The following is a 57,671-nucleotide window of genomic DNA, read 5'->3' as shown; positions in this document are numbered from 1 at the left end:
TGAGCATTCTCGGTCATCATAGCCGTAAAAATACTCTACTTCGAATAAACGTTAAGGACGTATGGAATGAGCCAAATTATCCACTTTAAGAGGGGAAAATTGGGGTTTGCAGTTGCGGCAGGCGGCTCCATTCTTACGCCGCCAGCCTCACTGCAAAAGCAAACCGCGACTGCCGTTTGCAGAAATAAGTCCCTTATTCACCACTTTCGCGAAGATAGCCGCCGAAGGCATGTCAGTAAAGGGCTTTCGCGGCATAAACCGTTCCGCTTCGCGTCACTATTTATTCCACGTTCCCTTGACAGCCATGCCTTCTTACGCTTTTGGTTGCTTAAGCGGTGATTAAGGGGCTGGTGTTCAATCGGCATCACTAAAGCGTTAACTGCAAACCTATCGCCGTGGGCCGCGCCTGATTTCCATATCGTCATCGCGGTCAGGTGCATGCGGACTAAAATGCCGTGATATTTGTGCTAAGCTTTGCTTTGCCCATTCGGGGGGATCATCGGTAAGGAAAACAAGCTGCCTGTTCTGTACGCTCAACAATGATTTCAATTCGTATAAACTTCCCGATGCATCTATAAATTCGACATTGTCAAACCTGGCTACAAAGTATATCAGATTTTTTAATCCTTCTTCAAAGTTATAGCGGATGCTGTCGGTATCCACGAAATGGCCGCCACCTGTTACACGAGCGGTAACACGATCCATTGATTGCTGGATGTCACTAAGACCGAGATAAACCAGGCTTACGGTATAGCCATTCTCCTGAAAACGGCTTACGGTATTCATCAATCCGGCATCCCTGAAATTGGTTTCGATAGTAAAATCCGTGCCCTTTTTTAGGGCGTCCTCCACACAGTCGAGGAAAAATTGGTCTACAGCATAGGATATACTTTCGGCTGGCAGGCCGGGATAACGTGCTTCTATCTTTGCGATTTCTTTATCTGCATCAAAGATAAAGGCATCCACAGATGACAAATCTTTCGAGAAGGTAGATTTGCCTGCACCGTTACCCCCCGCTATGATTAATAGTTGCGGGTTGTACAAGAGCATGATTAAAGAATTTTAATGAAGTGCGCTTTGCCTTTGTCGTCTATTTGTACCAGTTCTTTTTTATCCCGGTATTCATGCACCATGTAACTGGTATCGGGACAAATGGCCTGGTCAAAATAAGTGAGATAACCGTTCCTTGAAAAGGTTTCGCGTTTTACGGCATCAGCAGTCGGCTTGAGCCGCTCGGACAGTTCTTCTGCCGATAACTCGAATACTGATTTAGAACGTATGTCTGCCGTGGTTCGCATGAGATGCTGTTGTGTGTACATAACAAAAATAGTAAAAATTAATGTGTATTTATCATAGTAAATGAATAGCACCGCGAGGCTATTGTAACCTCGTGGTGTTTCAAATGAATATTAGACTGCTGCATATTTCTGCCTAAGCAAAGCCATATCCGCACCAACCTTAATATCCAGTATTTTGGCGTAGTGCTGTGTGGTTTGGATATTAGTGTGCCCCAACATCTTTGACACGCTTTCAATGGGCACCCCATTTAAGAGTGTTACCGTAGTGGCAAAAGTATGGCGGGCAATGTGAAAGGTGATCGGCTTAGTGATACCGCACACGTCCGCAATCTCCTTCAGATAGCTGTTCATCTTTTGATTGCTCAATACTGGCAATACCCGTCCGCTGTTCTCGCAATGTGGGTGATCGGCGTAACAGTCGATGAGGGCTAAAGCTGTTGGCAGCAAGGGGATACGCGAAGGTACATCCGTTTTAAGCCGGTTTATCGAAAGCCATTTGCCGCCGTCCACACCGATAACGATTTCCCAGCGGCGCAGTTTCTTCACGTCCGCATAAGCAAGGCCGGTATAACAGCAGAACAGGAAAATGTCACGTACCTGCGTTAAACGGTCTGTCGCCATATCTTTATCCGCCAGTTCCTGTAGTTCCTCTGTAGTCAGGTAAACCCGGTCAACCGTTTTGATCTTGTTCTTGTAATTCAGAAACGGGTTATAAACAAGCCATCGGTTAGCGATACAAATGCGGATAATCTTACCAAAGTTCTTGATGTACTTGACGGCGGAGTTATTGGCACATTGGCGTACAGAACGCAGATAAAATTCATACTCGGTAATAAAGGCATGATCAACCTGTTTAATATCAATGTCAGACAGGTTATATTTCCATTTCAGGAAATTGCGGGTATGCTTAAGAGAAGTTTCATAGCGGCACAGCGTTCCTTTAGTATATTCCTTGCCGACCAGTGCTGCCAGTTTTTGATTGTGGTCTGCAAATATCTCCAATAGCAGATGTGGCTTTTCGGACTTCCCCATAAACTTATTGCGGATAGTTTCAGCGGTAATAAGTTCATCTGCTTCAGTAAGCTGGCGGTGCGCCTCGTAAACTTTGGCTTGCAGGTCATCTAAATAAGCGTTAAATGACCTTACTTCTTCTTTGGTGCCTTTCCTGCGGCCAGCAGAACCGTTCCATTGCTCCGGTTCGCACCCTCTGCCTGATGGTGTTTCGGCACGCTTGCCGTTAACGGTAATTCGTACCCATATCGGCATGGGGCCGTTTTTGTAGTTTTTAGGTTTCCTGATGTAAAAAAGCAAACTGAATTTAGTTTTCATAACCATAACGTTAAAAGTGAAACAAAATTAGGTTTGCGATCAAGGATAATCAAGATGTTCAGTAACTGAACTGGTTGATAATCAAGTTGATATATCAAATTCGGTGCGTAAGGCAACAACTAAAAGTGACGCACCGAAATACGCACATTTTTGTTGTGTTTTGGTGCATAATCTGGGTAATTGCCACCAAAACAAAAGCCTGCAAACATTTGATTTGCAGGCTTTTAGCTGTTTTTGACAGGGTTTTCAGCGGAGAGAGAGGGATTCGAACCCTCGGTACCGTTTCCAGTACGACAGTTTAGCAAACTGTTCCTTTCGGCCTCTCAGGCATCTCTCCGTTTTGTTTTTTAAACTATATCCCTTTTTTCAGGGACTGCAAATATAGTAATTCAAGTATCCCTGCAAAAAAAAATTACATTTTTTAATAATCTATCCTAACATGATAAATACTCATCAGCATGCGCTTAAAAATAGCCTTGATTGTTTCTATATCTTTCAAAGTTATATTACTGTCTTTCAACTGGTTTTGATCAAGCTTGTATTTCACAATACGGTCTACCAGTACACTGATGGATTCTTCATCGGGCTCTTTTAATGAGCGCGATGCGGCTTCAACCGAGTCGGCAAGCATTAAAACGGCACCTTCTTTGGTAAAAGGAATGGGGCCGGGATAGCGAAAAATGTTCTCGTTAATGAATTTTTCCGGAAAATTTTTCAATGACGACTGGTAAAAATAATCCACGCGGGTATTACCATGATGGGTACGGATAAAATCAATCACCACCTCGGGCAGGTTGGACTTGCGTGCCATTTCAATACCCCTGCTCACGTGGCGGATAATGATTTGGGCGCTTTCTTCATAAGGCAGTTTATCATGCGGGTTAAAGCCTGAACTTTGGTTTTCGATAAAAAACAAAGGGTTCTCCATTTTGCCAATATCATGATAAAGCGCCCCCGCCCTAACCAGCAAGGCGTTGCCGCCAACTGCATAAATAGCGTTTTCGGCCAGGTTAGCTACCTGCAGCGAATGCTGAAAGGTGCCCGGTGCGTTAAAAGCCAGTTCGCGCAGCAATGGCGCATTGGTATTAGTTAGTTCGATGAGTGTAATTTCGGAAGTGATGGCAAAAACCTTCTCAAACAAATAAATAAGCGGGTAAGCCAGCAGGGTAAGCAGTACGCTAACTACAAACGGCAAAAAGTCCATCCAGTCGATGTTCAGGAAATCACCCTCGCGAATAAAGGTAATCCCCAAAAATGCCACGAAATAGGTAAAGATGATAATCACTGCAGAGATCAGAAACTGTTCGCGGCGTACAAGGTTTTTAATACTGTAGATGGATACCATACCCGCCGTAATCTCATAATAAGCAAACTCAAAACTGTTAGGTACAAAAAAGCCGGCTATCAGAACCACCAGCAAATGGATATTAAGCGCCAAACGGGTATCAAATAATATCCGAATAATGATAGGTACTATACAATAAGGGATATAGTACAAATTAGTCGGGAACTGGAGTTTTATAGCCAGCGATAAAGTGGCCAGCATGGTAGTAATTACCAATAATATTAAACTTACCAACCTGTTATCGGCGTAAATATCCTTACGGAAAAGATACAGGAAAATCATGAGCAGCGATATAGCTATAGCCACCAGGAAAAATTGCCCCAAGAGCACTAAGTTCCTGTTACCGTTAACACGGGCGTTATCCTCAAAGGCTTTTTTAAATGATTCAAGTTTTTGATAAACATCGTCATTAACTACCGAGCCTTTGTAAACTATCACTTCTCCTTTTTGCACCATTCCGCGTGTTACCGAAAGGCCATCTACAACCTCCTTCTCCAGCCTCGAAGTAAGGTTATTGTCATAGGCAAGATTATTTTGGAGGCGGTTGCTGATCACATCGAGCAGGAAGGCTTTATCTAAATCAGTATGCCTGCTCAATACCTTATCACAATAAGCCTGCGCTTTTTCTTTGGTAAACAGCTCACTGGTGTTTTTATCAGTGGCCACATTCTTATCCAGGATCCGTATGGGGTAATTTTCGGAGCTTTGCTGATATTTGGCATTGGGTTTAAAAACCCCTGTCTGGTAAATTTCGGTCAATAAATCGGTACCGACAGCAATGTACTTCGACTTGAGTTTGTCATTGATACCGGCATTATGCCATTTAATTTCCAGGTCGGCCTTAAAACCATCAATCTGCTGGTTTTGCATGGCGGCATCCAGCTGGTATATAGGCGTAATACTTTCCAGGGCCGATTTCTGATCGGCCATGATTTCCTGAGGTGTTTTTAATATGGCGAAATTATAGGGCGATACCAAGTCTTTCTGGTTCCAGATTCTCCCCTTTTCGTGCTCGTAGCTAAATTTTGCCTGCTTCGGTAAAAAGTAAACAATAAGTACGATACTAATCAGCATCATCAAAAACTTAACATTACGGGCGTATTTGCGCAGTAAAGCCTTTTGGCGCGAAGTGGATAGTTTTGCCATTTAAATGATTAACCTGCCAAAAATAATATAAGTTTCTGTTATATGCAGTTTTTCTTGCTTTTGTAAAAATAAATTTGATATCTTTATGATATCATTTTAAAATCAAACTAAATCATGAATCCTGAAAAAACCATCAACCCGCCATCCGGCTTTGCTGTGCTTATTGTATTCCTTGCATTACTGGTAATAGCTGCCCTTTGCTTTTGGGCGGGTGAAGAACCTATTGGCGCTATGTTAGCTATCATCGGCTTCGTTTTTCTGCTCCCGGGACTTGTTGTCGTTAATCCTAACGAATCAAAAGTGCTTACCCTTTTCGGCAAGTACCTGGGTACTGTAAAAAAAGATGGCTTTTTTTGGGTGAACCCTTTCACCGTAAAAAGAAAAGTATCATTAAGGGCCTTTAACCTTAACGGGCAACAACTGAAAGTAAACGATAGCATTGGTAACCCTATTGAAATCGCAGCGGTTATAGTATGGCAGATAAAAGATACCGCCGCTGCCGTATTTGCGGTTGAAAATTACATTCAATATGTAAATATCCAGAGCGAAGCTGCAGTAAGGCACCTGGCCAACTCTTTCCCTTATGATAACCTGGAGGATGAAACTGCAGCCATTACCCTACGCGGTGGCGCCGAACAGGTAAGCTCAATGTTGGAGAAGGAGTTGAACGAAAGGCTTGACCGCGCCGGCATTGAAGTACTGGAAGCCCGAATCTCGCATTTGGCTTATGCTCCCGAAATTGCCCATTCCATGCTGCAGGTACAGCAGGCATCGGCCATAATAGCTGCCCGCAAGTTGATAGTTGAAGGTGCCGTTGGCATGGTTGAAATGGCACTGAACAAGCTATCCGAAAAAAACATAGTTGAACTTGACGAGGAACGCAAGGCAGCCATGGTAAGCAATCTGCTGGTTGTACTTTGCGGTGATAAAGCCGTTAACCCTGTTGTTAATACAGGTACTTTATACCATTAATATCATGGATCAATTTAGAAGCTTTGATCAGCTCCGCGTGTCGGAATTACCAGTATTGAGGCATGGTTTTTGGCGGCCATGGTATGAGCTTACCGACGGGCAGTTTAGCTATGGGAAGCTCACCTATACAGGAGCTTTAAAACGTGCTTGCTTACTCGAAACAGCGAATGAAAACTGGATAGTAAAACGTAAGAACTGGATAGGCCGAAAACTTGCTATTGAACAGCCCGATGGCATGGAAACAGGTTTGGTGACACCAGAGATCTGGAGCCGTAAGATAACGCTCAATTTAAACAATGGGCTCATGGCTACTTTTTATAATAAAAAGATCCTTTCGCGCACCTGCACCTGGGTAAACGAGCAATTGGGCGATATCCTGAATGTCGAAACCAAAATATGGAGCCGGAAAAATCCTTTTATTGTAAAAATGGACCTCGATATGATCAAAAAAGTACCAGAACTGCCTCTATTAGCGTTACTGGGCATAAATTTAGTTTTGTTAAAACAGGCCCAGGCAGCGGCCGCAAGTTGATATGGCCGAAAAAAAAGCATTTGTATTACGCATTAACCCCGACATGCTGAAGGAGATTGAAAGCTGGGCAGCCGAAGAATTCAGGAGCACCAACGGCCAGATCGAATACCTCATGCAACAAGCCCTGCATGCCCGTAAAAAAGAAAGTTCGAAGAAGAAAAAGGAAGATAGTGATTAATGGCAGTAGCAGTAGGTAGCAACTGTTTGCCGTTTACAGTTTGCAGTTAGTATAATTATTGTCCCATTACAAAAGCCCTAATTTTACATAATCAAAAAATTGCAAACTAAACTATCAACTGATTTAAAACCTGCTACTGCCACTAAAAAACTGCAACTAATTTTATTATGCATGCATAGTATTTTCTTTCATTCAAATCACTAAATTTGCCCACCAATTTTAATGAGGGACACATGAAAGAAGTAGTAATAGTAGCGGCTACACGCACACCTATAGGTAGTTTTGGAGGCAGCCTGGCTGCTATCGGCGCAACACAGTTGGGCGCGGCAGTCATCAAATCAGCAGTTGAAAAAGCGGGCTTACGGCCCGATCAGGTTCAGGAAATTTATATGGGCAATGTAATGTCGGCCAATGTTGGGCAGGCTCCTGCTACACAGGCAGCCATATTTGCCGGGCTCCCCTATCTGCCGGCTACAACCGTTAATAAAGTTTGTGCATCGGGTATGAAAGCCATTATGTTAGCCGCCCAAAGCATAGCCATAGGGCAAAACGATATTGTTGTTGCCGGCGGCATGGAAAGCATGAGCAACGTGCCCTATTACCTGGATAAGGCCCGCAACGGTTACCGTTTAGGTAACGGGCAAATCATTGACGGTTTGGTAAAAGACGGTCTTTGGGATGTATACAACGACTATCACATGGGCTCAGCAGCCGAACTGTGCGCTACCGACTGCAACATCAGTCGGGAGGAACAGGATGCATATGCCATCCTATCATACCAGCGTGCCCAAAAAGCACAGGCAGACGGTAAATTTAAAGACGAAATTACCCCGGTTGGCCTTAAAGACAAAAAAGGCGATATCACCATGTTTACTGAAGATGAGGAACCCCAAACAGTTAAGTTTGACAAGATCCCATCATTAAAACCCGTATTTAAAAAAGACGGCACTGTTACGGCCGCCAACGCGTCAACCCTTAATGACGGTGCCGCAGCAATAGTACTCATGAGCCGCGAAAAAGCGGATGAACTCGGTATAACCCCATTGGCTAAGGTGGTTTCCTACGCCGATGCACAGCAGGCGCCCGAATGGTTTACTACCGCACCGTCAAAAGCCATTCCGCTGGCACTGCACAGGGCGGGCCTGCAAAATTCAGATATCGACTTCTTTGAGATCAATGAAGCCTTCTCTGTAGTATCAATAGCCAACAACCAGCTTTTGAACCTCGACCCGGAAAAAGTAAACGTTAACGGCGGTGCTGTTTCATTAGGCCACCCTCTCGGCGCTTCGGGTGCACGAATCATTGTTACCCTTTTACACGTATTAAAGCAAAACAACGGCAAATACGGCGCTGCCGGCATCTGTAACGGCGGTGGTGGCGCCAGCGCAATGGTTATCGAAAATTTACGTTAGTATTTTATAAATAACGTCATTGTAAGCAAAATATATTTTAGCGATGTTGTGCGTGGGGCGCGTTAGGGATTGCAGTGAAAAGCCCACAGCGCGGGTTGCGGTTGCGGGCAGGAAAAGCGAGGACTTGTAACGGAAAGCCCGGGCCGCAGGCAACGCCCATATTTATAAAATAGATTATAAAATACAATACTAACCAACAGCTTACAATTACGTCACTATAAGAAACGAAACAATCTCATTATATATAAAGAAACTTGCAAAGCCATCTCGCAAAGACATAAAAAATAAGCTCAACTAATTAAATTAAAATAGTGACAAAAAAAAACCTTCTTACTATCTTCTCCATACTGCTTTGCATGCAAACTTTTGCGCAATACCATGACGAAGGTACAAGGCTCAAAAAACTTAACGAATACCAGGATAGTCTCACTCGCCTTGGCAAAAAAATTGTAAATGATGAGAACGACATGGAGCGTAAAAATGCCAATTATCAGTTCATTAAAACACTGGTACAAGCGCTGAAGGTCAATAACTCATTCCTGTTCCCTTTTGATTCAGTTAAAAGCATCAGCATTGTCAACTCGCCCGATAACCGTTTTCGCATCCTGAGCTGGCATGTTACAAACCTCGATGGCAGTTATCGCTTTTATGGTACTGTTCAAATAAATACCGGCGGCCCGCTTAAAATGTACCCGCTCGAAGATTATTCGCCTTTATTGAAAAACCCAGAGGATTCGGTAACCGATAGCCATAAATGGTATGGTGCCCAATACTATAAGATAGTACCGGTGTACGGCCCCAAACCATATTATGTATTATTAGGGTGGAAAGGTAATACCGTTAAATCCACAAAAAAAGTGATCGATGCAATTTCATTTAACAATGGTGTACCGCAGTTTGGCATGCCCGTGTTTAACGGCAATGGCAAAACCCGCAGCCGTGTTATATTTGAGTACGCCCGGCAGGTATCGATGCTATTAAGATTTGTGCCCGAGAAAAATATTATTGTTTTTGACCATCTTTCGGCGCCAAATGGCCGGAGCAAAGACAAACCTGAAACCTTTGGCCCCGATTTGAGTTACGATGGCTACCAATTAAAAGATGGCCGCTGGACTTATATAGAAAACCTTGACATGCGCAACATTGCCGACGGCAATTCGGCCACCAATAACGAATATATTGATCCCAAAAAGCAAGCCGCAAAAGACCGTGCCCTTTTACCGGTAAAACATTAAGAAATTAAACAACAGCAATAGCCCCAAAACCAACACTTTTATTGTTTAAATTGTAACACTTTCGGTATTAAATTTCGGATTGGAAGATTTATATTACCTTTAGCAAATTTTAAGTTAACTGATGCAAGAAAAAACTGCTCCTCTAAAATCAAAATTCCCCAAGAGCGTCCCTTACATTATTGGCAATGAAGCCGCTGAACGTTTTAGCTTTTATGGCATGCGTTCCATACTTACCCTTTTTTTGGTAAAACAGTTCTTTAACCCTGCAGCTGTTCCCGCGTTGGCTCAACAGGCTGATGCCCATGCCAATAAACTAAATCACTTATTTGTTATGGTGGCCTACGCTTTACCATTTGTGGGTGGTATGGTGGCCGATTGGTTTACCGGCAAATACAAACTCATCCTTTATATTTCCATCGTATATTGCTTTGGGCACCTGTTACTGGCCATGTTTGATACAAGCCTTAGTGGTTTTGAGATAGGTATGCTTGTGGTAGCTATTGGCGCGGGAGGTATCAAATCATGCGTTTCGGCTAACGTAGGCGACCAGTTTGATGCCAGCAACCAGGATTTGCTCTCAAAAGTTTACGGCTGGTTTTACTTTAGCATCAATGCAGGCTCTATGTTATCAACGATTGCTATCCCTACCATTTACAAATATTACGGCCCTAAATGGGCTTTTGGTGTTCCCGGGATATTAATGGGTTTGGCAACTGTGATATTTTTTATGGGCCGCAAAAAATATGTGAAAGTGCCTCCGCAGGGCGTAAACCGAAATAACCTGGTGTTTATTACCTGGTATGCACTTACCCATTTAAGTAAAAAGAAACCAGGGCAATCATTACTTGATATTGCCAAAGAAAGTTATGACCCGGAACGCGTTGAAGGAGTTAAAGCGGTATACCGTGTAATTTCAGTATTCTTTTTTGCGCTGGCGTTTTGGGCTGTTTGGGACCAATGCCTTTCAGAATGGACGCTGTATGCTGCAAAAATGGATCGAAACATCAATCTTGGTTTTACCTCATTCCAGATAGAACCGGGTTCAATGTCTACATTTAATACCATTTTCCTCCTGTTATTCATCCCGCTTTTTAACTATGTCATTTATCCAAATTTAGATAAGATCGGGTTAAAAACAACACCTTTGCGCAGGCTCGGAGCGGGCTTGATTTTGACGGCGTTATCGTTTGTAGTTATCGGTTTTACACATGTAAGTATTGATCATGGTGGCTCTCCGTCAATGTGGTGGCAAGTGCTGGCCTTTTTAATATTATCAGCTGCGGAAGTATTGGTGTCAATTACCGGTTTGGAATATGCTTATACCCATTCTCCAAAATCAATGAAAAGTACTATGTCAGGAATTTGGTTCCTGGTTGTTTCGTTTGGAAACCTGATCACAGCCCTTGTTAACGGGCTTATTGAAGACGGGGGCTGGTGGGCTAAAAACCTTAAGGGCGCCAATTATGAATGGTTTTTTGTGGCTTTCATCGCCGTGTTTATCATCATATTCATGTTTGTTGCGCCACGCCTTAAGGAAAGAAACTACATTACCGATCCTTATGTAGAAAACGAGGTCATTGCCGATACGAATAACCTTTAAAATATTACTCCAAAAAAACAGGAAAGCGTACGCTTTCCTGTTTTTTTGTTTTGATGCTCTGTAAATTGATTATTTTCGCAGCTTAAACATTTAAATACTGTTCAGTGCCAGACAGCGTTGTAATCATACCCACCTATAATGAGATGGAAAACATCGAACGGATGATCCGTAAGGTATTTTCTTTGCCTCATGATTTTCATATCCTGATCATTGACGATGGATCGCCTGATGGCACGCCACAGATAGTAAAAAGCCTGCAGGCCGAATATGAAGGTCGTCTTTTCATGGAAGAACGAGCCGGGAAACAGGGATTGGGTACTGCTTATATACATGGTTTTAAATGGTGCATAGCCCATCATTACGACTATATTTTTGAGATGGATGCTGATTTTTCACACAATCCAGATGATTTGTTAAAGCTAAGGCAAGCCTGTATCGACGGTGCCGACGCGGCAATAGGCTCCCGTTATGTAACCGGTGTAAACGTGGTTAACTGGCCCATGAGCCGGGTGCTGATGAGCTATTTTGCCTCGGTATACGTTCGTTTTATAACTGGAATGAAGGTGCAGGATGCTACCGCCGGCTTCATGTGCTACAAGCGTAAAATACTTGAAACCGTGAGCCTGGATAAAATCAAATTTGTTGGCTATGCCTTCCAGATCGAAATGAAATATACTACCCTTAAACACGGTTTTAAGCTGGTAGAAGTACCCATCATATTTACCGACCGCACGGCTGGCACCTCTAAAATGTCAACCCGAATTTTTCGCGAGGCATTTTTGGGCGTGATCCAAATGAAGATCAACAGCATCTTCAGGAAATATCCGGAGGGATGACTTTAAGGTGAAAGGATAAAGGTAAAAGGCGAAAGGTAGAATCATTTCGCCTTTTTACATTTAAAAAAAGATAGAAAACCTTTTACCTTTCACCTTTTGCCTTTAACCTAACAAAAAAAGAAACAAACCTTTTACCTTTAACCTTTCACCTTTAGCCTAAAAAATTACTAATTTCGTTGGCAATGAATGAGCATCTTGACCCTGAACGCGAACGTCTCAGTCCGGCCGAACGTGATATTGAAAAAGTATTACGCCCGCAGCAATTTGAGGATTTTACCGGTCAGCATAAAATATTAGCCAATTTAAAGATCTTTGTACAAGCTGCCCGTCAGCGCGGTGAAGCGCTTGATCACGTGCTCCTGCATGGCCCTCCGGGTTTAGGTAAAACTACCCTTTCGCACATTATCGCCAATGAAATGGGTGTAGGCATTAAGATCACCTCAGGCCCTGTTTTAGATAAACCAGGCGATTTGGCTGGTTTGCTTACCAATCTTGAAACCGGTGATATCCTTTTTATTGATGAAATTCACCGCTTAAGTCCGCTGGTTGAAGAATACCTGTACTCGGCCATGGAGGATTTTAAGATAGATATTATGCTGGAGAGCGGCCCCAATGCCCGTTCGGTACAAATTTCGCTTAATCCATTCACCCTGGTAGGCGCAACTACCCGTTCCGGCTTGCTTACTGCGCCTCTAAGGGCCAGGTTTGGTATCAACTCGCGCCTGGAATATTACGATGCCAAACTGCTTACCACCATTGTACTACGTTCGGCATCGATACTTAAAACACCTATTACTGATGAAGGTGCTTACGAAATCGCCCGCCGCAGTCGTGGTACCCCCCGTATTGCCAATGCATTACTTCGCCGCACACGTGATTTCGCCCAAATAAAAGGAAATGGCAAGATTGATACGGAGATTGCCCAGTACGCATTGAACGCTTTAAATGTAGATAGTCACGGACTGGACGAAATGGACAACAAGATCCTGCTTACCATTATTGATAAGTTTAAAGGCGGTCCGGTAGGTTTAAAAACCGTTGCAACAGCAGTTGGTGAAGACGAGGGCACAATTGAAGAAGTTTACGAACCGTTTTTAATACAGGAAGGCTTTTTAATGCGTACGGCCCGCGGCCGTGAAGCTACTGAGGCTGCCTACAAACATTTAGGAAAGATAAAGCTGGGAGGAAATCCATCCTTATTTTGAGATAAACGTATACATCGCCACCAATCATGAAAACCAAATTAAAACAACTGCTTACTACAACTACGCTCTTTTTAAGCTGCATAACTATCGCATCGGCACAAACAACACCACCACCACCGGGTACAGCACCAGCCCCTTCGGTTACGGCACCTGCCGATTCAGTTAACAAGGCAAAAAAAGACACCATACCGGAGATACACAAGCCCGTACCGACACTAAAAGTAGGTATTATGGGCTTAAACCATGACCATATCCACCTCATATTAAGTGAGTACCGAAAAGGGAACGTAAATATTGTAGGCATTGCCGAACCTGATAAAAAGCTTTGGGAAAAATTTGGCAAAGCATATAACCTGCCCGATTCCCTTTTTTTTGATGACCTAAGGAAAATGTGCACCACCCGTAAGCCTGCTATTGTGTTGGGTTACAACGCTGTTGGCAAACATGTGGATATTGTGGAGACCTGCGCACCCTTAGGTATTTCTGTAATGGTTGAAAAACCGTTGGCCGCCACCCTTGAGCAGGCTAAACGTATGGAGTTTCTGGCCCTTAAATACTACGTCAAAGTATTAACCAATTATGAAACTACCTGGTACCCATCGTTCCAGGATGCTTATAACACCGTTAAGCAGGACAGCATAGGTTTGATCCGTAAAATGGTGGTACATGACGGGCACCAGGGGCCACGCGAAATTGGCTGCAGCGAAGATTTTTTGAGCTGGTTAACAGATCCCGTATTAAATGGTGCAGGCGCCCTGAATGATTTTGGCTGCTATGGCGCTGATTTGATGACCTGGCTAATGAAGGGCCAGCGCCCGATAGCAGTAACCGCTATCGCAAGGCATTATAAACCAACCGTATATCCGAAGGTTGAGGATGATGCCACCATATTGGTTGAATACGCCAATGCCACCGGGCAGATTGAAGCCTCCTGGAACTGGCCTTTCAGTATCAAGGATATGGAGATTTTCGGTGCTAAGGGCTATATCCATGCCTTCGATAAGGATAGTGTTGAAATAAGAGTTAATAACCGTGTAAGAGCTTATAAAGCTGTCCCACTGGTGGCCCCAGCTGATGCGCCGGTAGCCTATTTTACTTCGGCCCTCGCAAATCCGCTCAGGCACCCGGATGACCGTTCATCATTAAAATACAATATGATTGTTATGCAAATCCTGGATGCCGCCAAGCGGTCAATAAAAGAAGGAAAGCGTATAGTTTTATAGCAAACACAACAGGGCCGATGAAATACATAACTTTATTACTGTTATTTTCCTCGGCCTTGTTAAGCTGCGGAACAAAAAAAGACAAAGCACCGCTGAGGTTTACCCAACGGTTAGTTACTTAAAGATCAAACTTGATGCTGCCGGGCACCTGCCTGCCAATCCCTACATCTTAAGGTTTAAAAACGACAAAAAGGAGATTGTTTTTTGTGGCGTTAACCATTTGCCGGATAACAACGACACCGAAAATCCGATGTTTAAGGGATCGAAAAGGCTTTTTTTGAATTCAGACCTGATGTATGTGTTAACGAAGGAGGAGATGTTTCAAAAAAGGTTTTCGCCTCAAAAAAAGAAGCCATTCAAAAAGATGGTGAAATAGGGCTTACCAAAACCCTTGCAGATAGCCTTAAAATAAAAACCGTTAATGGCGACATGACCGACAGCCTGGAATTTAGAGAGCTGCTGAAAAGATACGCCACCGGCGAGTTTTTAGCTTATATTGTTACCGAACGTTTTATGTGGGGCCAACGGCCTCCTGTGACCGATAGTGCGGCATTTAAAGCAAACTATGCTAAATTTATACAAGACTATATTATGAAAACAGGCGGAGTAAAGCTTTCACCGGCTGAGCAAACCCTGGATTATTTTGAAGCCGCCTATCAAAAACTGCTTAACCGCCCTTTTAAGCTCGAGGAGCTGAAACCTACCAATCCGTTTGACCCAAAGGAAAATTTCAGGAAATTGGCAGAGCCTCCAAAGAGATCAGGGATCAAAGCCTGCTTCGCACCATAGACAATCTGCTTAAAACCCATAACAAAGTGTTTGTAGTTTTTGGCGGATGGCACCTGCTTACCTGCGAGCCGGCCTGAGGCAGATCATCAGTAAAAGCGAATAATTATCCTGTTATCATACTTAAAGTCTTAATTAATTTTGTTTACGTCGCAGGGCTTGCGTGTTATATAATTATTAATTTAGCTGCCGTTAATTAAGGAATAAAACCAACCTATAATATGATAAAACAAACGTTAGCCATGCTGGCCCTTTGTGCTTTCGGCGCTGTTTCATGCCAGTCGAAGCCATCAGATAAATCAACTACAGCTGCCCCTGTTGCCAAAGTTCCGGCTGCCAATGCAACATCACAGGGTGATGCGGCCGCTATTTTAGCCCGCAAACAGGTCCCTATCCTCTGCTATCACCAAATCCGCGACTGGAAGCCTACCGATTCAAAAAATGCCAAAGATTATATAGTTCAGGTTGCTGCTTTTAAAGAGCACATCAAAATGCTGGCCGACAGCGGTTATCATACCATACTGCCCGATCAGCTTTATGCATACCTTACCAAGGGAGCGCCGCTGCCTAAAAAGCCTATAATGCTTACGTTTGATGACACCGACCTTGATCAGTTCACCATTGCCAATCCTACCCTTAAAAAGTATGGTTTTAAAGCGGTTTATTTTGTGATGACCGTATCGTTAGGCCGTCCGCATTACATGACCAAAGAGCAAGTAAAACAACTATCTGACGAAGGTAACGTTATTGCCAGCCACACCTGGGACCACCACCGTGTTGACCGTTATTCACATACATCAACCCTTAAGATCATTGGCAAAAATGGTAAAATAACCAATCGCCCGGTGGATGACTGGGTTACCCAAATCGAAAAACCAACCAAAACGTTGGAAGATATCACCGGCAAAAAAATGGTTTACTTTGCTTATCCGTTTGGCATATGGAACAAAGCTGCTTTGCCTGAGCTTAGGAAACGCGGTTTTAAAATGGCTTTCCAATTAGCTGATAAACGTGATCAAGCCGATCCATTAATGACTGTGCGCCGTATTTTAGATAGCGGATACTGGAGCACCAAAACGTTAAGCAACAGTATCAGGAACAGCTTTTAGCCCCGCCCCCTAAAGGGGGAGATATGGAGGATATTTAAATAAGAAATGCCGGCTCAAAGAGTTGGCATTTCTTATTTTCTGCCATCTATTTAGGCATAGCCATCAACTTAAGGAATAAAAAGCTGGGAACTTGCGATTCCCCTTTTGGGGCAAACGGCTCACAAATCCTCACCCGCTGGGCCTTGTCCCATATTTGATGAGGGCATTTTGCTGATATCTTTCTCGCCGGGCTTCAAATGAAGTATTTCAGCAATAATTGTATCATCGCCGGTATTTTCGCCTAACTCATCATTGTGCAGATCTGAATCATCATTATTCATAGCTGCTCTTTCATCTATAGTTTCCATAATGATATTTATTTAATTCCTGTTACCCATTTTACAGCTTCGTCCAGCTCTTCCAGTTTATAGCCTGTAAACTTGCCCGGTAAAATATATTTAAATAAATGGCTGAACTCCCGAACACCGTCCTGATCGGTTACAACGGCAACCTTGTTCCACCGGGTAAAATATTTAAGGCCAAGCCTGATATTACCGCACCAGGCGCCTGCTGTAAAATTTTTAATATTAGTTTCCAGCACCAGTAAAAAGTTTATTCTCCCGGTTTGTTTTACCTGTTGCTCAAGCAATGGTCGTAAAGCCTTTTCATAATCGCCAATAGTAACGTGGCCTGCTGCATGCATCCCTAACACATGCGCAGGCAAGTATTTTATATGCTCAAGCATGCTATAAATCCCTATTTTTTAATCAGATACAAAAACTGCACCAATAGTAAATTTATAGCAAAACAGAGTAAACTATAATAACGAACAATGTGCTCATGCAAGTATATAAACGTGATTGAAGGGCGTCACCTTACACTCACCAATTTCAATTTATATTATCTTTGCACAAATGCAGCAAAACAAAGCCACATATAGTCAACTCATTAAAAGCGAGGCACAAAAGCTTGGCTTTTTGTTTTGTGGCATTGCCAAAGCAGATTTTTTGGAAGACGAAGCCCCCCGCCTTGAGGCCTGGCTTAATAAAAACATGCACGGCGAAATGGCCTACATGGAAAACCATTTTGATAAACGCCTTGACCCTCGTTTGCTTGTTGACGGGGCAAAATCTGTTATATCGCTTGGTATAAATTACTATACCGATCAGCAGCAGGATGATCCTTTATCACCAAAAATCTCCAAATACGCATATGGAATTGATTACCACACTGTAATTAAAGATAAGCTGAGGCAATTATTACAGATCATCAATGATAAAATAGGCGAAGTAGGCGGCCGCGCCTTTGTTGATTCGGCCCCGGTACTTGATAAGGCCTGGGCCCGTAAAGCAGGTATGGGTTGGATTGGTAAAAACAGCAACCTGCTTAACAAAAAGGCCGGTTCGTTCTTTTTCCTGGCCGAACTGATCGTCGATCTTGAGTTAAAATACGATATAGCCCCTACAGCCGATCATTGTGGTACCTGCACCAATTGTATCGATGCATGTCCTACTGATGCCATTGTGGGCCCATATGTAGTTGATGGCAGCCGTTGCATCTCCTATTTAACCATCGAACTTAAAAACGAAATTCCGCAGGAATTTAAGGGCAAGATGGATAACTGGATGTTCGGTTGCGATGTTTGCCAGGATGTGTGCCCATGGAACCGATTTTCAGTATTGAATACTGAACCGGCCTTTACTCCCCATCCGGATCTGCTGCACTTGAAAACTGCCGACTGGCAGGACATCACGCAGGATATTTTTCAGAAGGTATTTAAAAACTCGGCTGTTAAGCGTACAAAATTTAGTGGGTTGAAACGGAATATTGATTTTTTGAAGATTAGAGATTAGAGATTAGAGATTAGAGATTAGAGATTAGAGATTAGAGATTAGAGATTAGAGATTAGAGATTAGAGATTAGAGATTAGAGATTAGAGATTAGAGATTAGAGATTGAACGCACCCGTAGGTCCGGGGTTTCAATATATTATCAACAAAAAGCCCTTGCATGTATTTAGTGGCCGTTGCGCAACTAAACTGAGGTTTTCAACTAACCCAGTCGAATAAAGTTCGATTGGGTTAGTTTTTTTATAAACATTTGACAATCAGATATTTGTTTTGTATATTAAGGATATGCAAGGCAAAAAAGATTATCAGGAAAAGCTCTTTATCCGGTTTCAGCTTTCAGACTACGTTCCAGCAGATAACTTCTACAGGCGTTTGAAAAGTATACTCGATCTGAACTTTGTTTATGATACGACCAGCAAATATTATGGTACAGAGGGTCAAAAGAGCATTGACCCGGTTGTGTTTTTCAAACTAATGCTTGTTGGTTATTTAGAGAACCTGAATAGCGATAGGCGCATTATTGCTACCTCACGTATGCGCATGGATATCCTCTATTTTATAGGATATGATCTGGATGAAGAACTTCCCTGGCATTCGACATTAAGCCGCACACGCCAGCTTTACGGAGAAGAGGAGTTTACAGCTGTCTTTAAACAGGTTCTGAAAAAGTGTATTGATGCAGGTTTGGTAGCAGGTAAAAGACAGGCTATCGATAGCGCATTTGTCAAAGCCAATGCAGCTATGTCAAGTTTGGTAGAACGCGAGATCATGAATGATGCGGCAACTTATGGCAAGCAATTGGACGATCATAATGATGAAGCCCCGGCTGGGGACATACCGGATGAAAACACTAAGCCTAAGCCGAGAAAGAATGCTAAAGTTGATAAGAAAGCGAACAGCAAGCGTTACAGCCCATCAGACCCTGATGCCCGGTTATCGGTGAAACCCGGAAAAACAACACGGCTGAACTATTCGGCTCATGTAAGCGTAGATACACAAAACCACGTTATTACACACATCCAGGCCTTCCATGCAGATAAAGGAGATGCACCATGCCTACCTGAGATCCTTACCCATGTCGCCGGAAACCTTAAAGATAATGGCATGGAAATAGAAGATGTGCTTGCCGATACAGGTTATAGCGGTGAAGCGGCGCTTCTGTTTTTAGCTGGTAATCATATTAAAGGCTTCATACCTAACAGGCCAGGATGTCAAAGCAGGGAAAGCCGGCAGGGCTTCAGTTATGACGGGAGCAAGACCGGTATGTTTGTCCTGAAGGCAAATACCTTACTTTTCACAACTTCAAAAAAGCAGAGAACGATAATACCCATAAGATATATCGTACCAGTGTTAAAGATTGCAGGGACTGTCCGCTTAAAAGCACCTGCGCTAATCTGCAAGGCTTTAAAGTGTTTAAGGATTCCGTAGCTAAAGACCTTTATATAGAAATGCATGAACGCATGCAAACCCGACAAGGGAGCAAGGCCAGGAAAGTAAGACAAAGTACGGTAGAACCGGTACTGGGCACCCTGATCAATTTTACAGGCATGAAACAGGTAAACACAAAAGGGCTCGAATTGGCCAATAAATGTATGATCATGGCCGCCATTGCATATAACCTTAAAAAACTTGTCAATGGTATACCTGCAAAAATCAGAAGAAGAAAAAGAAAGCTACCGGGAAACCATTCTGATGCCGTAATCAATACATTATCGGCCTGTTTATTGAAGATAGCAAACATACTAACTGCTTTCAGCATTGACTATAAAAGCAAATGGCCGAATAATCATTTGCTTTGCAATTTAATTATTCAGCCATTTTAAGCCCTGTTGCGCAACGGCCACTGTATTTATGCAAGGGCTTTAATATAAAATTCTGAAAATTCTTCAATTCTGAAAATTCTGATTCAGAATATTATCCTTTTTTAAACTTCAACGCTAACTGGGCCAGCATATCATCGTTAACCGGCTGGGCTGGCTCATCCTTCTTTTTAAAAGGTGTGTTTTGATACTGCTGATTTTTGGTATGATCGGGCTTGGTATACTCCTTTTTCTGGTACTCAGGTTTAGAAGCAGCGGGCTGTTGATCTGCCGGTTTTGGCTGGGCAGCTTTGTTGGCCTGGCGTTCGGCTGCTTTTTTGGCGTTCCAGCGGGTGTAAATTTCTTCGAGTTTGCGTTTAGTATAAAGCGGAAAATCACCCTGCATCATCCATGAGTAATAACTTGGCTCGGCGTTCAACACGTCTTCAACACGTTTGCCTTTATGTTTGCCAAAGTTTATCAACTCCTCGCCCTGTTCATTATAAACCATACGACCGGCAAAATCAACCGGTTTGCTCAGGTTAGTAAATGCGTGCAGCGCTTCAACATCGCCCACAACAGGGATTACTTTATTACCTTTTTTATCCTCCCACTCTACATTTTCATAACGCTCAATCTGCGCCAGCAAAACTTCCATGGTAGCGCGGGTATCTGCTTCGGCCGAATGAGCGTTTTCAATTACTTTATTGCAATAAAACTGGTAGGCAGCCTTTAACGTGCGTTGCTCCATTTGATGAAATATGTTCTGTACATCAACAAAATGGCGGGCATCCAGGTTAAAATCCACACCGGCACGCAAAAACTCCTCCATGATCATGGGGATATCAAACTTATTTGAATTGTATCCGGCCAAATCACTATCACCAATAAAATCGGCTATTTCCTGGCCAAGCTCTTTAAATTGCTTTTCGTTTTGTATGTGCTCATCGTAGATGCCGTGTACCAGCGACGACTCGAGCGGAATAGGAATGCCAGGATGAACACGCCATGTTTTTACGTCCTCACCGCCATCAGGATTAAGCTTGATAACAGATATTTCAACTATACGGTCGGCACCGATATTGGTACCTGTTGTTTCCAGATCAAAGAAAGCCAGAGGGCGTTTTAAGTTTAATTTCATTTGTCAGTATTCAGAGATGCAAAGGTCGCAAATGTCCTAAAATTAATCAGCAGAATAAATTTTTTAATTTATTTAATATACCAATTTATTATTTAATTTGAATATCCCTAATTATCACAATTTGCATGAACAAAATCACTCTTATTCTTTTGATTTTTATCAGCTTATCACTCAAAGCTGCGGCACAGGATTTTGAAACCGGAATCACCGACCAGGAGATTGAAATGGCCAAATATGATAAAGATCCGCAGGCAAATGCCGTTTTTTTAAACGAATTTGGGAACACCCGTATAGATGAATACATGGACCATATCAGGCTCATTCATACGTACCATGCCAAAATTAAGATTTTCACCAAAGAAGGGCTAACTCACGGCACCATCGAAATTCCTATACACAATGGGGATAATACAGAAGAAGAAGTTAACAACGTTACCGGCTTTACATATTATAAAGACGATAACGGTATTATTCAAAAGGCCGAACTTGATTCCAAAAAAGTTTTTACCGTTAAAGACTATAAATACGGCAGCACTGTAAAGTTTGCATTACCTGCATTACGTCCCGGCTGCGTTATTGAATTTAAATTTGAACTCATTTCACCATACTGGGACCATTTCAGGGGATGGACATTTCAGGATGATATCCCTAAAGTAAATTCTCAATATGAAGTGCATATCCCCGGGTTCTGGACATTTAACGCATCTCTGCGCGGGGCGTTGAAATTAACCAAAAGTAATTCGGAAGTTGAGCGCGAGTGCTTTTCATCCGGAGGCTCAAAAGCCGATTGTTCGCATATCACTTACAACATGAAGGATATTCCGGCATTTGTTGATGAGGATTATATGACCGCCCGCAAAAACTTTTTATCAGCAATATTTTTTGAACTGGTTGAGGTTACCAATCCCTATACCGGCGTAAAAACCGTAGTTACAAAAGAATGGAGCGACGTTGACCGCCAATTAAAGATATCTGATGAATTTGGCGTACAAATGAAACGCACAAGCCTGCTCAAAGAGCGCATTGCACCGGTAATTGCTGGTAAAACAGCCGATATTGACAAAGCAAAGGCCTTGTACGCCTGGATCAAAAGCCAGATAAAATGGAACGACTATATCGGCATCTACAGCACAGATGGCGTTAAAAAAGCGTTAGATACCCACGCAGGCAGCATTGCAGATATCAATCTAACCCTAATTACTGCGCTTAGTGCAGCCGGCCTTAATGCCGAAGCCGTAGTACTTTCAACCCGCGAACACGGCATGGTGAATAATCTTTACCCGGTACTTAACGACTTTAACTATGTTATAGCCAGGTTAACTATTGGTGATCAAACCTACCTGCTCGATGCTACCGATCCGTTGCTTTCATTTGGTTTGCTTCCCCTTAAATGTATAAATGATAAAGGCAGGGTGATCAGCCTGAATAAACCATCGTACTGGATAGAGTTAAGCGCTCAACAAAAAGCGGCCACTACCCGGATGTTCGATCTTACACTGCTTGATAATGGGAAGTTAAAAGGTACTATAACCAATTACTATAAAGGTTACGATGCTTATGAAAAACGTAAAGCCATTAAAAAGTTTAATACAGTTGATGAATACGTTGAAGATTTTGATGAGAAACAACCTAAGTTAAAAGTATTTAAATCAGACATTGCAAACCTCGATAGCCTTGAAAACCCACTACGTGAAACCTTTGAAGTGGAGATAGATGCATTTGATAATACCAATCATGATAAGCTTGCATTTAACCCTTATTTTTGGGAAAAACGCACCACAAACCCGTTCAAACTTGCCGAACGTGATTATCCTGTTGACTGGGCCTTTGCCTCAGACAAGAGGCTTGTTTTGGTGATGCACCTGCCTGCGCAATATATCATTGAAACCCCGCCCCAGATAGTGGCGTTTTCATTACCAAACAAAGGCGGCATGTTTGCTACCACGTTTGAGAGCCAGGACAATAACAGTTTTACCTTTTCAAACATTACCCAGTTTAACAAGTCGGTTTATGATTCGGCCGAATACCCTTATCTTAAGGAGCTGTTTAATAAGATCATTCTAACGGAAAAAGGAGATATGATCTTCAAGAAAAAATAATGAAAGCATTTTTAACTACTCTTTTTATCTTTTTGGCGGTAACCTGTGTAAAAGCACAGGAAAACTACGACGTATCGCTCATTTCAAAAGACCTTTTGCCTTATGCCAGCTCAATAGTGCGTAATGAGGAAGTTACTGTTGAGGTTAAAGACTTAGATAACACACTTTGCCACGTAAAACAAGTAATAACCGTACTCAATAAAAATGGTGACGATGACGTTGATATAGCGATATGGCATGACAAAAGTCGTTATATTAAGGATATAAAAGGAATGATTTACAACCAATGGGGCAAGCCCACAGGTAAATTTTCAGAAAGCGACTTTGATGATGACAGCAATCACGATGGCTTTTCACTTTTTACCGACCTAAAGATAAAACATTATCAACCCAGGGTAAATGATTATCCTTACACTGTAAGTTATGAATATGATGTAAAATCGAAACAATCACTTGACCTTGAAAGCTGGCAACCTATTCCTTCGGATGGTATAGCAGTTGAAAAAAGCTCGTATACGTTAATTTGCAAACCCGATTTTAAGATCAAATACAAACAAACCAATTTATCTGTTAAACCAACAATTGGTACCAATAAACAGGGTATGCAAACATACACCTGGCAAACTAATAACCTGAAAGCTTTAAAGCATGAACCTTACAGCCCTGTTTACCGATCAATAATGCCCAGGCTGGAAATAGTGCCCGAAAAATTCATTTACCGTGGTATCAGTGGCTCATTTACCAACTGGAAAGAACTTGGGCAATGGCAATATGACAAGCTTAATGCAGGCCGCCAGCAGCTTTCGCCTCAAACTGTGGCAAACATGAAGGAGCTTACAGCATCAATAACCGATCCTAAAGCCAAAGCGCGTAAGGTTTATGAATACATGCAGGGCAAAACGCATTATATCAGCATCCAAGTAGGGATAGGCGGCTTACAACCCTTCCTGGCTTCGGATGTTGACGCTCAAAATTATGGTGATTGCAAAGCCCTCGTTAACTACACACAGGCGTTATTAAAGGCTGTCGACATCGATTCATATTACTGCGTGGTGTATGCGGGATCATCGAAGGTAAATTTCCAGCCCGACTTTGCAAGCATTGACCAGGGCAATCATGTTATTTTATGCCTGCCCTTTAAAAATGATACCACCTTTTTAGAATGTACCAGTCAGAACATACCTTTTGGCTTTTTAGGTGATTTCACCGACGACAGGATCGTACTGGCCTGTACCCCACAGGGTGGCAAATTAATGCATACGCCAAAATACACGGCCCAGGCTAATCTCGAACAGCGCAAAGCCAATTTTACATTGAGTGCCAACGGTAACCTGTCAGGCACAATGGTTACCAATTTCAAGGGCACTAATTATGAAGATCGTGATCATGTGATCTATGAATCGAAAACAGAACAGATCAAAGATCTGAAGAAGATTTATCCCATCAATAACCTTGATATTGAAAGTGCAGATCTGAAGCAGTTTAAAGTTGAACAACCATACACCACCGAAACGTTAAAAATTTCGGCTACAGACTATGGCTCGGTATCTGACGGAAAGATAATTTTCCTGGCTAACCCGGCTAACCGTATCATGTCACCATTACGAGAGGTTCGTAACCGCCATAATGATGTTTATATCAATCGTGGATTTACCGATGAAGATGAAATCACCTATACCCTACCAGCCGGATATAAAGTTGATATGCGCCCTAAAAAAGTAAGTATCGAAAAACCTTTCGGAAAGTTTGAATCAAGCTCGACTGTAAATGGTGATAAACTTGTATATAGTCGTAAGCTACAGATCATTGATGGTACGTATAGCAAAGACACCTATCAGGACCTTGTTGATTTTTACCAGTCAATTGCGGATGTAGATAATGATAACGTTACCTTAGTTAAAGGTAACTAAATATCACGATACCGAAGATAATACCAAGCACCATGATCACATAAAGCATGATCTCGGTGCCTGCGAACCGCTTGTACTTAGTCCAGAATGAGTAATCTTGTTTTTTGTCGGCCATAACAGCGCAAAATTATTGAAAATAAACACACCAATTGGGTCAAATTTTAACGAATTACACGAATGCGATTTAAGCTTAATATTGGTGTAATTCGCAAAAATCCTTCTAAAATTTGTGTTACTTAATTCATGCTGGTGGGCACATTTTCGATTGAGCCTGCCCTCGAAAAGTACTTGTATAATGATGGATCGCGCAGTTTTACGATGATCACTCCACGGCGCGAGCTGGCATGCACAACATACCCATTTTGCAGGTAAACACCCACATGGCTAAACTGCTTTCCGTCGAAATCAAAAAACACCAGGTCGCCTTCATTTAGCTCGTCTTCATATTTTCGTTTGATGACGGAGATCTGCTTGCTGGTCATGCGGGGAATGGTAATACCATAAACCTGCTGTTCCAGCAAAAAAGTCAGCCCTGAACAGTCGATCCCGTCTTTATCTAATCCGCCAAATTTATAGGGTGTTCCCATCCATTGATCAATAAAAGCGTAAAGGCGACCATTTTGAATACTGCCCTTATCAACCTCCATAATTTCGGAATATTTTGAAGCGATATCAGGTGACGGATTAACCACCTCACCCGGCTGGCCGCGCATAGCGGCCTTGCGCGAGTGACATGAACTTAATATAAATGGGGAAAGGAAAAGTATAAACAAATAAAAACTACGACGCAGGTATATGCTCATAAAGTAAAATTAACTTTAATGTTTATTGAGAGGATGCGGATGTTTTTAACATATTAACATGGGTGGAAGAAGTCTGCAAGTCCGATGTCCATAAAGTCGGGAAGGTAAAATGCATAACTCATTAAAACTGCTCCTGGCTTTCGGACATCGGACTTGCAGACTTCTAAAATCAACTCTTCACCACCCTTTGAATTTCATCCAGTTTCATGAGTGCTTCAACCGGGGTTAGGGTATTTACATCAAGGTTGTTCAGCGTATCGCGTATCTTCACCAACACGGGGTCATCTATTGAAAACATCTGCATTTGTACAGCTTGTTTCTGAACCTTGCGGATACTTTCTTTGATATGCTCGCCGCCGGTGCGTTCGTTTTCCAATTTCTTTAGTATCTCATTGGCGCGGCTTAACACTTTTGAGGGCATCCCAGCCAGTTTAGCTACGTGGATCCCGAAGCTGTGTTCGCTGCCACCAGGTACCAGCTTGCGTAAAAATATGATCTGCTGGCCCACTTCTTTTACCGATACGTTAAAGTTTTTAACCCGGTTAAATGAGTTGCTCAATTCATTAAGCTCATGATAATGTGTAGCAAATAAGGTTTTAGCCCTCGCTGTTGGATGGTTATGCAGATACTCGGCAATGGACCAGGCAATTGAAATACCATCATACGTTGATGTACCGCGACCGATCTCATCCAGCAGGATCAGGCTCCTGTCGCTCAGGTTATTGAGGATGCTGGCAGTTTCGTTCATCTCCACCATAAAGGTTGATTCGCCGGATGAAAGGTTATCCGACGCTCCCACCCTTGTAAAGATCTTATCAACCAGGCCTATTGACGCAGCTTTAGCCGGAACAAAACAACCCATTTGGGCCATCAGTACTATTAAGCCTGTTTGCCTTAATAAAGCCGACTTTCCCGCCATATTAGGGCCCGTAATAATGATGATCTGCTGGGTTTCCGAATCGAGGTAAACGCTGTTGGTGATGTACTCCTCGCCTATTGGCAGGTTCTTTTCAATAACAGGGTGGCGACCGCCCTTAATGTCAAGTACCTTACTTTCATTAATTTCGGGCTTAACGTAGTAGTTTTTAATGGAGATGGTTGCAAAGTTGAGCAGCACATCCAAACGGGCTATCAGTTGGGCATTCAACTGGATTGGCTTAATATATTCGGCCAGTGAATACAGCAGGTCGTTATATAATTGTGTTTCAAGCGTCAGGATCTTTTCTTCGGCGCCTAAAATCTGTTCTTCATATTCTTTAAGCTCGGGCGTGATATAACGCTCGGCATTAACCAGCGTTTGCTTGCGGATCCACTCGGTGGGTACTTTATCCCTGTGGGCATGGGTAACCTCCAGGTAGTAGCCAAATACGTTATTGAACGATACTTTAAGCGACGGGATCCCGGTTAACTCAGCCTCACGCTTTTGGATCTCCAACAGGTAACCTTTACCGCCGAAGGCGATCTTACGCAGCCTGTCAAGCTCTTCATTAATCCCCTCGTTCATCACCGAACCTTTCACTAACATTACCGGCGGCTCGGGATTTAATTCGCGTTCTATCTTTTCGCAAATCAGTGCACAAGGGTTAAGTTGTTCGCCAATGGCGCGCAGCGGGACACTTTGCGACGCCTCGGCAATGCGTTTAATTTGCGCAATAGCAGTCAGCGCCTTTTTTAGCTGGCACACCTCGCGCGGGTTAGCTTTTTGGAGTCCAATTTTTGAGATAAGCCTTTCCAGGTCACCTATCTGGCGCAGGTATTGGAGCAGTTCTTCTCTAAGTTCTTCGCTTTCTATCAGGTATTCAACAACGCCCAAACGGTCGTTAATTGCTTTGATCTGCTTCAACGGCATTACAATCCAGCGGCGCAATAAACGCGCGCCCATGGGCGAACAAGTATGATCAAGTACATCAACCAGCGTCATGGCGTTTTCGTTAGCCGAGCCAACCAGCTCCAGGTTGCGAATACTGAACCTGTCGAGCCAAAGGTACCTGTCTTCCTCTATCCTGCTGATGGCCGAAATATGGCCCAGGTTGCGGTGTTCGGTTTCATTCAAATAATGAATAGCCACGCCGGCAGCAATAATACCTAAATTCAGTTTATCGATACCGAAACCTTTGAGCGATTTTACGCCGAAATGCTTGAGCAGTGTTTCCGTAGCGTAATCGCCGCTGTATGGCCATTCGTCAAGGGCATAGGTGTAAAAGCGGTCGCCATAAGTATCTTTAAAATCGCGTGTACGGCTTTTGGGATAGATCACTTCGCTGGGCGAAAAACTTTGCAGCAACTTATCGATATACTCGCTGTTGCCCTGGGCGGTCATGAACTCGCCGGTTGAGATATCAATCAGCGCAATACCTATCGTATTTTTTTCAAAGTGCAGCGAGGCCAGGTAATTATTGCTTTTTTGCTGCAGGATGTTATCGTTAGTGGCTACGCCGGGGGTAACCAGTTCGGTTACACCGCGTTTAACGATGGTTTTGGTAGTTTTGGGATCTTCCAGTTGATCGCAAATGGCCACACGTTGTCCCGCACGTACCAGTTTAGGGAGGTAAGTATCCAGCGAATGGTGTGGGAAACCGGCAAGCTCAATATGTGTAGCGGCGCCGTTTGCCCGGCGGGTAAGCACGATGCCCAAAATACCGGCAGCCTTTACGGCGTCTTCGCCAAATGTTTCATAAAAATCGCCCACCCTAAACAACAGCAAAGCACCGGGGTACTTTACTTTAATAGCATTATATTGCTGCATTAAGGGGGTTTCTTTGGTAGTATCTTTAGCCAAGCGGTTACTCCTTCTGTTAATCGGGTAAAGTTAATGCATTAGCGGGGGTTTTAGGGTATTGTTGAAAAGTTGGGGTGGTGTGGATATGTAGCAAATAAGTGTATCTGCCATACTGATTAGGCGTATCCGTTCCTACCGAAACCCTACTTCGCCACCAGCTTCCCGTTCACAATCCTGTCTGTATAATCCTGTATCAGGGCTTTGCAATCCTGCATACCTTTTTGCATTTCGGCGTTGGGTTGAGCCGTCATTAGGTTTTTCTCCAGCCCCTTGTCGGCCACAGCAAAAACGCCGGTGAAGTTTTTACCATCAAACAGGTAAGTATAACCACCCTGCATAAACTGGTAGATGTTGCCTGTTGAGTTGATCACCCTTGGCTGCTCATCGGCTTGGTTACTCACCAAACTCCTTCCCCATGATCTGAAGGGCTTGTTATAACCAATCAAATCCACCACAGTTGGGTAAATATCCATTTGCGATGCCAGATCGGTACGTATACCTTTTAAATTATAAGCGCTGTTGGCGCTGTAAAACAGGATAGGCACAGCAAAACGGTTAACCTGCTTACTATATTCAGGATAATAAGTTTGACTGGTGTGATCGGCCGTGATCACAAAAATGGTATTGTTAAACCAGGGCTGAGTCTTCGCATAATTGAAAAAAATCCGCAGTGAATTATCCGTATACTGAACACATTTATCAATAGCCAGCGGACCACCCTTAAACCTCGCTTTATATTTTTCGGGCAGCTGATATGGATCATGCGATGACAGCGTGAACAGCGTAGCCATAAAGGGTTGTTTCTGATTGCTCAGCGTACGCCCCATAAACTGAAAAAAATATTCATCCCAAATGCCCCAGATACCGTCAAAATCTTTATCGTCGTTATATTCTGTACGGCCATAATAGTGCTGATATCCCAAAATACTGCCGAAGCCCTGGAAGCCCATCGAACCGTTGGCTGCCCCGTGAAAGAACGAAGTCTGATACCCCATGCTGTCGCAAACCGACACTATCGACTGGATCTGCTGTTTGGCATATGGGGATGAGGTAAAAGCATTTTGAAACGAGGGAATTCCCGCCAATACCGACGACATGGCATGGATTGATTGCCTGCCTGTTGCGTAGGCATTGGTAAATATAAGACTGCTGCCGGAGAGTGAATCCAAAAAAGGTGTATAGGATTTAAATCCCGGTATATTAACATCGCGGTTCATGCTGCCCCAATACTCGCGGGCCATACTTTCGAGTATAATGATCACCACATTAGGCTTATTAGCCGGCTTGGTGTTGTATTGTTTTATAGGTTTGATGTTGGTTTTAATATAAGCCTCATCCGTCCAGTGCTGGAGTTTGTAGTTGTTGGTGCCCAGCGTCCTGAAAATAGCGAACGAGGTATTCAGCACAATATCACCCTGGTTGGGCACTGTGATGTGTTTATAAGCATCGACCATATTAATAGGCCGGGTACTGTGTGCAAAATCGCCCCTAATGCCTCCGATAACCAGCGTCAGAATGAGCAGGAACGACACTATAGATGATAAGAAATACACTTTTTTATCCCGTGCTGCGGCAGGTGTTAGCTTCACCCGGTTATAGAGCCAGATCCAGCAAAGTGAACACAATATGAATATGATAATGACATACCAGTAGGCTTCCGAAAAATGGGTAAACAATAGTTTTTTGTTGTTCTCATCGGCCAATACATCAAGTGTTGCCTTCGTTGAACGCACCTGGCTAAAGCGATAATAAATAATATCAACAAAGTTGGTAGCGTAGGCGAGTAAATTGGTAACAAAATATAAGATAACCATACCTTTCTGAAACCAGGGCCGGGTGTTTACCGTTAGAGGTAAAACGCTAAGCAAGATGAATAAGCTATTAATATAAAGCAGCGCCGTGGTATCAAAGGCCATACCGTAATAGCACAATTTGAGCAGCGCCCAAAAGCTGTCAACTGCAAACAGGTGCGTATTAAAAGTAAAGAATAATACCCTTGCAATAAAATAAAACAAATACCCCAAAAACAGCCTGTATAAAAGTACTTTATATTCGGCCAACCTCAATTTACTTTTCATGAAAAACGCGTTGCTTTAGTTTCCCCAAAGACTTGACCAGCAGGGATTGATCAAATCCTAATTTCCCCCGGAGCTAATAAAAAGCGAAAGTAAAAAAAATAGGATAACAATTATTTAATGCTAAATGAACAGTGATTTAATGACATTGAGTTGGCAAACCGGAGTGTTAAATATTTTTAAGAGAGGAAAACGAACCCTGGGAAAGTTGAGTCCCCCCTTTTATAAACAATATATCAAATAGCTTTCAATTGCCTGTATTGCCTTAAAGTGGCCTGGTTATTTCGTTTGATCCGGTAAGGCAGCTTTTTCAATTTTTCCTGTAATTGCATATAGGCCTGAAAATCGGCATTACCCTGTAGTTTCTTCACCAGTTTATCCAACTGATCTTCGAACTTTACAATCTGTTTATAGGCTTCGTTGTTATCTCTTAAGTTAGGCAAAAATTCCCGGATGGTGCTATACACCCAAACTTCAAACTTAGGGTTAAGCCAACCTGCAAATTTCAATGCTAAAATTTCGCACATCCATAGCCCATCCAGCTTATTCACAAATATCATGGCTTCCAGATCGGCAGAATTCTTTGTGCTGTTACCTTCAAAATTCGATTCATTAAAAGGCAAGGGCATGCTTTTCAATTCGTCAATAAAATCTTTAGTTTGTTTCAGCTTTAAAAACTCTGTTGGGTTTTTACCGAAGATTTTGCCCATTTCTGAGGCATTGATCATTAAATCTTTATCGCTGATATCAAACTCAACAACCTGATTATTAAATTCAAATTCAAAAACTGCATTTACCATACGCCTGTTTTAAACTATATCCCTAATTAAAATACAAGTATACCAACAACAATTTCAAAACTATAAAAATTAGCAAAAAAGTTTTAAACAATCAAAAAGCCATAAAAATTAGCAATCAATTAATAACTGAATCTGATACCAACTTTCTACCACTCTAAAATAAATCGCCTGTTTCCTATTGCAAACTCAAATCATTTTAATAACTTTGAAATACAAAGTACTTTTATATACCAAAGTAAAAGCAACAAAAAAATATGAACCTTTTTGTAGATGAACATTCGATAGTGCGCAGGATCTGGGGCAAGGCAGATACCATCCTGTTCATTTTCGCCGGGGCCGCAGCCGAGTTTGCTTTAAATAAGGCGGTCGACTGGCTTTATTTCACGGGCAAACTTCCTGCTGATCCTTTAGCACGCCTGTTTAGCACCGTAGCCTATTCGCGGCAAATCATTTTTTCGGAACGCGATGAAGCTTTAAAGGCTATTGATAAAATAAATGCCATTCATAAAGGTGTTGAAACCGCCCGTGGTTCCCAAATACCCGACTGGGCTTATCGTGATGTGCTGTTCCTGTTGATCGATCTGTCCATCCGTTCATATGAATTACTGGAAAGGCCTCTTAGTGCAGCCGAAAAAGCCGAAGTGTTTAATGTATTTAATCGGGTTGGCGAACGAATGCAGCTAACAGGCATACCATCAGATTATCAACACTATCTTCAAATGCGCAAAGAACACCTTGAACACAATTTAATTAACAGCGCCTTCACCGCCGATTTATATCATCAGTATAAAAAACATCTTGGTTTTGCCAGGTATCAGATTCTGAAGCAGGCACAGTTGCTAACCGTGCCCACGCAGGTTAGCCAACAACTGCCGCTGGGTAAAATAGCCTGGCTTTGGCCTGCACTAAAGGTATATAAGGCAATAAAAAACCTTAAACCCGGGAAGTTTTTAAGGGATGCCCTTCTGCCGGTGCAATACAAAATCCAGATCCAGGGAATGGACCAGGCATATGCTTTAAATTAATCCATGAAAACAGCTATTAAACATTTCGGGATCTTTGTGCAGCAGCAGGCGCTCTCCTGCCTGTTCCCGGTTTTGGTATTTGCCATGCTGGCACTTTCGCATTTGTTTACAGGCATTTTGCCCCGTTATGACTTTATGCTGATAGCCTGCCTGCTTATTCAGGCTGCTTTATATTACACCGGGATCGAAACTAAGGATGAAGTACTGGTAATTTGCATATTTCACCTGCTGGGCCTGGTAATGGAGCTCTTCAAAGTTCACTACGGCTCATGGGCCTATCCTGAATTTGCTTACCTGAAAATAGGCGGCGTTCCGCTATATAGCGGCTTTATGTATGCAAGCGTTGCCAGCTATATGTGCCAGGCCTGGCGGAGGCTTAACCTGCAAATACAAAGCTGGCCTAACCGTTATATTGCCCGCACGATAGGTATTTTGATATACTTTAATTTTTTTAGCAATCATTTTATGCCCGATATCCGCTATGGCATAGGCGTTCTGATCCTTTATTTTTTCAGGCGGTCGGTAGTAGTTTTTCATTTACAGGGAAAAGCCTGTCGCATACCAACAATAATATCATTTATGCTGATAGGTTTTTTCATCTGGCTTGCCGAAAATATAGCTACCCGACTTGGGGCCTGGCGCTATGCCTACCAGCACCATGCCTGGACAGTAGTAAATTATCAGAAAATAAGCTCCTGGGCCTTCCTGGTAATTGTAAGCTTTATCATTGTTGCCGAACTGAAATTATTAAAAGACAGCACAAAGCCGTTACCGGTGTTATCAGCTTAAATACTTTCACAATGGCAAGCTCGGTAATTTCAAGTAAAGGGGCTAAGCCGCAAAGGAACTTCTTTTTTCTTAGCGTCTTAACTTATGCCTAAAATAGCTTACTCACACAGCCACCAAATCCGAAATCGAAATTCCGAAATCCGAAATTATAATGAAATCATAGCTCTCTGATCACCCGGCACGGATTTCCTGCAGCAACTACATTTGCCGGAATACTTTTGGTCACCACACTTCCTGCACCTATTGTCGTATTATCACCTATGGTGACTCCGGGACAAACAATTACACCACCACCCAGCCACACGTTATTGCCAATAGTAATAGGTGCTGCATATTCAGGCCCTTTGATCCGTTCGGCAGCTATTACCGGGTGATAGGCTGTATAAAGCTGCACATTGGGCGCCAGGAACACGTTATCACCAAAGGTAACACGGGCACAATCCAATATAATACAGTTAAAATTAAGAAACAGGTTATCCCCGGCTATTATATTAAAGCCATAATCACAGTAAAAAGGCGATTGAATATCAATATTGCCTTTAAAGCTTCCCAGCAGTAGTTTTAACAGGGCTGTTTTGGTTTCCTTGTCATCATAGCTTGTTGCATTATATTGTGTAAACAATTGCCGGGCTTTTGAACGGGCGGCAACAAGTTCGGCATCCCCGGCATTGTACAGTTCGCCGGATGTCATTTTTTCAAGTTCAGTCATGGGTAATGTTTGCAGGTGCCGGTTACACGCAAATATAGGTGCTTAATATTTAAACCGGCAACTTGTCAATAATACAAACTCTGTTATACGTTGTATTACCAGGTCATTTACTGCAACAGGTGTGGTTAATGGTCCTGGACCTGGATTCATTTCAAATTTCAAAAACCATTCCTTTTTCGTTAAGTTATATTAATAGTTAACTTTTTATAAATAAAAAGAAAAAATATGAAAAATTTAAGAATAACAGCCGCAGCTATCGCCCTGTCATTAGCCGGCTCTTTGGTATTAGCTAACGAACACCAGGCTCAAAACACCGGTGTATCAGTAACAAAGTACACATTGACCACTGATACTGTGCCAGATAAAAATAAAAAGAAACCAAAAACGCCGGTACCCACACCAAAACCAACAGATCCTGTGCCAAGTCCAACGCCGACGCCGACACCTACTGATCCAAGTCGGGTACCAACTCCTGCGCCAACGCCAAACCCTTCACCAACACCCAGTACACCTAACCCTACACCGCAGCCAAATACGCCTAACCCAAGCCCTATACCAAATACGCCAAACCCAACAACACCAAGCCCGACACCTAATCCGTCGAGCCCAACCAGGCCAAGTCCTGGCCAATAATTACGGATCGGTTTTAAAAAAGAACGCCCCGGGATATTGCAACCCGGGGCGTTCATGTTATATTTTCTGATTTATTTAATTACTTACCTGGGTAAAGGTATAAGGCAGATTAGTGAATGTACCACCTAATATCTGCGACGTTTCAATAGATGCTATGGTACCATCATCATTATAGTTTACCTTTTTCGTGGTCATGCTATAGGTACCGGTTATCACATTTTTTGATGGATCTATAGAGGTAATTATGATAGAACCCGAACCTGGCTCAACCACACCCACCTGATTATAGGATGTACCGCCAGTTGATGTAAAGTAAGCCATATTTACCCTGTTGGTAGCGTCAACCTTATAAGTAGCCACCGGAAAAGTATTGACATTAGTAGCATTAGCATCACTTAAAGTAATCGTCCATTTTACTCTTTTCAGGTCAGCAGTACCAACTACATTAAATGATTTTGTTTTAGCAGTAGCATCATAATTTATAGTAGCGGTAACATCATCAGGGATCCATGATGTACCATTTATAGTTGCGGCAAGTATTTGGTCGGAAGTAGTGGAAGCAGAAGTAACAACGTCCTTTTTACAGCCCTGGAATATTATAGCTGATAAAACGAACAGCATTAATAGTTGGATTTTCCTCATATATAAATTTTATGCAAATAACGATGTTTAAGAAGTAATAATCACAACCGAAATTACTTTTTTCACATATTTTAACATTCGCCGGTATGGCCGCTTTTAATAGTTAAGCCCCAATTATAATACAATTCATTTTATTTAACCATATTAGGCCGAAATTTTTAAACATGATCAACGTAAACGAATATTTTGAAGGTGCCGTAAAATCACTGGCATACACCACTCCGCAAGGGCGCTCAACTATCGGCGTTATTGAACCCGGCGAATACGAATTTGGTACATCAAGCCACGAAACCATGACCGTAATTGAAGGCAGCCTTGAAGCTTTATTACCAGGCCAAAGCCAATGGCAGACATTTACCAACGGACAAGTATTTGAGGTTGAAGCAAATACTTCATTTAAAGTTAAAACAGAAGTGCAGAGTTCGTATTTGTGTACTTACAGATAGTTTATAACTATGGTTCATGGATCATAGTTGATGGTTCATAGGACCGATCAATAATTTGAAGCGAATGGTGCATTAGGAATAATAGGAGCGGATACGGCCCGTGGCTAATCCTGTGTAGTATAAGCGGATAGCCCGCCGCAGGCAACGCCCATTCAGTTGGCAGCTTAAAGTAGGCGGTTAGCCGTTTTTTTTTGTCTGAACCCGAATTAAACTACTCCTTCGTTTACCCTGCAAAGATATTGTGTGCCTCCGGTATGCCGAAAGTTCTCCTATCTTCCTCAATTAATCCAACTTTCAACCATGATCTATGAACCATCAACTATGAACTAACTTCCCAAATCCTACTAATCACATAGAGAAACACCACAAAATTTAATTTGGTTATAGCTAAAAAGTCAGCTTTAATAAATGTATTGTACAAGTTTGGTATAACTTTATATTGATTCTAAATAATTTTTTTCGTACTTTCATTTTGTACATCATAATATTTATCTCTTTTTGTTGAGATAATGTTAAATAATTATGATTTAAATAATTGATTTTTAGAAATCTTTAAAAATTACCGTAAATTTTATAATTTATTTGAGTTTTGGTAACTTCGTGGTTACACCCCTTATAAAATTGTAAACGGTTTAATTTAAACAATGGATCAAACTGATAGCCACCAGGGTCTTTACAGACCGGAATTTGAACACGATTCGTGCGGAACGGGATTTATAACCAATATCAACGGTCATAAAACCAACCAAATTATTGATAACGCGTTAACCATGCTCGAAAACATGGAACACCGCGGTGCGTGCGGATGCGACCCCGAGAGCGGGGACGGTGCGGGAATTTTAATACAATTGCCCCATGAGTTTTTAATGGAAGAATGCTCAAACCTTGAGATCAGCCTGCCGGAACCCGGCGAGTATGGTGTAGGTATGATATTTTTACCTAAAGATTCGGCCCAGAAAAAGGCCTGCCGTACCATTATTAACAATGCTATTGAAAAATTAGGCTTACATAAGCTGGGCGAGCGTAAGCTTACCGTTGATTCATCAGTTATTGGTGAAACAGCCCGCCAGGCCGAGCCTGATATTGAGCAAATTTATATTGCAAGGCCACATCATATTACCAACGCCGATGATTTTGAACGCAAATTATTCGTGCTCAGAAGGTATATCAACAAAACCATTACTGAAACGGTAGCCGGCGCTTCTGATAATTTTTATTTTACATCGTTAAGCTGTAAAACAATTATTTACAAAGGGCAGCTTACTACCTACCAATTGCGTAAATACTATACTGATCTTTCTGATCCGCGTATTGCATCGGGCTTTGCCATGATCCACTCGCGTTTCTCTACCAATACTTTCCCTTCATGGAAACTGGCCCAACCATTCCGCTTAATTGCGCATAACGGCGAGATCAATACCCTTACAGGTAACTTAAACTGGTTTTATGCCGGCCTGAAATCATACGCTTCGTCATACTTTACTGCCGAAGAAATGGATATGTTGTTGCCGGTGATTGATAACAACCAGTCGGATTCTGCCTGTCTGGATAATATTATTGAAATATTGTTGCACTCCGGCCGTTCATTGCCACATGTAATGATGATGCTGGTACCTGAAGCATGGGACGGCAACGAAGCTATGGATCCGCTTAAAAAAGCTTTCTATGAGTTCCACGCTACCCTGATGGAGCCATGGGATGGTCCTGCCGCTATTACCTTTACCGATGGTAAACTGGTAGGTGCCCTGCTTGACCGTAACGGCTTGCGCCCGCTGCGTTTCGTGATCACCAATGATGGTCGTGTAATAGCAGCTTCTGAAGCAGGTACGTTAACTATCGACGAAAGCACTGTTTTACGTAAAGGCCGTCTGCAGCCGGGTAAAATGCTGTTGATCGATACTGAAAAAGGCCGTATCATCACTGATGAGGAGATCAAGAAACAAGTTGCTTCACAGCAGCCATACGGCCGCTGGTTAGAGAACTATAAAATTAACCTGAGCGAGCTTTCAGAACCGCGTTTGGCTTTCGCCAGCCTGTCTGAAGCTTCTGTTTACCGTTACCAGCAGGTATTTGGCTACAGCCGTGAGGATATCGACACCATCATTAAACCGATGGCCCTTGATGGCAAGGAGCCTGTAGGTTCAATGGGAACCGACGTTCCTTTGGCTATCCTTTCGGATAAACCTCAGCACCTGTCAAGCTATTTCAAACAATTCTTCGCACAGGTAACCAACCCACCAATCGACCCGATCCGTGAGCGTTTGGTGATGAGCCTTGCTACCTTTATCGGTAATAATGGCAACCTGTTAGACGAAGATAAAATGCATTGCCATTGTGTGGTTTTGAAACACCCGATATTGAAAAACCACCAGTTAGAAAAACTGCGTAGTATTGATACCGGCCTGTTCCACGCTAAAACGCTGCAAACATACTTTAAGGCTGATGGCCTGCCTGGTTCATTGGAAAAAGGTATAGCACGCCTTTGCCGCTACGCCGAAGATGCTGTTGACGACGGCTTTGAGGTATTGATCCTTTCAGATCGTGCGGTTGACTCTGAGCATGCCCCTATCCCTACCCTACTGGCTGTTTCAGCAGTACACCACCACCTGATCCGCAAAGGTCGCCGTGGTGCTGTTGGCCTGGTTGTTGAAACCGGCGATGCGTGGGAAGTTCACCACTTTGCCTGCTTACTGGCCTTTGGTGCAACTGCTATCAATCCATACCTTGCGCTTTCAACCATTGAAACGCTTAAGAACAATGGTAGCCTTGAAACCAGCTACGAGCTTAAAAAGCTGCAAAACAACTATGTTAAATCTATTAACGACGGCTTATTGAAGATCTTCTCAAAAATGGGAATCTCCACATTGCAGTCATACCATGGTGCACAGGTATTCGAGATCCTTGGTTTAAACAAAACCGTTGTCGACAAGTACTTCCACGGCGCAGTTACCCGTATAGGCGGTTTAGGCCTCGACGAAATTGCCCGCGAAGCGCTTTGTAAACACAAAATGGGTTTTGAAGCCAAAGGGGCAGACAACCTGCTACCTGAAGGCGGTATTTACCAGTGGAAACGCCGCGGTGAAGCCCACTTGTTTAATCCTACTACTGTTCACCTGTTGCAACATGCTACACGCAGCAACAGCTACGAGGTATATAAAAACTATGCTAAGGCAGTAAACGAGCAAACTGAAAAACACTTCACCATCCGTGGTTTACTTGATTTTGCCCACCATCGCGAATCAATCAGCATTGATGAGGTTGAACCTGCAGAAAGCATCATGAAGCGTTTTGCTACAGGTGCCATGTCGTTCGGCTCTATCTCGCACGAAGCGCACAGCACTATGGCCATTGCCATGAACCGCATTGGCGGTAAAAGCAATACAGGCGAAGGCGGTGAGGACGAAATGCGTTATGACAAGCTGCCAAACGGCGATTCATTACGTTCGGCTATTAAACAGGTAGCATCAGGCCGTTTTGGGGTAACTTCAAACTACCTTACCAACGCGGATGAGTTACAGATAAAAATGGCGCAGGGCGCAAAACCAGGCGAAGGCGGTCAGCTGCCGGGCCACAAGGTTGACGACTGGATCGCTAAAACCCGTCACTCTACTCCGGGTGTAGGTTTGATCTCACCTCCGCCGCACCACGATATTTACTCTATCGAAGATTTGGCACAGCTTATCTTCGATCTTAAAAATGCTAACCGTGCTGCCCGTATCAACGTTAAGCTGGTATCAAAAGCCGGTGTAGGTACAATTGCAGCCGGTGTTGCCAAAGCACACGCGGATGTGATCCTGATTGCAGGCTACGACGGAGGTACTGGTGCATCGCCAATAAGCTCTATCAAACATGCTGGCTTACCATGGGAACTTGGCTTAACCGAAGCTCACCAAACACTGGTACGTAATAAACTGCGCAGCCGTGTGGTACTACAAACAGACGGTCAACTGAAAACTGGTCGCGATTTGGCAATCGCAGCCCTGATGGGCGCCGAAGAATGGGGCGTGGCTACTGCTGCCCTTGTTGCCGGCGGCTGTATCATGATGCGTAAATGCCACCTGAATACCTGCCCTGTTGGTGTGGCAACACAAGATCCAGAATTACGTAAATTATTTTCAGGCAAACCTGAGCATATCGTTAACTTGTTCCGCTTTATGGCCGAAGAGTTGCGCGAGATCATGGCCGAGCTTGGTTTCCGTACTATTCATGAAATGGTTGGCCGCGTACAGTTCCTGAAAGTGAAAGATAACCTGCAAAGCTGGAAAGCCAAAAAGATTGACTTGAGCGGCATCCTGCACCCGGTTACCAACACCAAAGGTATGACCTTGTATAACAGTGAATCACAGGATCACGGCATGGCCAATATCCTTGACTGGAAACTATGGGAAGCTGCGAAGCCTGCTATTGAAGATAAAACACCGGTATTTGCTTCGTTTGATGTGATCAACGTTGACCGCACCATCGGTACCTTGTTATCTAACGAGATTTCTAAAGTTTATGGTTCGGCTGGTTTACCTGACAATACCGTTAACTTCAAATTCAAAGGTTCGGCTGGTCAAAGTTTTGCAGCATTCACCACTAAAGGTGTTTCTTTCGAGCTGGAAGGCGAAGCTAACGACTATGTAGGTAAAGGCCTTTCCGGTGCCCAGATAGCTGTTTATCCTGCTGCTAATGCAACCTTTGTACCTGAAGATAACATCATCATCGGTAACGTAGCCCTTTATGGTGCTACATCAGGTGAGTTGTTTGTAGGCGGTATGGCCGGCGAACGTTTCGCAGTACGTAACTCCGGCGCTACCACTGTTGTTGAAGGTATCGGCGACCATGGTTGCGAGTACATGACCGGTGGTCGTGCGCTTATCCTTGGTAATACTGGCCGCAACTTTGCAGCCGGTATGAGCGGAGGTATAGCATGGGTTTACAATCCTGAAGGTACGTTTGCAGAAAACTGCAATACTGAGATGGTTGACCTTGACCCGCTAAGTGTACAAGACGAAGAGCAGATCCTCACCCTGCTGCGTAAACACATCACCTTAACCGGCAGCAAGCTGGCGCAAAAGATACTAAACAACTGGAATGAAGCATCAACCCAGTTTGTGAAAGTGTTCCCGAGAGAGTATAAAAAAGTATTAGAGAAATTACAATATCAAACCATAGGCTAAGAAATGGGAAAACCTACAGGATTTCAGGAGTTTAATCGCGAACTTCCATCAAAAGTTCCGGCTGCTGAACGCGTTAAGAACTATAACGAATTTGTGAATTTATATACTGAAGAGAAGCTTAACCAGCAATCGGCCAGGTGTATGAATTGCGGTATCCCTTTCTGCCATTCGGGATGCCCCCTTGGTAATATCATTCCTGAGTTTAACGACGCCGTGTATCGTAAAAACTGGGAAGAAGCTTACCATATATTATCATCAACTAATAACTTCCCTGAGTTTACAGGCCGTATCTGCCCTGCCCCATGCGAATCTGCATGCGTGTTAGGCATCAACAAGCCGCCTGTTGCTATTGAGGAAATTGAGCGCCACATCATTGAGATTGCTTACGAGAAAAACCTTGTAAAACCAACTGCACCGCTTGTTAAAACGGGCAAAAAGGTAGCCGTTGTAGGTTCGGGCCCTGCGGGCCTGGCCGCTGCTGCACAATTGGTGAAAGTTGGCCACACCGTTACCGTTTACGAACGTGATGACCGTGCAGGTGGTTTATTACGCTATGGCATACCCGATTTTAAACTGGAAAAATGGGTTGTTGAGCGCCGTGTTGAGGTAATGGAAAAAGATGGCGTTGTATTTAAATACAACAGCGAGGTTGGTGTAAACGTAGCTGCTGATGAACTGGTACGCAACAACGATGCCGTGATTTTAGCAGGGGGTTCCACCATTCCGCGTAACCTTAACATTCCTGGCCGTGAGTTAAAAGGCATCCATTTTGCAATGGATTTCCTGAAACAGCAAAACAAACGTGTTAGCAATATTGAAGTTACTGCCGAAGATATTATAGCTACAGGTAAAGACGTAGTGGTAATTGGCGGTGGTGACACCGGGTCGGACTGTGTGGGTACTTCAAACCGCCAGGGTGCTGCATCAATCAAGCAATTTGAGGTGATGTTCCAGCCGCCGGCTCAGCGTACACAGCATATGCCATGGCCTACATACCCAATGGTACTGAAAACTACCAGCTCACACGAGGAAGGTGCCGACCGTTTCTGGGGTGTTAATACTTTAGAGTTTTTAGGCGATGAAGAAGGTAACCTGCGTGCCCTGAGAGTGGTTGATGTTGAATGGGAACAGGATTTTATGGGTCGCCCTGTAAAATTCCATGTAGTTGAAGGTTCGGAGCGTGAAATCCCTTGTCAGCGTGTATTCCTGGCTATGGGTTTCTTACATCCACAGCATGATACTTTCATCAGCCAGCTTGGCGTTGAAATTGACGACCGTAAAAACGTTAAAGCCAAAGAAGGTGTTTACCGTACCAACGTAAGCAAAGTGTTTACAGCAGGCGATATGCGCCGCGGACAATCACTGGTGGTTTGGGCTATATCTGAAGGCCGCGAAGCTGCCCGCAAGGTTGACGAGTTTTTAATGGGCCACTCTCTGCTGGAAAGTAAAGACGCCGTTAACCAGTTCGACCAGGTGTTTTAGTGTTAGAGATTGGAGGTTTGAGATTAGAGGTTAGTTATTTTTAACTCACAAAGTAGATATCTCCTTATCATATTGTTTTAATTAAAAGCCGGGCGTTTGCCCGGCTTTGTTGTTTTTTACTTTTCCAGATACTCTTTAAGCGAAATACTCGTAATATGTGTCCAGCCGGCAACAAAGTTTTCTTTCTTGAAGGCATCCAGCGGCGGGAAGGTTTCGAGTCCGCTATGGGTAAGTATCAATTTAGTACCCTCCCCTTCCGGGAACAGTTCCCAGGTAACTTCCGAATCGCCTTCGTAGCCATCATATCGCCAGGTATAAGCAATGGTTTTACCCTCAACAACTTTAGTTACCCGGCACAGGTGACGATATTGAAAATTATTGTTATCTCCGGCCGTAAATTCAAATTCAAAACCTACCTCGGGTTTAAACTCGGCAAGGTCGAAATACCATTCTTTCATTTTTTCTCTAACGGTAATGGCTTCCCATACCTTTTGAATGGGCGCCAAATAAACACGTTCAATTACAAATGGTTGTGTGCTCATAGTTTGTTGTTTTTATGGTTATCTGTATTTTGTTCGTTGGTTAAAAAAGCGTCGAGGGCATCGAGTTTCTGCGTCCAAAACCAGCGGTATTGCTCTGCCCAGTCTGTAACCTGCTTTAACTGTTTCAAATCAGCATGGCAATAGCGTTCCCTCCCCTGTTGCTTAATAACGAGCAAGCCGCATTCGGTTAATATTTTTATGTGTTTGGATACAGCCGGCCTGCTGATATCAAAATTATCGGCCACGGCATTAAGGTTCATTTGCCGGCTGGCCAGCAGGTTAATGATCTCACGGCGGGTTGGGTCGGCAATGGCCTGGAAAACATCTCTTCGCATAGTAACAGAACGGAAACATGAAACCGTTCGGTTACAAATATAAATGAAACCATTTGGTTACGCAATATCTATTTTAATTTTCTTAAAAAGACGCAACACGCACCTACAGGGTGCTACTTTACTTTCAACATACTTATTTACAAGCATATGCAATACACCCCTATACTCAAATCATTTCATGATTAGCCAAATAAGGGATATGGGAAGCAATCGGCAGCGCCTATACCATAGGTAATTTTACGTAGTGAAAATTGGGTGATTATACCTATTTCGGGGTATTGTTTTTTGCCATATTTTTATCACACCTGAATGTTTAATGCAATTTAATACAATGGCAGTACGTATAGTATCTATAAAAACCGACACCACACCGCACGATAACCCGTATGTGGCCATCGACTCACTTGAATGGATCAACGAGCGGATCAATGTAAAAGGCCTCACCGAAAGGTCGAAACTTTATGACTGGATAAAACATGAGGATGGTGAGGCTTACATTATTGATGACAAAGGCAATAAAACCAGCTTGATCCCTGCTGTTTGCCCCAAGGGCAACAAGTATGTGAAGACTGTTTACGACGAATCGAAACCCGACTATCTGCTCGGCTTACCGGAATGCGCCTGAAAAGTTGCTACCAGTTTTTAAAAGGATGAACGCTTAACCTGGCATTATAATACCGATCATCGCCGGTTACCTCAGTTGTTACCCATGGCGGCAGTTCAAACTCTTCATCCTCGCTACCAAGTTCAATTTCGGCCATCAGTAAGCCCTGGTTATCGCCTAAAAACTCGTCAACTTCCCAAAGTTTACCAGCATAAGTAATGCGGTAGCGGTATTTTTCCAACTCGGAGGCGGCAAAATTATCAAGCAATTGAACGCCATCGGCTGCGGGAATAGTATATTCAAACTCACTCCGGCTAAAACCTGCTGTACTCCCTTTTATGGTGATATATGCTTCGGTATCAGTAACCCGTACCCTTATTGTTTTCTTTTCATCACTAAAAATGTACCCCTGCCTGAAATGCATTGCCTCCGGCTTTGTTACTTGCTGCCATTTCTCCTGATCTACCAAAAATTTACGTTCTATTTCAATTGCCATCAGCTTATATCAGATTTACTTACAATCTGCAATTTTAGCATTATTTAACATTTGGGCGTTGGTAAATATCATATATTTATAACATATCTAACCTATATGCTAATTGCTAAACCTTTTACAAATTTAACCTGCATTGTATTGACTTTGTTTTGCCTTGGCTGTAAACACCGCAACATTGTTAAACATGACGGCGAAAAAGATCTGATCTCATTTAAACCTGTCTTTGGCATCAGCTATACCGAAATTGCGCGGCGTTCACAAAACGGGCTATCATTTAACCATTTTGGTTACCAGTTAGAACCGGAATGGAAAATGCGATTTGTTTCAAATGATTCTACCAGTATCTATAGCCCAACAAAAAAGCAGTTCATCAATTTCCCCCTTACCCGTGGTTATGACTCTATTTTTAATACAGCCCGCACCTGGCTCAAAGTTAAAACCATGACCAAAGACAGCATGATCATTGAATTGCTCAAGGCCTATGCAGATTCGGTTGATACGCGCGGCGCTAAAGTTTACATGGTTTTTTATGCGGATAAGTATATAAACAATGTACTTCATGGCGATTTAAGCAAATGCAAAAGCCCGAGTAAAAAAGACTCTGTTTACATACAATGGTTAACCGATGCCGCAAATAAAAATGTTAACAAGGCCTTTGCCGCCCGGCAGCCCGTCGAACTTAAAAGTAAAAGCCCGTTGATTACCATCAGTACACGTTACACAGAGCCAACCATGCTTAACAACTTCGATGCCTCTTACGATTATATGAACCCCGAGTTTGATATTACCATCAATAAAGCTTACAGCAATTTTTACTATTCATTCTCCATGTTTGTTGATCCGGCCGGGCAAATACATTATGGAAGACCCCTTACGGTATTTACAGAAAAAAGCTACGAAGAAAATTATATTCACCTCTCTACAGCGGTAATGAACAGTTACCTTAAATACTACCTGAACTTTATTCCCGGTAAAACACTTGGTATAGTGCATACCAGCGAGATTGCCGTTCATGTTACAGGAAACCGGGGCGTGTAGATTTAAGTCACGGGGTTATGTAACCTCCTCATTTTAGCGTTCATAATACGTCATATATTTAACAAATACCTATATGATAACTAACAAACCTGTAGCAAAATTAACCTGCATCGTTTTGGCTTTGCTTTGCATGGGCTGCAAACAACGTAACATTGTTAAACACAATGGCGAAAAAGACCTGATTTCCTTTAAACCTGTATTGGGTATCAGCTATACAGAGATAGCGCGCAGATCAGATAATGGGCTATCATTCAATAACTCCGGTTATCAATTAGAGCCGCAATGGAAAATGCAATTCGTTTCCAATGATTCAGCCAGTATTTATAGTCCGGCTAAAAAACAATTCATCAATTTTCCGCTTACCCGCGGATATGATTCTGTTTTTAATACCGCCCGCGCCTGGTTAAAAGTTAAAACCATGACTAAGGATAGCATGATCATCGAAATGCTTAAAGCCCACGGCGATTCGGTTGATACTCGCGGCGCAAAGGTTTATATGATTTTTTATGCCGATAATTATATTAAAAACACACTTCATGGCGATTTGAGCAAATGTAAAAGCCCAAACCGTAAAGACAGCTTGTACATAAAATCATTAACCGTTATTGCCAATACGGATTATAATAAAGCATTTGCCGCCCGGCAACCCGTTGAGCTCAAAAGCAGAAGCGCTTTAGTTACGTTTACCAGGCGCCATGTAGAACCAACAATGCTCAATAATTTCAGCACGACCGATGACTACATGCGCCCCGAGTTTGACATCACAGTTAAGAAGGCTTATACCAATTTTGATTATTCGTTTTCGATAATTGTAGACACAGCCGGACAACTACATTATGGGAAGCCAATTATCTTTTTTTTAGAAAAAGAACGTATACCAGCGTATAACCACTATTCAACAGCAGTGATGAACAGCTACCTTAGATATTACCTGAATTTCATTCCCGGTAAAACGCTTAGTATTGCACATGCCAGTGAGATAGCAGTTCATGTTAACGGGAGAACAGGAGTATAGGTTTAAATTAAGAAATTATATAAATTCCATTACACAGCAGCGATTTTTTAGCCGTTTATTGAATTATCTATATCTTTAGCGGCAATGCTATCCATCAATCTTAGAACGTTAAAACCGTCAGCATTTGGGCTGCTCATCATTATATCTGCCTTTATTTCAGGTTGCGGCAGCGGCCCTTCAGGTAACAAGAAAAGAGAGTTGATCTCCTTTAAACCTTACAATGGCATCAACTACTCTGAAGTATCCAGGCGTCAAAAAAACGGTCTTTCGTTTAACGAATACGGTTATCAACTGGAGCCACAATGGAAGCTAAAATTTGTATCAGACGATTCGATAAGCATTTTCAGTCCAACAAAAAATGCTTTTATTAATTTCCCGCTAACACGTGGCTATGATTCAATCTTCAACGCAGCGCGCTCATGGTTAAAGATAAGGCAAATCAATAAAGACAGTATCACCATGGAGATCCTGATCCAAAAAGGTGATTCACTTGATGTTAAAGGCACCAAGGTGTTCATGCGATTTTTTGCTGATAATTATGTAAAAAACGTTTTGCACACCGATACCAGTACATTAAGAAGGCCAAGCCGTGCCGATACTGTATTCATCCGTTCGCTTGCCGCTAAAGCAACTGCAGATTATACCAAGGCTTTTGCAGCCAGACAGCCGGCTATAATAACCAGCAAAAGCCCGCTGGTAACCGTGTCTCGCCGCACTACCAAACCGGACATACTTAATAATTTCGATAACTCTGACGATTACCTTGACCCTACTTACGACATCGTGATCAAAAATGCCTATAAGGATTTCTATTTTTCCTTCACCATGTATGTTGATGATAAAGGCAGTTTGTACTACGGCGCCCCGCTTGTTGGATTTAACGGCGACCAGGAAAGAGAAGCCGATTATATTCATACCTCAAAAGCCGTTGTGGACAGCTACTTTAAATTTTACCTTAATGTAAAGCCTGGTACTACTCTGGGCATCATTCACTCAAGCATGGTTTCGGTACATGTTGAGGGCAAGGCCAAAACTGCAGCCAAGTAACAATTGTGCTATTTTGTATAAGCGTATAGCTTTTAGCGTTTAACTTTCGCAAGCGGCTAAAAAAGCATTTGTAAAAAAGTGTTAAATAAACGGCCGCTAAAAATGCAATACGGCTAAATGTTTATATTAGCCCCTGTTACTTCTTTAACTTATATTGATGATCATACGTCGATTTTTACTCCTATTATGCCTGTTAACCGCCTTTGGCGCATCTGTTTTTGCCCAGCAGGATAGCATCCCCCTAACAACCATAATCGAAAAAACAAGCAAGTTTATCAGCAGCTACCCTATCGAGAAAGTTTACCTGCATACAGATAAACCTTATTACGCTGTTGGCGATACTATTTGGTTTAAGGCCTATGTAACCATTGAAAAGCACCAGCCATCGGCATTGAGCCGTATTGTTTATGTCGACCTGATCAACAACCGCGATTCCGTAGTTGAGAGTCAGCGCATTGCAGTTACAAATGGTTTTGCAAGTGGTAACATTGTGCTTAACGGAGATACTTATAAACAAGGAGCTTACCGCCTGCGAAGCTACACCAACTGGATGCGTAATTTTGACCCGGATTATTTTTATGACCATACTTTTAATGTTGGCAATGCCATAGATAACCAGGTACGCACCAACATCACTTATAAAAGTTCAAGCAAAAGAACAGGTGTTAAAGTTGATGCCACTATCCTTTACAAAGGGCCGGACAATAGTCCGTATGCCAACAAAAAAGTAAACTGGCAACTGATGAAAAACGGCGACCCTGTAAGCAAAGGCCACGGCATTACTGACGATAAAGGCGTTTTGCAGGTTGACCTGCCCGAAAGCCAGGCCGATGTAATTACCGGCGGTATCCTGGTTACATCCATTGACGTTGGCGACCGTAAAACTATCAGCAGCAGCTTTTCCATGCGTACAGCCGTTAAAGGCTATGATGTGCAGTTTTTTCCGGAAGGAGGGCAGCTAACCAACGGGATCCGCACTAAAGTTGCTTTTAAGGCTATAGCCTCAAGCGGACTGGGCGTAGATATCAAAGGAACCATTGTCGATGATAAAGGCGCTGAGGTTGCCCAGATCAGCAGTGCTCATTTAGGAATGGGCATCTTCGCTATCACTCCTGACATCGAAAGATCGTACAAAGCAAACATTACTTTCCCCGATGGATCACAGGCTACCTATAATTTGCCGCGCGTACAATCAATGGGAATAAATATTGCCGTGTACAACAATGATCCAACCAATCTCACTGTAAAAATATCGGCTAACGATTTGTTTTTTCAGCGCAAACAAAACAAAAGTTTTTACCTGGTAGCGCAAAGCGGCGGTGTTATTTACTATGCAGCGCAAACTGTACTACAAAGCACGGTTTATTCGGCCAATATCCCTAAAAGTAAGTTCCCTACGGGTATTGTGCAGGTAACGTTGTTTTCATCTGGCGGATATGCTCTGTGCGAGCGGATTGTGTTTATTCAGCATAACGACCAGATGAACCTGGCCCTTAAAACTGATAAACCATCATACACTACAAGGGGCAACGTTAAGATCACTGTATCGGCAAAAAACAATACAACCCCGGCCGAAGGCAGCTTTTCGGTAGCTGTTGTTGATGATGGTACAGTACCGTCAAATGAAGATGCAGAATCAACCATATTGAGTAATATGCTGCTCACCTCCGATCTGAAAGGGTACATCGAAAAACCGAACTATTATTTCAATAAACCCGATGATGAAAAACTGACCAACCTGGATATTTTGATGCTTACCCAGGGTTACCGTCGTTTTGATTATGAGGATATACTTGCCGACAAAAATCCGCCTATATACCTTATGCCGGAGCAAGGCATTGACATAACAGGAACATTGAGGACCAATGCAGGTCTCCCGGTAGCCAAAGGCAGCTTAAGGTTGCTGATTCCAGATAAAAACTTTTCGGCAGAAACAATTACCGATATGTCGGGCAATTTTAAATTCTCAAACGTGAATGTGCCGGATACATCAAAAATTACACTGAGTGCCCGTAACAATCCTAACGGGCGCAACATGGTCATATCGGTTAATGGCGAAGCTTATCAAAAACTGAGCAAAAACAACAACATCCCCGATGAGATCCTGAACATTGACAGTACTTTCCGCCCTTATTTAAAAAACAGCTATAAGCAATATCAAAGTTCACGTACCATAAAAGAAGTTGTTGTAAAATCAACCAAGATCGTAAAAAAAGCCAGTCATGCTGATTATGGCACCTTCTCAGGTTTACCTATGCAGGCCGATCATGAAGTATCGGCACAACAATTACAGGGCTGCCCTTTGTTGTTAAACTGTTTATCAACCATGGCAATGGGCCTTACCTATATCGACAACAATTTTTATGTTACCCGCGATTACAATGCCGGCGGCCGCACCCCGGTGCAGGTATATGTAGGCAGCCTGCCTGTTGATGCCAACTTTTTATCAAGCATACAATCGAGCGAGGTTGAATCTGTAGAGATCTTTTTAAATGATGGGGTAAGCGGCATCAACCGCAGTACCCAAACCAAGGGCGTACTGGTGATTAACAAAAAGGTTGTTAAAAAACAAAAAATAACACTTGCACAATTACAGGAACTTATCCCCAAACAAAATGTGATCACTTTTGCAGTGCAGGGTTACACCAAAGCCAAAGAGTTTTACTCGCCTAAATATGATGTAACCAAAGCAGGCACACTTGGCGGCGACTTACGTAATACTATTTATTGGAAACCTAACGTAATTACCGATAAAGCAACCGGCACTGCAACCATCAGCTTCTTTAACAGCGATCAACGCGGCTCATACCGTGCTATAATTGAAGGGATTGACGCCGAAGGTAATATCGGCCGAAGTGTGATACATTATAACGTAAAATAAGATAACTCAACCCCGGTTATTATACTTTGAAAACCCTGATCGTTTAAGCAGCAATCGGGGTTTTCCATTTATACCTATTCAGTGTTTTTTTCAAAAAGCTTTAAGCCTTGTGCATTAAGCTTTTACCTATTAATAGTTTATATTAGTACAACCAATTAATTTAAACATTATCATCATGAATTTTCAACTTATCAACTGGCTGGCCGTCGTGGTTGCAGCATTATCCGCGTTTTTAGTTGGCGGTATCTGGTACTCTCCTGCCCTGTTTGCCAATGCATGGATGGCAGATAATAAACTAACCAGTGCCGAATTACAAGCTTCCAACAAAGGCAGGGCCTTTGGCTTTACAGCCTTCTTTTCTATCATTATGGCTGTAAACCTTGCTATGTTTTTAGCCGATGCAAAAACCGATCTTGCCTGGGGAGCTACAGCAGGTTTCCTTGCCGGTATCTGGACATTCTGCGCTATCGCTATTCACAGCCTGTTTGAGCTCAAAAGCTGGCGGCTGATATTCATAAACGGCGGCTATAGCGTAGTGTCCTTAACCCTGATGGGATTGATATTAGGGGCCTGGAGATAAGATGATTCACTAATAGAAAACAAATTTATGCGAATTGCACAGATAGTCATCGAGCTTTAATTTGTGTAATTCGTTCACAAATGACATTGATGTTATACATTCCATGAACAATACTGATGCTTTTTAGTTGAACTTTACAGTAGTCAATCCAAAATACTTTACCATGGCAAATACAACAAGTTCATTTGAAAAGACATTCACCATTGGTGGCGACATTACCATTAATCGTTTAGGTTACGGCGCAATGCGTATTACAGGTCCCGGCATCTGGGGACCGCCGAAAGATAAAGACGAAAGCATCCGTGTATTAAAACGCGCTGTCGAGCTGGGCGTAAACTTCATTGATACGGCCGATAGCTATGGGCCAAATGTATCGGAAGAATTAATTGCCAAAGCCCTGCACCCGTACCCTACCGACCTCCTGATAGGTACCAAAGGCGGCTTATTACGTACCGGTCCCAACGAATGGCCTGTGGATGCTTCGCCAAAGCATTTGAAGGAAGCTCTTGAAGGCAGCCTGAAACGCCTCCAGGTTGATCGTATAGATCTGTACCAGCTACACCGCATTGACCCTAAAGTTCCTGCCGAAAAATCATTTGAGTTTTTGCAAAAAGCACAGCAGGAAGGTAAGATCAGGCATATAGGCTTATCTGAAGTAAGCGTTGACGATATTAAGCTTGCCCAGCAATACTTTGAAGTAGTATCGGTACAAAACATGTACAGCGTTGATAACCGCAAATGGGAGGCCGAACTGGAATACACCCGCGATCATAACATCGCCTTCATTCCATGGTTCCCGCTTGGCGGCGGCAACGTACAGGGCGAAGACATATTAAGCCGTATTGCGGCCAAACATGATGCTACCATTCACCAGGTGGCATTAAGCTGGTTATTGCATCATTCGCCAAACATACTGCTTATTCCCGGCACATCAAGTGTTAAACATTTGGAGGAGAATATGAGAACCGCCGATATTCAACTGTCAGATGATGATATAGATGTATTGAACAGCCTGTCTGAAGCATAAATAAAACAATTTTAGCTCTTCAAATTGAAAAGAATGAACACCGGCAGCTATTATGAAACATCAATCCTAAATGAAAAGTAAAGAAGAAATACTGAACAACTATAACACTACCGGCAAAGATGGCCTGCCTGAAATATCAGCCGAAGACCTGCTCAACGCCATGGAAGCCTACAAACAACAATGGGCCGAAGCGGCTTTTAATGCAGCAAGGAAACACCGTAACGAAGCTTACGAGTTTGAAACTTTTAATGATTTTATGGCGAGCACCCAGGCTACGGAGCAGGTGCAGGATAATTTCGGTGCTATGATAACCGCGGTAGCTGATAATGTAGTTGCCAATTTTTTGCCGGATGACAGTTCGATAAATGAGTTTGATTTTAATTTTACGATGCAGGGCAAGGGTTATACTGCTTTTTATGCCAAAGATGCTCAGGGATACTGGCAAATGAGCAGATGGTCGGAACAGTAGGCAGGGGCAGTTTTGAGTTAGCAGTTTGCAGTGAAAATCTGTTTGACATTCTGTGATATTCGCTGTCCGAAGTCCCAGGCATCGAACAGCGGAGTTTTTTGTCACTGCAAACTGCACACTAATGACTGCAAACCGCCTTAAACGTCGGCCACTTTAAATGGCTTTACATCAACACTTTCCCATACTTTTTGAGTAACATACGGATCATTTTGTTTCCAGGCTTCCATCTCTTCGTCGGTTTCAAACTGTACTATCATGGTTGAGCCAATCATCTTGCCTTCTTCGTTCAACATGGCTCCTCCTAACACAAAATTACCATTGGCTTTTAAAGCCCTGGCACCATCAAGATGATGAGGGCGTGCGCCTAAACGACGTTCAAATGCTTCGGCGTCGGTATAATCATAGGCAGTAACGAGATATTGTTTCATGGATATCTATTTTAATTGGTACTTAAATACATGCCTGCAGCTTTGGCGCCTGCATGTTTTATCAGGTCCGAATATCCGCAAAACTATCCCATTAAAATGAATTAAAAATTAAATTAAATTTATAACTGTAAAGTTGACAATTTTTACAATATTTGTTTTCCGAAAAACCAACCTGAATAATGAAGAATAATTTGCACCAGGAATTTATTAAGATCTTTAACAAAGAAGCAGACAACGCGTACTTTTCACCCGGTCGTGTAAACCTTATCGGCGAGCATATTGACTATAACGGCGGTTTGGTTATGCCATGTGCTATTACTTTTGGTACTTATTTACTAACCTCCCCTAATGAGGATGGCATTTTCCGGTTCAGGAGTTTAAATTTTAGTGAGCAAAAAGATATCCCGCTGCAAATCAGTTATGAAAAAACCGGCGAAAACTGGTTTAACTTTCCTATCGGTGTTATTGACCGCTTTATAAAGGATGGTCATCCGTTAAAAGGCCTGGATATGCTATTTTATGGCGATATCCCAATTGGCTCAGGTTTGTCATCATCAGCTTCAATCGAGGTGGTTACCTCCTATGCACTTAACGACCTGTTTAACAGCGGCTACAGCAAGCTCGACCTGGTTAAACTGTCAAAAGATGTAGAAAACAACTTTATAGGTGTTAACTGCGGTATCATGGACCAGTTTGCAGTTGCCTTTGGCGAAAAGAACAAAGCCCTGATGCTTAACTGCGATACCCTGGATTACCAGGCTGTTGACAGCAATCTTGGCGATTATGTACTTGCCATTATCAACACTAATAAACCCCGCAAACTGGCCGAATCAAAATACAACGAACGCGTAGAAGAATGCCAGGCAGCCCTAATGGCCTTGCAACAGCAACTGGACATTAAATATCTTTGCGAGATCAATAGCACTACTTTTGAACAATACAAACACCTGATAACCGATCCGGTTGTACTGAAACGCGCAAAACACGTAATTGAAGAGAACGACCGTGTAAAACTGGCCGCAACGGCCCTTGCAGATAACAACCTGACCGAGTTTGGCAGGCTAATGTACGCCTCACATGATTCCCTGCGCGATTTATATGAAGTAAGCGGTGTTGAACTGGACGCTGTTGCCGAATACAGCAAAACCAACCCTGATGTTGCGGGTGCCCGTATGACGGGTGCAGGTTTTGGCGGTTGTGCTATAGCATTGGTAAAAGGTGATGCTTTCGACAAATTCAGCAAGGAAGTAACCGAATATTACACGCAAAAAATTGGCTATGCACCTTCAGTTTATAGCTCTCTTATTGGCGATGGTGTAGGCGAACTGGCTTCAGTAGCTAACTAACGGCTTTTTTGTATTTTTGCACTTGGTTCATAGTTGATAGTTCATGGTTCATAGCCTGTTATTAAACAAATATTGGCTATGAACTACGGTCTATGAACCATGAACTAAAGAGTATGCGCAAATTAAAATTGGACGAGCTGAACCGGGCTACGGTTGATGAATTTAAAGCACAGGATAAATTGCCGGTAGCAGTAGTGCTGGATAATGTGCGGAGTATGCACAATATCGGCTCTATTTTCCGCACCTCCGATGGTTTTGCAGTTAAACAAATCTGCCTTTGCGGTATTACCGCCCAACCACCTCATCGCGAAATTGAAAAAACAGCCCTTGGCGCAACCCAATCAGTAAACTGGACTTATTACGAAACTCCTTTGCAGGCTGTTGAACAATTACGTAACGATGGCTACCAGATTATAGCCATTGAACAAGCCGAAAACAGCACCATGCTTCACGAGTTTAAACCTGCCGAAGATGGTAAATACGCCCTGATTTTTGGCAACGAGGTAAACGGCGTAAGCGATGAAGTAATGCAAGCGATTGACGCCTGTATCGAGATTCCTCAGTTTGGCACCAAGCATTCGTTCAACATAGTTGTATCAGCAGGAATAGTACTTTGGGACTTTTTTGCCAAGATGGCGATATAGAACCTCACCCAAACCCTCTCCTTTAGAGAGGGCTTAAAAAATGCATCTTAAAGTCTCCCCCTCGGGGAGATTTAGAGGGGTTACTTCCTCAGCACATAAAACGACATTTCCTTCCTCGTTACAAAACCGAGCTTTTCATACACTTTAATAGCCCTTTCATTTTCACTTTTCACATGTAGAAATGGAATTTCAGAAGCAGTTTTAATGCGTTTAGCTTGATTTAACAACAACTTTCCGGCATAACCACGACCAAGGTAATCGGGATGTGTACAAACAGCGCTAATCTCGGCATAAGGTGCAGGGTTTAAACGCTGACCGGCCATAGCAACCAACTTATCGCCATCAAATATGCCGTGATAATGTCCAAACTCAATAGTTCGCTCTATAAAGGGACCAGGATTGGTCAATTGGGTAAGTTCAAGCATCTGGGGCACATGTTGAGCTGTAAGCGGTAGCAAATCTTCATCAGCAAAACCAGCAGGTACTTCTCCCTCAAAAACCATCTGCAGGCATTTCAGGTAATGTACTATTTTCCACTGCTCCGGGATCACAATATCGTGCGGGGCAATAAAGATAAAATGGCTCTCAAAAGGAATTATATCGTAAAGCAGGTTAAAATTTTCAGCAGATATTTCAGGAATAGCAACAAAAGGCGAAACCTCCTTCGGGAAATATTTAGCTATATCATTACCGCCCGCAAAAGCTTTATTACCGGTGTTAAGGGCGTTCCAGGCCGGGTTATCAAGTACATGTTCCATCAAGGCAAAGCTATTAAAAATACCATGCAGCGGGGTTTGGGCTTGTCATTCAATTTTAATTTATTGCTTACATTAGCTTTATCCATTATAAAACGTTTACAATGAATGCCCTTGCTAAAAAACTGCTGATCAAACCAAATTCACGCTGGTTGTTGCAAAATGCGCCCGCAGGTTACCAGGATAGCTTGTCTCCCCTGCCGGATAATGCCAGCCTTGTATTTAACACCGAAGGCGAATTTAACGGTATCCAGCTATTTGTGACCAACAGTACAGAACTGACATCCGAACTTAAGGTAATCAACCCGTTACTTAAAGACGATACTGTTTTCTGGATTATCTACCCTAAGAAAAGCTCAGGTATCCAAACAGATCTGGAAATGATGAGCAATTGGGACGCCGCGGCTCTGTATGGCTTACGGCCTGTAGCATCAGCTGCTGTTAACGAAGTATGGACTGCATTACGCTTTCGGCCGGTTGAAGCTGTAAAAGTTTCTGAAGGACGAATTGAGGCTGTACGAAATAATGAGTACGGCGATTATATTGACGTGGATAATAAAATAGTAACCCTCCCTGATTACTTAAAAGAAACATTGGAGCAACATCCGGCAACGCTTGACTACTTTCAATCGCTGGCTTACAGCCATAAAAAGGAGTATGTACTTTGGATCCTTACAGCCAAACAGGAAAAAACCCGCCAGGACCGCTTAACTAAAATGGTGGAAATGCTGCAGAATAAAAAGAAGAATCCTTCGGATAAATAAAAAATTTCAAATGGTTACTAAACAAAAGCGCCCTGCATTTTCAACAAATACAGGGCATTTTTATGTTTAGTTTTATTTACCAGCCAGAGCCTTTTTTAGCATTACCATTTTTGATATGCTCTTCGGCAGTTGCTTTGCCCATGATGGCAGCCATTTTGTTACCTTCACTGTCAGTTCCTGTTGCAATGTATCTGCCCGATTTTACGTCGATAACGGGATTGATCATTGGTACATTTTTAGTTTTTGTTTTCACTGAATAAGCGGTGATGCCACTTCCTTTTTCTGTTGCCATGATAAGTTTCTTTTGTTTTTTAATGTTAACCCCATTTAAACTGAATTGTTTTCAGCACAGGTATAATTGGTTTCTATGCGTAAACATGCATCATTTTTTTTAATTAAAAATAGCTGGGATAAATAATTTGTTAACAGATTTAAGTTTGTGTTAATAACGAATAAACCATCGTATCCTCAAAACGACCTTTATACAAATGATCTTCCTTAAAATAAGCCTCCTGCACAAAATTATTTTTGAGCAATAATTTAATTGAAGCGAAATTCCCCGGACTTACATAAGCTCCTATAGAATGCAGTTTCATCACATTAAAACCATAGTGGATAGCGGCGGTTATTGCCTCCTGCATAAGCCCCTGCCCCTGGTATACCGGGTTTAAAAGGTATCCGATCTCGGCACGGTGACTGTCTTTCTCTATCCGCCAAAAACCTATGCTCCCAATATATTTATTATTGTTTTTCAGGCAGATACACCAGGTAATACCATCGTTTTTGACAAGCAGGTCTTCTATCACGTCTATCAGAGCAACAGCATCATCAATGGTTTTGCTGATTGGCCGGTGAATGTACTGCATCACGGTTTCGTTCGATCTCATTTCAAACAAATCGGCAGCGTCATCACGGGTAAAACGCCTTAATATAAGGCGCTCAGTTACCAAAATAGGAAACGGATTAAAGTCAGGACTAAGCATAAATAATGTTAATAACCGGCTGCAATAGCGGCATTTTAAATAAAACTGTCCGCCTCGCGATACGCTTTAATTAATGCAAGCTCACCTTCTTTTCCTGTTCCGGCTGTGCCATGCTCCATGCCCATTACGCCTTTATAGCCTTTATTATAAATGTGTTTGAATATATTTTTATAATTAACCTCGCCGGTTCCCGGCTCTTTACGGCCGGGGTTATCCCCTATCTGGTAATAGCCTATCTCATCGTAAACCAAATCAAGTGTCGGGATAATATTACCCTGGTTACGCTGAACGTGATACATATCATACAGGATCTTACACGACGGACTTCCCACAGCCTTACAGATGGCATAAGCCTGGTCGGGTGTACGCAGGAACAGATCCGGATTATC

The 57,671-nt window shown here is 42.7% G+C and carries 54 protein-coding genes, 1 tRNA gene and 1 pseudogene (1 of these 56 running past the window's edge); 32 read left to right on the top strand and 24 right to left on the bottom strand.

The features are described from left to right. Window positions 1–387: 387 nt before the first annotated feature. The 5 genes from DIU38_RS05530 to DIU38_RS05510 form a co-directional block, all read right to left on the bottom strand. Complete coding sequence (locus DIU38_RS05530) at window positions 388–1,050, bottom strand: zeta toxin family protein (protein WP_112658604.1); 663 nt, start codon at window positions 1,048–1,050, stop codon at window positions 388–390. Window positions 1,051–1,052: 2 nt separating this feature from the next. After that, on the bottom strand, window positions 1,053–1,319 hold the full coding sequence (locus tag DIU38_RS05525) for a hypothetical protein (protein WP_146750284.1): 267 nt from the start codon (window positions 1,317–1,319) through the stop codon (window positions 1,053–1,055). Between the two features lie 90 nt (window positions 1,320–1,409). Beyond that, window positions 1,410–2,627 (bottom strand): site-specific integrase, encoded by a 1,218-nt coding sequence (locus DIU38_RS05520; protein WP_112658636.1) that lies wholly within the window; start codon window positions 2,625–2,627, stop codon window positions 1,410–1,412. A gap of 250 nt (window positions 2,628–2,877) precedes the next feature. Next, a tRNA-Ser gene (locus DIU38_RS05515) sits at window positions 2,878–2,964 on the bottom strand. An 84-nt stretch (window positions 2,965–3,048) separates the two neighbouring features. Beyond that, window positions 3,049–5,118, bottom strand: a complete 2,070-nt coding sequence (locus DIU38_RS05510) for an HD family phosphohydrolase (protein ID WP_112658608.1) — start codon at window positions 5,116–5,118, stop codon at window positions 3,049–3,051. Between the two features lie 114 nt (window positions 5,119–5,232). On the opposite strand from DIU38_RS05510, the gene DIU38_RS05505 reads away from it, so the two are divergent. The 11 genes from DIU38_RS05505 to DIU38_RS05455 all read left to right on the top strand — a co-directional run bounded on the left by DIU38_RS05505 (window position 5,233) and on the right by DIU38_RS05455 (window position 16,206). Continuing rightward, window positions 5,233–6,090, top strand: coding sequence for an SPFH domain-containing protein (locus DIU38_RS05505; RefSeq protein ID WP_090526686.1), 858 nt, complete (start codon window positions 5,233–5,235; stop codon window positions 6,088–6,090). A 4-nt stretch (window positions 6,091–6,094) separates the two neighbouring features. Further along, the gene (locus tag DIU38_RS05500; RefSeq protein WP_146750285.1) at window positions 6,095–6,622 is read left to right on the top strand and encodes a hypothetical protein; all 528 of its coding nucleotides are present in this window, start codon (window positions 6,095–6,097) and stop codon (window positions 6,620–6,622) included. Between the two features lies 1 nt (window position 6,623). Beyond that, window positions 6,624–6,800, top strand: a complete 177-nt coding sequence (locus tag DIU38_RS05495; RefSeq protein ID WP_112658612.1) for a ribbon-helix-helix domain-containing protein — start codon at window positions 6,624–6,626, stop codon at window positions 6,798–6,800. A 233-nt stretch (window positions 6,801–7,033) separates the two neighbouring features. Beyond that, a complete protein-coding gene (locus DIU38_RS05490; protein ID WP_112658614.1) occupies window positions 7,034–8,212 on the top strand; it encodes an acetyl-CoA C-acyltransferase in 1,179 nt (392 codons plus the stop codon). Window positions 8,213–8,523: 311 nt separating this feature from the next. Next, entirely contained in the window at window positions 8,524–9,447 is a 924-nt protein-coding gene (locus DIU38_RS05485) for a hypothetical protein (protein WP_146750286.1), read from the top strand. A gap of 121 nt (window positions 9,448–9,568) precedes the next feature. Beyond that, window positions 9,569–11,047 (top strand): POT family MFS transporter, encoded by a 1,479-nt coding sequence (locus tag DIU38_RS05480; protein ID WP_112658618.1) that lies wholly within the window; start codon window positions 9,569–9,571, stop codon window positions 11,045–11,047. A gap of 104 nt (window positions 11,048–11,151) precedes the next feature. After that, a complete protein-coding gene (locus DIU38_RS05475; protein WP_112658620.1) occupies window positions 11,152–11,883 on the top strand; it encodes a polyprenol monophosphomannose synthase in 732 nt (243 codons plus the stop codon). Between the two features lie 182 nt (window positions 11,884–12,065). Beyond that, window positions 12,066–13,088 carry a Holliday junction branch migration DNA helicase RuvB gene (gene ruvB, locus DIU38_RS05470; protein ID WP_090526672.1) on the top strand — a complete coding sequence of 341 codons (1,023 nt, stop codon included), beginning with the start codon at window positions 12,066–12,068 and terminating at the stop codon, window positions 13,086–13,088. 26 nt (window positions 13,089–13,114) lie between these two features. Further along, window positions 13,115–14,311: a Gfo/Idh/MocA family protein gene (locus DIU38_RS05465; protein ID WP_112658622.1), complete on the top strand. Its 1,197-nt coding sequence runs from the start codon at window positions 13,115–13,117 to the stop codon at window positions 14,309–14,311. Between the two features lie 429 nt (window positions 14,312–14,740). Beyond that, a complete protein-coding gene (locus DIU38_RS05460; RefSeq protein ID WP_149354038.1) occupies window positions 14,741–15,100 on the top strand; it encodes a hypothetical protein in 360 nt (119 codons plus the stop codon). Window positions 15,101–15,318: 218 nt separating this feature from the next. Further along, the gene (locus DIU38_RS05455) at window positions 15,319–16,206 is read left to right on the top strand and encodes a polysaccharide deacetylase family protein (RefSeq protein WP_112658626.1); all 888 of its coding nucleotides are present in this window, start codon (window positions 15,319–15,321) and stop codon (window positions 16,204–16,206) included. Between the two features lie 158 nt (window positions 16,207–16,364). Here DIU38_RS05455 and DIU38_RS05450 read toward each other — a convergent pair whose 3' ends face one another. Together DIU38_RS05450 and DIU38_RS05445 are read right to left on the bottom strand one after the other, a co-directional pair. Next, complete coding sequence (locus DIU38_RS05450; RefSeq protein WP_112658628.1) at window positions 16,365–16,553, bottom strand: hypothetical protein; 189 nt, start codon at window positions 16,551–16,553, stop codon at window positions 16,365–16,367. 8 nt (window positions 16,554–16,561) lie between these two features. Then, window positions 16,562–16,930 carry a SpoIIAA family protein gene (locus DIU38_RS05445; RefSeq protein WP_208057579.1) on the bottom strand — a complete coding sequence of 123 codons (369 nt, stop codon included), beginning with the start codon at window positions 16,928–16,930 and terminating at the stop codon, window positions 16,562–16,564. Between the two features lie 169 nt (window positions 16,931–17,099). Between DIU38_RS05445 and queG the strand changes: the two genes are divergently transcribed. From queG to DIU38_RS05430, 3 genes and pseudogenes are all read left to right on the top strand, one after another. Then, on the top strand, window positions 17,100–18,038 hold the full coding sequence (gene queG / locus DIU38_RS05440; protein ID WP_112658630.1) for a tRNA epoxyqueuosine(34) reductase QueG: 939 nt from the start codon (window positions 17,100–17,102) through the stop codon (window positions 18,036–18,038). A gap of 281 nt (window positions 18,039–18,319) precedes the next feature. Beyond that, entirely contained in the window at window positions 18,320–19,462 is a 1,143-nt protein-coding gene (locus DIU38_RS05435) for a transposase (RefSeq protein ID WP_149354037.1), read from the top strand. After that, window positions 19,360–19,857, top strand: a pseudogene (locus tag DIU38_RS05430) (transposase); the annotation flags it as partial. The gene DIU38_RS05435 and the pseudogene DIU38_RS05430, both read left to right, overlap by 103 nt. 91 nt (window positions 19,858–19,948) lie before the next feature. Here DIU38_RS05430 and DIU38_RS05425 read toward each other — a convergent pair. Further along, on the bottom strand, window positions 19,949–20,974 hold the full coding sequence (locus tag DIU38_RS05425; protein WP_112659068.1) for a 3'-5' exonuclease: 1,026 nt from the start codon (window positions 20,972–20,974) through the stop codon (window positions 19,949–19,951). 125 nt (window positions 20,975–21,099) lie between these two features. On the opposite strand from DIU38_RS05425, the gene DIU38_RS05420 reads away from it, so the two are divergent. Next, entirely contained in the window at window positions 21,100–23,073 is a 1,974-nt protein-coding gene (locus DIU38_RS05420; RefSeq protein WP_112659066.1) for a DUF3857 domain-containing protein, read from the top strand. Further along, window positions 23,073–24,983, top strand: coding sequence for a DUF3857 domain-containing protein (locus DIU38_RS05415; protein WP_112659064.1), 1,911 nt, complete (start codon window positions 23,073–23,075; stop codon window positions 24,981–24,983). Before DIU38_RS05420 ends, DIU38_RS05415 begins: the two co-directional genes overlap by 1 nt. Here the strand turns inward: DIU38_RS05415 and DIU38_RS34390 are convergent. From DIU38_RS34390 to DIU38_RS05395, 5 genes are all read right to left on the bottom strand, one after another. Continuing rightward, entirely contained in the window at window positions 24,970–25,098 is a 129-nt protein-coding gene (locus tag DIU38_RS34390) for a hypothetical protein (RefSeq protein ID WP_262714280.1), read from the bottom strand. The two genes, DIU38_RS05415 and DIU38_RS34390, sit on opposite strands and share 14 nt — an antisense overlap. 121 nt (window positions 25,099–25,219) lie before the next feature. Beyond that, a complete protein-coding gene (locus DIU38_RS05410; protein ID WP_167516087.1) occupies window positions 25,220–25,786 on the bottom strand; it encodes a C40 family peptidase in 567 nt (188 codons plus the stop codon). A 169-nt stretch (window positions 25,787–25,955) separates the two neighbouring features. Continuing rightward, window positions 25,956–28,565: a DNA mismatch repair protein MutS gene (mutS, locus tag DIU38_RS05405; protein ID WP_112655541.1), complete on the bottom strand. Its 2,610-nt coding sequence runs from the start codon at window positions 28,563–28,565 to the stop codon at window positions 25,956–25,958. A gap of 143 nt (window positions 28,566–28,708) precedes the next feature. Beyond that, window positions 28,709–30,643: an LTA synthase family protein gene (locus tag DIU38_RS05400; RefSeq protein WP_112655539.1), complete on the bottom strand. Its 1,935-nt coding sequence runs from the start codon at window positions 30,641–30,643 to the stop codon at window positions 28,709–28,711. 233 nt (window positions 30,644–30,876) lie between these two features. Further along, complete coding sequence (locus DIU38_RS05395) at window positions 30,877–31,440, bottom strand: KilA-N domain-containing protein (RefSeq protein ID WP_112655537.1); 564 nt, start codon at window positions 31,438–31,440, stop codon at window positions 30,877–30,879. A gap of 254 nt (window positions 31,441–31,694) precedes the next feature. On the opposite strand from DIU38_RS05395, the gene DIU38_RS05390 reads away from it, so the two are divergent. Both DIU38_RS05390 and DIU38_RS05385 read left to right on the top strand, forming a co-directional pair. Next, window positions 31,695–32,465 (top strand): oxygenase MpaB family protein, encoded by a 771-nt coding sequence (locus DIU38_RS05390; protein WP_112655535.1) that lies wholly within the window; start codon window positions 31,695–31,697, stop codon window positions 32,463–32,465. Window positions 32,466–32,468: 3 nt separating this feature from the next. Then, the gene (locus DIU38_RS05385) at window positions 32,469–33,254 is read left to right on the top strand and encodes a DUF817 domain-containing protein (protein ID WP_112655533.1); all 786 of its coding nucleotides are present in this window, start codon (window positions 32,469–32,471) and stop codon (window positions 33,252–33,254) included. Between the two features lie 157 nt (window positions 33,255–33,411). Here DIU38_RS05385 and DIU38_RS05380 read toward each other — a convergent pair whose 3' ends face one another. From DIU38_RS05380 to DIU38_RS05370, 3 genes are all read right to left on the bottom strand, one after another. Further along, window positions 33,412–33,963 (bottom strand): sugar O-acetyltransferase, encoded by a 552-nt coding sequence (locus DIU38_RS05380; RefSeq protein WP_112655531.1) that lies wholly within the window; start codon window positions 33,961–33,963, stop codon window positions 33,412–33,414. Between the two features lie 305 nt (window positions 33,964–34,268). After that, window positions 34,269–34,652, bottom strand: coding sequence for a hypothetical protein (locus tag DIU38_RS32905; RefSeq protein ID WP_167516086.1), 384 nt, complete (start codon window positions 34,650–34,652; stop codon window positions 34,269–34,271). A gap of 19 nt (window positions 34,653–34,671) precedes the next feature. Beyond that, window positions 34,672–35,238: a DUF6252 family protein gene (locus tag DIU38_RS05370; RefSeq protein ID WP_139159961.1), complete on the bottom strand. Its 567-nt coding sequence runs from the start codon at window positions 35,236–35,238 to the stop codon at window positions 34,672–34,674. Between the two features lie 164 nt (window positions 35,239–35,402). Between DIU38_RS05370 and ppnP the strand changes: the two genes are divergently transcribed. The 3 genes from ppnP to DIU38_RS05355 all read left to right on the top strand — a co-directional run bounded on the left by ppnP (window position 35,403) and on the right by DIU38_RS05355 (window position 42,328). Then, window positions 35,403–35,684, top strand: a complete 282-nt coding sequence (ppnP, locus tag DIU38_RS05365; protein ID WP_091162376.1) for a pyrimidine/purine nucleoside phosphorylase — start codon at window positions 35,403–35,405, stop codon at window positions 35,682–35,684. A 644-nt stretch (window positions 35,685–36,328) separates the two neighbouring features. After that, window positions 36,329–40,846 (top strand): glutamate synthase large subunit, encoded by a 4,518-nt coding sequence (gene gltB / locus DIU38_RS05360; protein ID WP_112655529.1) that lies wholly within the window; start codon window positions 36,329–36,331, stop codon window positions 40,844–40,846. A 3-nt stretch (window positions 40,847–40,849) separates the two neighbouring features. Further along, a complete protein-coding gene (locus DIU38_RS05355) occupies window positions 40,850–42,328 on the top strand; it encodes a glutamate synthase subunit beta (RefSeq protein WP_112655527.1) in 1,479 nt (492 codons plus the stop codon). 116 nt (window positions 42,329–42,444) lie between these two features. On the opposite strand, the gene DIU38_RS05350 is transcribed toward DIU38_RS05355, so the two are convergent. After that, a complete protein-coding gene (locus DIU38_RS05350) occupies window positions 42,445–42,870 on the bottom strand; it encodes an SRPBCC family protein (protein WP_112655525.1) in 426 nt (141 codons plus the stop codon). After that, window positions 42,867–43,205: an ArsR/SmtB family transcription factor gene (locus DIU38_RS05345; RefSeq protein ID WP_112655523.1), complete on the bottom strand. Its 339-nt coding sequence runs from the start codon at window positions 43,203–43,205 to the stop codon at window positions 42,867–42,869. The genes DIU38_RS05350 and DIU38_RS05345 overlap by 4 nt, the downstream gene beginning before the upstream one ends. A 331-nt stretch (window positions 43,206–43,536) precedes the next feature. On the opposite strand from DIU38_RS05345, the gene DIU38_RS05340 reads away from it, so the two are divergent. Beyond that, window positions 43,537–43,830 (top strand): hypothetical protein, encoded by a 294-nt coding sequence (locus DIU38_RS05340; RefSeq protein ID WP_146750297.1) that lies wholly within the window; start codon window positions 43,537–43,539, stop codon window positions 43,828–43,830. A 7-nt stretch (window positions 43,831–43,837) separates the two neighbouring features. Here the strand turns inward: DIU38_RS05340 and DIU38_RS05335 are convergent, their stop codons facing one another. Further along, window positions 43,838–44,305 (bottom strand): CYTH domain-containing protein, encoded by a 468-nt coding sequence (locus tag DIU38_RS05335; RefSeq protein ID WP_112655519.1) that lies wholly within the window; start codon window positions 44,303–44,305, stop codon window positions 43,838–43,840. Between the two features lie 96 nt (window positions 44,306–44,401). Here DIU38_RS05335 and DIU38_RS05330 point away from each other — a divergent pair, with 96 nt between their 5' ends. The 7 genes from DIU38_RS05330 (at window position 44,402) to DIU38_RS05300 (ending at window position 52,362) form a co-directional block, all read left to right on the top strand. Continuing rightward, window positions 44,402–45,343 carry a hypothetical protein gene (locus tag DIU38_RS05330; protein WP_112655517.1) on the top strand — a complete coding sequence of 314 codons (942 nt, stop codon included), beginning with the start codon at window positions 44,402–44,404 and terminating at the stop codon, window positions 45,341–45,343. Between the two features lie 73 nt (window positions 45,344–45,416). After that, complete coding sequence (locus tag DIU38_RS05325; RefSeq protein ID WP_112655515.1) at window positions 45,417–46,358, top strand: hypothetical protein; 942 nt, start codon at window positions 45,417–45,419, stop codon at window positions 46,356–46,358. An 84-nt stretch (window positions 46,359–46,442) separates the two neighbouring features. Next, window positions 46,443–47,405, top strand: coding sequence for a hypothetical protein (locus DIU38_RS05320; protein WP_112655513.1), 963 nt, complete (start codon window positions 46,443–46,445; stop codon window positions 47,403–47,405). A gap of 157 nt (window positions 47,406–47,562) precedes the next feature. Continuing rightward, a complete protein-coding gene (locus DIU38_RS05315) occupies window positions 47,563–50,286 on the top strand; it encodes a carboxypeptidase regulatory-like domain-containing protein (protein WP_112655511.1) in 2,724 nt (907 codons plus the stop codon). 175 nt (window positions 50,287–50,461) lie between these two features. Continuing rightward, window positions 50,462–50,866, top strand: coding sequence for a DUF1761 domain-containing protein (locus tag DIU38_RS05310; RefSeq protein WP_112655509.1), 405 nt, complete (start codon window positions 50,462–50,464; stop codon window positions 50,864–50,866). Window positions 50,867–51,029: 163 nt separating this feature from the next. Continuing rightward, window positions 51,030–51,893: an aldo/keto reductase gene (locus DIU38_RS05305; protein ID WP_112655507.1), complete on the top strand. Its 864-nt coding sequence runs from the start codon at window positions 51,030–51,032 to the stop codon at window positions 51,891–51,893. Window positions 51,894–51,963: 70 nt separating this feature from the next. After that, entirely contained in the window at window positions 51,964–52,362 is a 399-nt protein-coding gene (locus DIU38_RS05300; RefSeq protein WP_112655505.1) for a hypothetical protein, read from the top strand. 137 nt (window positions 52,363–52,499) lie between these two features. Here DIU38_RS05300 and DIU38_RS05295 read toward each other — a convergent pair whose 3' ends face one another. Further along, on the bottom strand, window positions 52,500–52,790 hold the full coding sequence (locus DIU38_RS05295; RefSeq protein WP_091162351.1) for a YciI family protein: 291 nt from the start codon (window positions 52,788–52,790) through the stop codon (window positions 52,500–52,502). 179 nt (window positions 52,791–52,969) lie between these two features. Here DIU38_RS05295 and DIU38_RS05290 point away from each other — a divergent pair, with 179 nt between their 5' ends. Together DIU38_RS05290 and DIU38_RS05285 are read left to right on the top strand one after the other, a co-directional pair. After that, window positions 52,970–54,136 carry a galactokinase gene (locus DIU38_RS05290; protein WP_112655503.1) on the top strand — a complete coding sequence of 389 codons (1,167 nt, stop codon included), beginning with the start codon at window positions 52,970–52,972 and terminating at the stop codon, window positions 54,134–54,136. Between the two features lie 113 nt (window positions 54,137–54,249). Further along, window positions 54,250–54,780, top strand: a complete 531-nt coding sequence (locus DIU38_RS05285; protein WP_112655545.1) for an RNA methyltransferase — start codon at window positions 54,250–54,252, stop codon at window positions 54,778–54,780. A gap of 80 nt (window positions 54,781–54,860) precedes the next feature. On the opposite strand, the gene DIU38_RS05280 is transcribed toward DIU38_RS05285, so the two are convergent. Next, window positions 54,861–55,538 carry a GNAT family N-acetyltransferase gene (locus tag DIU38_RS05280; RefSeq protein WP_112655501.1) on the bottom strand — a complete coding sequence of 226 codons (678 nt, stop codon included), beginning with the start codon at window positions 55,536–55,538 and terminating at the stop codon, window positions 54,861–54,863. Window positions 55,539–55,639: 101 nt separating this feature from the next. On the opposite strand from DIU38_RS05280, the gene DIU38_RS05275 reads away from it, so the two are divergent. Continuing rightward, window positions 55,640–56,299 carry a YdeI/OmpD-associated family protein gene (locus DIU38_RS05275; RefSeq protein ID WP_112655499.1) on the top strand — a complete coding sequence of 220 codons (660 nt, stop codon included), beginning with the start codon at window positions 55,640–55,642 and terminating at the stop codon, window positions 56,297–56,299. Window positions 56,300–56,375: 76 nt separating this feature from the next. Here the strand turns inward: DIU38_RS05275 and DIU38_RS05270 are convergent, their stop codons facing one another. The 3 genes from DIU38_RS05270 to DIU38_RS05260 all read right to left on the bottom strand — a co-directional run. Beyond that, window positions 56,376–56,591: a hypothetical protein gene (locus tag DIU38_RS05270; protein ID WP_090526601.1), complete on the bottom strand. Its 216-nt coding sequence runs from the start codon at window positions 56,589–56,591 to the stop codon at window positions 56,376–56,378. Window positions 56,592–56,730: 139 nt separating this feature from the next. Next, window positions 56,731–57,282, bottom strand: a complete 552-nt coding sequence (locus tag DIU38_RS05265) for a GNAT family N-acetyltransferase (protein WP_112655497.1) — start codon at window positions 57,280–57,282, stop codon at window positions 56,731–56,733. A gap of 35 nt (window positions 57,283–57,317) precedes the next feature. Next, a protein-coding gene (locus tag DIU38_RS05260; RefSeq protein ID WP_112655495.1) for a hydroxypyruvate isomerase family protein crosses the window boundary here: on the bottom strand, window positions 57,318–57,671 show its final stretch. The gene runs 591 nt beyond the window's last position; only the last 354 of its 945 coding nucleotides appear in the window; the start codon falls outside the window, past its right edge; the stop codon is at window positions 57,318–57,320.

It is taken from the genome of Mucilaginibacter metallidurans, from assembly GCF_003286435.2.
Taxonomy (GTDB): Bacteria; Bacteroidota; Bacteroidia; order Sphingobacteriales; family Sphingobacteriaceae; genus Mucilaginibacter; species Mucilaginibacter gossypii.
The sequence above is the reverse complement of the archived record's forward strand: the minus strand, read 5'-3'. Positions and strand labels throughout refer to the sequence as shown.

What these genes read in the sequence shown, in the direction of transcription:
- DIU38_RS05530 (WP_112658604.1), bottom strand. Translation starts at nt 1,050, where the DNA reads ATGCTCTTGTACAACCCGCAACTATTAATCATAGCGGGGGGTAACGGT.
- DIU38_RS05525 (WP_146750284.1), bottom strand. Translation starts at nt 1,319, where the DNA reads ATGTACACACAACAGCATCTCATGCGAACCACGGCAGACATACGTTCT.
- DIU38_RS05520 (WP_112658636.1), bottom strand. Translation starts at nt 2,627, where the DNA reads ATGAAAACTAAATTCAGTTTGCTTTTTTACATCAGGAAACCTAAAAAC.
- DIU38_RS05510 (WP_112658608.1), bottom strand. Translation starts at nt 5,118, where the DNA reads ATGGCAAAACTATCCACTTCGCGCCAAAAGGCTTTACTGCGCAAATAC.
- DIU38_RS05505 (WP_090526686.1), top strand. Translation starts at nt 5,233, where the DNA reads ATGAATCCTGAAAAAACCATCAACCCGCCATCCGGCTTTGCTGTGCTT.
- DIU38_RS05500 (WP_146750285.1), top strand. Translation starts at nt 6,095, where the DNA reads ATGGATCAATTTAGAAGCTTTGATCAGCTCCGCGTGTCGGAATTACCA.
- DIU38_RS05495 (WP_112658612.1), top strand. Translation starts at nt 6,624, where the DNA reads ATGGCCGAAAAAAAAGCATTTGTATTACGCATTAACCCCGACATGCTG.
- DIU38_RS05490 (WP_112658614.1), top strand. Translation starts at nt 7,034, where the DNA reads ATGAAAGAAGTAGTAATAGTAGCGGCTACACGCACACCTATAGGTAGT.
- DIU38_RS05480 (WP_112658618.1), top strand. Translation starts at nt 9,569, where the DNA reads ATGCAAGAAAAAACTGCTCCTCTAAAATCAAAATTCCCCAAGAGCGTC.
- ruvB (WP_090526672.1), top strand. Translation starts at nt 12,066, where the DNA reads ATGAATGAGCATCTTGACCCTGAACGCGAACGTCTCAGTCCGGCCGAA.
- DIU38_RS05465 (WP_112658622.1), top strand. Translation starts at nt 13,115, where the DNA reads ATGAAAACCAAATTAAAACAACTGCTTACTACAACTACGCTCTTTTTA.
- DIU38_RS05460 (WP_149354038.1), top strand. Translation starts at nt 14,741, where the DNA reads ATGACCGACAGCCTGGAATTTAGAGAGCTGCTGAAAAGATACGCCACC.
- DIU38_RS05455 (WP_112658626.1), top strand. Translation starts at nt 15,319, where the DNA reads ATGATAAAACAAACGTTAGCCATGCTGGCCCTTTGTGCTTTCGGCGCT.
- DIU38_RS05450 (WP_112658628.1), bottom strand. Translation starts at nt 16,553, where the DNA reads ATGGAAACTATAGATGAAAGAGCAGCTATGAATAATGATGATTCAGAT.
- DIU38_RS05445 (WP_208057579.1), bottom strand. Translation starts at nt 16,930, where the DNA reads ATGCTTGAGCATATAAAATACTTGCCTGCGCATGTGTTAGGGATGCAT.
- queG (WP_112658630.1), top strand. Translation starts at nt 17,100, where the DNA reads ATGCAGCAAAACAAAGCCACATATAGTCAACTCATTAAAAGCGAGGCA.
- DIU38_RS05435 (WP_149354037.1), top strand. Translation starts at nt 18,320, where the DNA reads ATGCAAGGCAAAAAAGATTATCAGGAAAAGCTCTTTATCCGGTTTCAG.
- DIU38_RS05425 (WP_112659068.1), bottom strand. Translation starts at nt 20,974, where the DNA reads ATGAAATTAAACTTAAAACGCCCTCTGGCTTTCTTTGATCTGGAAACA.
- DIU38_RS05420 (WP_112659066.1), top strand. Translation starts at nt 21,100, where the DNA reads ATGAACAAAATCACTCTTATTCTTTTGATTTTTATCAGCTTATCACTC.
- DIU38_RS05415 (WP_112659064.1), top strand. Translation starts at nt 23,073, where the DNA reads ATGAAAGCATTTTTAACTACTCTTTTTATCTTTTTGGCGGTAACCTGT.
- DIU38_RS34390 (WP_262714280.1), bottom strand. Translation starts at nt 25,098, where the DNA reads ATGGCCGACAAAAAACAAGATTACTCATTCTGGACTAAGTACAAGCGG.
- DIU38_RS05410 (WP_167516087.1), bottom strand. Translation starts at nt 25,786, where the DNA reads ATGAGCATATACCTGCGTCGTAGTTTTTATTTGTTTATACTTTTCCTT.
- DIU38_RS05400 (WP_112655539.1), bottom strand. Translation starts at nt 30,643, where the DNA reads ATGAAAAGTAAATTGAGGTTGGCCGAATATAAAGTACTTTTATACAGG.
- DIU38_RS05395 (WP_112655537.1), bottom strand. Translation starts at nt 31,440, where the DNA reads ATGGTAAATGCAGTTTTTGAATTTGAATTTAATAATCAGGTTGTTGAG.
- DIU38_RS05390 (WP_112655535.1), top strand. Translation starts at nt 31,695, where the DNA reads ATGAACCTTTTTGTAGATGAACATTCGATAGTGCGCAGGATCTGGGGC.
- DIU38_RS05385 (WP_112655533.1), top strand. Translation starts at nt 32,469, where the DNA reads ATGAAAACAGCTATTAAACATTTCGGGATCTTTGTGCAGCAGCAGGCG.
- DIU38_RS05380 (WP_112655531.1), bottom strand. Translation starts at nt 33,963, where the DNA reads ATGACTGAACTTGAAAAAATGACATCCGGCGAACTGTACAATGCCGGG.
- DIU38_RS32905 (WP_167516086.1), bottom strand. Translation starts at nt 34,652, where the DNA reads ATGAACGCCCCGGGTTGCAATATCCCGGGGCGTTCTTTTTTAAAACCG.
- DIU38_RS05370 (WP_139159961.1), bottom strand. Translation starts at nt 35,238, where the DNA reads ATGAGGAAAATCCAACTATTAATGCTGTTCGTTTTATCAGCTATAATA.
- ppnP (WP_091162376.1), top strand. Translation starts at nt 35,403, where the DNA reads ATGATCAACGTAAACGAATATTTTGAAGGTGCCGTAAAATCACTGGCA.
- gltB (WP_112655529.1), top strand. Translation starts at nt 36,329, where the DNA reads ATGGATCAAACTGATAGCCACCAGGGTCTTTACAGACCGGAATTTGAA.
- DIU38_RS05355 (WP_112655527.1), top strand. Translation starts at nt 40,850, where the DNA reads ATGGGAAAACCTACAGGATTTCAGGAGTTTAATCGCGAACTTCCATCA.
- DIU38_RS05350 (WP_112655525.1), bottom strand. Translation starts at nt 42,870, where the DNA reads ATGAGCACACAACCATTTGTAATTGAACGTGTTTATTTGGCGCCCATT.
- DIU38_RS05345 (WP_112655523.1), bottom strand. Translation starts at nt 43,205, where the DNA reads ATGCGAAGAGATGTTTTCCAGGCCATTGCCGACCCAACCCGCCGTGAG.
- DIU38_RS05340 (WP_146750297.1), top strand. Translation starts at nt 43,537, where the DNA reads ATGGCAGTACGTATAGTATCTATAAAAACCGACACCACACCGCACGAT.
- DIU38_RS05335 (WP_112655519.1), bottom strand. Translation starts at nt 44,305, where the DNA reads ATGGCAATTGAAATAGAACGTAAATTTTTGGTAGATCAGGAGAAATGG.
- DIU38_RS05330 (WP_112655517.1), top strand. Translation starts at nt 44,402, where the DNA reads ATGCTAATTGCTAAACCTTTTACAAATTTAACCTGCATTGTATTGACT.
- DIU38_RS05325 (WP_112655515.1), top strand. Translation starts at nt 45,417, where the DNA reads ATGATAACTAACAAACCTGTAGCAAAATTAACCTGCATCGTTTTGGCT.
- DIU38_RS05320 (WP_112655513.1), top strand. Translation starts at nt 46,443, where the DNA reads ATGCTATCCATCAATCTTAGAACGTTAAAACCGTCAGCATTTGGGCTG.
- DIU38_RS05315 (WP_112655511.1), top strand. Translation starts at nt 47,563, where the DNA reads ATGATCATACGTCGATTTTTACTCCTATTATGCCTGTTAACCGCCTTT.
- DIU38_RS05310 (WP_112655509.1), top strand. Translation starts at nt 50,462, where the DNA reads ATGAATTTTCAACTTATCAACTGGCTGGCCGTCGTGGTTGCAGCATTA.
- DIU38_RS05305 (WP_112655507.1), top strand. Translation starts at nt 51,030, where the DNA reads ATGGCAAATACAACAAGTTCATTTGAAAAGACATTCACCATTGGTGGC.
- DIU38_RS05300 (WP_112655505.1), top strand. Translation starts at nt 51,964, where the DNA reads ATGAAAAGTAAAGAAGAAATACTGAACAACTATAACACTACCGGCAAA.
- DIU38_RS05295 (WP_091162351.1), bottom strand. Translation starts at nt 52,790, where the DNA reads ATGAAACAATATCTCGTTACTGCCTATGATTATACCGACGCCGAAGCA.
- DIU38_RS05290 (WP_112655503.1), top strand. Translation starts at nt 52,970, where the DNA reads ATGAAGAATAATTTGCACCAGGAATTTATTAAGATCTTTAACAAAGAA.
- DIU38_RS05285 (WP_112655545.1), top strand. Translation starts at nt 54,250, where the DNA reads ATGCGCAAATTAAAATTGGACGAGCTGAACCGGGCTACGGTTGATGAA.
- DIU38_RS05280 (WP_112655501.1), bottom strand. Translation starts at nt 55,538, where the DNA reads ATGGAACATGTACTTGATAACCCGGCCTGGAACGCCCTTAACACCGGT.
- DIU38_RS05275 (WP_112655499.1), top strand. Translation starts at nt 55,640, where the DNA reads ATGAATGCCCTTGCTAAAAAACTGCTGATCAAACCAAATTCACGCTGG.
- DIU38_RS05270 (WP_090526601.1), bottom strand. Translation starts at nt 56,591, where the DNA reads ATGGCAACAGAAAAAGGAAGTGGCATCACCGCTTATTCAGTGAAAACA.
- DIU38_RS05265 (WP_112655497.1), bottom strand. Translation starts at nt 57,282, where the DNA reads ATGCTTAGTCCTGACTTTAATCCGTTTCCTATTTTGGTAACTGAGCGC.